Below are 57,671 nucleotides of genomic sequence, written 5' to 3' on the forward strand. Positions count from 1 at the left end.
CCACGGCGCCCGCCCCACTCACAACGGCCTCCCCGGCCTCGATGTCACTCGCCACGTCAGTCATCAACTGTCGCTTCCAGCTCGGGAGTTACACCGCCCACCGTACAGACCCACCACACACGGTGACACCAGATTCGGCTTCACCGAGGGACACGGTCCAGCCGATCTCACCGCTATTCATTCACGGCCGGACCTGACTTCCGGAATGCCCTCCAGTACTGGCGTCGCTTTTCATCCCTCACGACGACGCCGAGACGGGCCAATTCCTCACGGAGCTCTTGAACGTCGTCGTCGGAGGAACTCTTCTTCTCCAACGACTCCTGGCGGGCTTTGAGGATGGCGTTCGCACCCTCCGGGAGGCCGGGAGTGTCGGGGACCCAGCGGCGGAACTCGTCCTTGTGCGGATCGGCATCCGCCCACACGTAACCGTGCTCCGTAAAGGCGCCGGCAACGCGGCCGACGTCCAGGTCGCACTCTTGCCGAGTGAGCTCGCCGCCGTCGTCGCCGAGCAGGACGAGTTGCTTGCCGTCCCGGAACACTGCGGCGATGGCGTCACATGAGAACTCCTGCGCACGTCCCTTGCATGTGAGCACAACGCGGTCATCCGACAGACGAATCACCAACTGCTCGTGCTGAGCAACAAGCCCCAGGACCAGCCCAGCCACCGAACTCGCGGCGGGCAGCCACGGAGCGGGGATCGACGCAACGAGCTCGGCCGGTCCCTGCAGCGGTGCCCAGGGAAGCGTCACCAGCCAGTCGGCCAGAAGGCCGACCAACCAGCCGACACCCGCCCCCACCAGCATGAAAAAGAAATAGACACACACGGTACTCAAAGTCGGCTGTCGAAGCACGGTGAGCCGACTCCCTTGCGACTCCCGCCCGGTTCCCTTGCGCATGTTCATGTTCCCCCCTCGCCTCCAGCGTCGCGTAATAATAGACCGAGCGCTCAGTCTATTAATGCTCATTCGAGACCAGAGTCGAGAGTTGACCAGAGAGAGGCCCCGATGAGGACAGTCGACCCGGCCAGGCGCCAGGCACGGCGCCGGCACATCGTCAACGCCGCGGCCGAGCTCTTCGCCGCCAGAGGTTTCGAGCGCACCACCACGGCAGAGATCTGCAAGGCCGCCGGCATGAGCGCAGGCAACCTGTTCCACTACTTCCCCAACAAGCGCGCGATCTTCCACGCCGTCTTCGAGGACGAGGAGCACGACGGCGCCACCAAGGCCGAGCGTCTCGCCGCTGCCCGCACCGCCGACGACCCGTGGACCGCCCTCCTCGACACCGTCGACCTTCTCGCCGCCCCCGCCGCAGAGTCGCTGGTCCCCGCCCTCGTCATGGAGGCGATGATCCAGGCTTACCGTGACCCCGAACTCGAAGCACTGCTGAGCCGTGACAACGATGAGGAACGGTCCACCATCACCACCCTGCTGCACAACGCGGCCGCAGCAGGCCAGATCGACCCCACCCTGGACCCCGACGACACCGCAGCCTGGATCATGGCACTCATCGCCGCTCTCTACACCAGCGCCGCCACCGACCCGTCCTTCACCCCGGACGCCCAGCTCCCCACCCTGCGCCTGATCCTCCATCGCTTCCTACGACCCAACACACACCAGGAACCGGAGCGATGAACGGGCACTCCGTAGGACCCAATACAGCGGCAAGCACACAGAGTGATCTTCCGGCCGCATCGGCGGCGAATACGCGACACCTCAACATGGGCGCGCCTACCAGTCCCGAGGGCCGGCCCGGACGACCTGGCCGCGGTGATCGCCGGTCTCCCGGACGAGGCGTCCCTCGTCGACCTGCGCACGGTGGAGCCGCCGCTCCTGATGGAGCTGAGGCCGACGGCCGGGAAGGAGGAGGAGTTCATGCGCTGTGGCCCGCAACGGCAGTTCGCCGTGGCCGTACCCGCGAACGCACTCCCGCCGTACCCCGCGCGCTGAGTGTCTCCCTCCGGCCGTACCCCGTGCGCTGAGTGTCTCCCTCCGGCCGACCGTCCGGGACGGCCCTGCTCGGCGGACAGGCTTGCGGACGACACCTGACCGCAAGCCTTCCTATGGTCGTCCCATGACCCAGACACAGAGGATCCTTGTCACCGGCTCCACCGGAACCGTCGGCCGCCAGGTCGTCGCCGAACTGCTCGCCCGCGGCCACGTGGTCCGCGCCCTCACCCGGGACGCCGCGCGGGCGGACCTCCCGGCAGACGTCGAGGTCGTCCAGGGCGACCTGAGTGCACCCGACAGTCTGATCCCGGCACTCGAGGGCGTCACCGGCATTCATCTGATCACCTTCGGCGGGGCCTACTTCGCCCCGTTGGGAAGCGGCCCGCGGATCCTGGAACTGGCCCGCGAGGCCGGCGTACGCCGGGTCACCGTGCTGCACGGCGGCGGGCCGTCCCCGCTGGAGGACGCCGTGCGGGCCGACGACGGTGTGGACTGGACGGTGCTCATGCCGGTCGAGTTCATGGCCAATGCCCTGGAGTGGGCCGACGGCATCGTCGCGTCGGGCGAAGTCCGCGAGCCGTTCGTCTCCCGGCTGAGCGCCATGGTCCACGAGGGAGACATCGGCGCCGTCGCGGCGGTCGCGCTCACCGAGGAGGGGCACGCCGGCCAGGAGTACGTGATCACCGGCCCCGAACTGCTGACCGTCGGCGACAAGGTGGCGGCGATCGCGGCTGCCCGCGGCCGGGACATCGCGCTGGTGGAGCTGACCGAGGAGCAGGCCGTCGCCCGGTGGCGGGCGGCCGGGCACCCCGAGGACGTGATCGGCTTCCTGCTCGAGGCGTACGGAAACACGCCGGAGGTCGGCCGGACGGTCCTCGACACCGTCGAGAAGGTCACCGGCAGCCCGGCCCGCAGCTTCGCGCGGTGGGCAGCCGAGCACGCGGACGCGTTCTCGGTGACGGGCGCCGCGGGCACGGCATGACCCAGCCCGGCCCCGGATGAGCCCCCGTCGGAGGCCGGCGAGCTCTTCGCCCTCCGGCAGGCGCCGAAGCCGGGGCCGTGGGGACGCGTCTCCGGGTGGCCCATGACGGCGTACGCGGCAGGGGCTCAGCCCCGAATCAGCTCCGAAGAGGAGGGTTCCGCCCCGGCGGGGCCGTTGGCTTCCCCGCCCCGGACCGGTCGGGGAACCACACGCCGCCTGCGCCCCCTGACGGCCGAGCGCGGGCAGCTGTTCGGGCTCAGTCCAGGAACGCGGCGACCAGGGTGGCGAACTCGTCCGGGGTGGCCAGCCGGACGCCGAGTTGTTCGGCCTTGGCGCGCTTGGAGCCGGCTCCCTCCCCCGCGACCACGAGGGTGGTCTTCTTGGAGACGCTGGAGGAGGAGCGTCCGCCGGCCCGTTCGACGAGTTCGTTCATCTCGTTGCGGGAGAGCTTCTCCAGGCTCCCGGTCATCGCGCCCGTGACCACCACCGTCATCCCGTCCAGCGGTCCTCCCTCCGCCGGTGCCGCGGCCGGGCCGTCGCCGTCGGGAGCGGCATCGGCGGGCGGGGGTGGAGTGGCGCCGGGCTCCGTCATGTTGACGCCCGCGGCGGCGAGCTTGTCGATGAGCGGGGCGAGTTCGGCCAGCTCGGCGACGATCGACGGAGCCTTCTCCGCCCCGATGCCCTCGACCCGCTGCATCGCCTCGGCGTCGGCCGCACGGAGGGTGTCCATGGTGGCGAAGTACCGGGCGATACGCCGCGACATGGACCGTCCGGTGCCCCGGACACCCAGCGCGCACAGCACCCGCGACAGCGGCTGCTCCTTGGCCTTGGCGATCGCGGCGAGCAGATTGTCGGTGCTGGTCTCCCCCATCCGCTCCAGTGCGAGCAACTGGTCGCGCCGGAGGCCGAACAGGTCGGCGAGATCGGCGACCAGCCCCGCCTCCACGAGCTGGACGACGCGGGTGGCCCCCAGGCCCTCGATGTCGAGCTGGTCGCGGCCCGCGGCGTAGGCGAGCGAAGCGACCAGGTGGCAGTTGCGGCCCTGGGCGCACCGCCAGCGTTCCTCGCCGGTGTCGATGTCCGAACCGCAGCGCGGACACTGCGCGGGGAACTCGATGGGCTGCTCCTCGCCCGTACGCAGGTGGGCGACCGGGGCCTCGATGCGGGGGATGACGTCGCCGGCGCGGTGCACCATGACGTGGTCGCCCAGGCGCAGGTCCCGGCGGGTGATGTCGGCCGGGTTGTGCAGGGTGGCGTAGGTGATGGTGGAGCCGTCGATGACGACCGGTTCGAGGACGCCGCGCGGGGCGATGATGCCGGTGCGGCCGACGTTCCACTCCACCTCAAGCAGCCGGGTGATCTTCTCCACGGCCGGCAGCTTGTAGGCGATCGCCCAGCGGGGTGCGCGCGAACCCGATCCGGCGGCCTGCCGGTCGGCGGCGAGGTCGGCCTTGATGACGATCCCGTCGATGCCGAACGGCAGCTCGGCGCGGAGCGCGGCGATCTCCTTCACCCGGACCAGGACCTCCTCGGGCGTCTCCGCGACGATGTCCGGGACCGCCGTCCGGGCGCTGGTGTGCACGCCGAGATCGGCGGCCAGGGCCATCAGTTCGCTGTGCGCGAGCGCGTTCAGCCGCTCGGCGAGGGCGGTGCCGGTGTCGGGCAGCGGCAGCAGCCCGTAGCCGAAGAACGTCATCGGCACCGTGTAGACGCGCTCCCTCGCCCGCAGGGTCCCCGCCGCCGCGTTGCGCGGGTTGGCGAACGGCTGCCCGCCGTGACCGGTGCGCACCTCGTTGGCGTGCGCGAACTGGTCGGCGGTCATGAGGACTTCGCCGCGCACCTCCACGGTGACCGGCTCGTCCAGCTTCTCGGGCAGCCCTTCGATGGTGCCGATCGCGTGCGAGACGTCCTCCCCGGCCGTCCCGTCCCCGCGGGTGATCAACCGGGTGAGCCGGCCGCCGCTGTAGCGGGCGGCTATGGCGAGCCCGTCCAGCTTGGGCCCCACACTGAAGCGTCTCGCGTCACGCCCGATACGGCGGGACAGGGACGCGGTCCAGGCGGTGAACTCCTCCGCCGAGAACACGTTGTCGAGGCTGAGCATCGGCACCGTGTGCGGTACGTCGCCCTCCACCGCGCCACCGGCGACCTTCCCGGTGGGGGAGCCGGGCAGGGTCTGACCGGGGTGCTCGGCCTCCCAGTCGGCGATGCCCCGTACCAGCCGGTCGTACGTGTCGTCGTCCAGCGGCGAGGTACCGCCCTTGTAGTAGGCGGCGGCCGCGCTCACGGCATCCTCGACCGCCTGTGCGTAGGCGGCGGCATCGACGATCACTGCTGCAGGTGTTGTCATGCCCCGCATCTTGCCGCCCACCACTGACAACGACGTTGGGCGGTCATCTCAGGGCGACGCGGTTTGCCTAAAGCTATTAGGCAGATGCATAATCGGTTCAGTCGAATAGGAGGGTGTGTATGGCACGCGCAGGACTGACTCCCGAACGTCTGACCCGGGCGGGGGCGGAGCTGGCCGACGAGGTCGGCTTCGAGCAGGTGACCGTCTCGGAGCTCGCCCGGCGCTTCGACGTCAAGGTGGCGAGCCTGTACTCGCACCTGAGGAACTCCCAGGAACTGAAGACGAGAATCACGCTGCTCGCCCTGGAGGAACTCGCCGACCGGGCGGCCGACGCCCTGGCCGGACGGGCGGGCAAGGACGCCCTGATCGCCCTGGCGAACGTCTACCGCGACTACGCACGGGAGCACCCCGGCCGCTATGCCGCGGCCCAGTTCCGGCTCAGCCCCAAGGACGCCGCGGGCAGCGCCGGAGTACGGCACGCGCAGATGACCCGGGCCCTCCTGCGCGGCTACGACCTGACGGAACCGGACCAGACCCACGCGGTCCGGCTGCTGGGCAGCGTCTTCCACGGTTACGTCAGCCTGGAAATGGGCGGCGGGTTCAGTCACAGCGCCCCCGACACGCAGGAGACCTGGACCCGCATCCTCGACGCGCTGGACGCCCTCCTGCACAACTGGCCCGCCCCCTGACGGCGGACCGCGCCGACCCCTCCCGCGGTCGCCGCAAGGCGATCCGCTCATTCCCCCACCCCGAAAGACGGACCGAGCCCATGGCCGCCACACCGCACACCTGGATCACCACGCCGATCACCGCGGACATCGTGCGCGGCGCCATCGAACTGGAGCGCACCCCGCACGGGATCCTGCCGCACCGCCTGCCCGCCTGGGCCCGCGCCCAGTGCGCCGACCGGCAGCTCGCCATGGCCGAGTCCCAGCCCTCCGGCGTACGACTGGTCTTCCGCACCCGGGCGAGGGCCGTCGAACTCGACACGCTGCCCACCAAACGGGTCTACCTGGGCGCCCCGCCCCGCCCGGACGGCCTGTACGACCTGCTCGTCGACGGACACGCCGCCGGACAGGCCTCCGTGACCGGTGGCAACAGTCTGATCATCGACATGGCAACGGGTACCGTCGAGAACCGGACCGGCCCCGTCGGCACCCTCCGCTTCACGGGTCTGTCCGCGGACGACAAGACCGTCGAGATATGGCTGCCGCACAACGAGACCACCGAACTCGTCGCCCTGCGGACCGACGCCCCCGTCGAGCCCGCGCCGCCCTCCGGACGCAGGACGTGGCTGCACCACGGCAGTTCGATCAGCCACGGCTCCGACGCCGCGAGCCCCACCACGACATGGCCCGCCCTGGCCGCGGCGCGGGGCGGCGTGGAACTGGTCAACCTCGGGCTGAGCGGCAGTGCCCTGCTCGACCCGTTCACGGCGCGGACCCTGCGCGACACGCCCGCCGATCTGATCAGCGTCAAGATCGGCATCAACCTGGTCAACGCCGACCTGATGCGGCTGCGCGCCTTCGCGCCCGCCGTCCACGGCTTCCTCGACACCATCCGCGAAGGCCACCCCACCGCACCGCTTCTGGTCGTCTCACCCCTTCTGTGCCCCATCCACGAGGACACACCCGGCCCCACCGCCTACGACTTCAGCCGCCTCGCCGAGGGGCAGCTCCGGTTCACCGCCACGGGCGACGCCACGGGACGGGCCGAGGGCAAGCTGACGCTCACCGCCGTCCGCGACGAGCTCAGGCGTCTCGTCGCTCAGCGGGCGGCGGACGACCCGAACCTGCACCACCTCGACGGCCGGGTCCTCTACGGTGAGGCGGACTACGCCGAACTACCGCTGCCCGACGAACTGCACCTCGACGCGGCCACCCACCGCCGCGTCGGCGAGCGGTTCGCCGCCCACGCCTTCGCGGTGGACGGCCCCTTCACGGACCGCCGCAGCCGACCTACTCGAAGAACTTGAGGCTCCAGCCGGTATCCGCGTTCGGGCCCGGGACGTTGGCACGGCTGTAGGTGGTGTTGCCCCACCAGGCGAAGGTGCCCGTGTACCAGTAGCGGTTCTCCCACGTGTACGGCGTGCCCTTCGGCACGGCGTGGAACATCAGGGGAAACCTCGGGCCGGCGGGCGGGCTGGTGCCGATGTCGCCGTGGAGCAGGACGAAGCTGTGGTGCCCGGGGCCGTTGACGTACAGCGTCGGGTCCCAGCCGGCCATCATGGTCGCCCGGTTGGAGCCGAACAGGCAGCCGTTGGACTTGTACCAGTCCCACACGTGCGTCGGGTCGCCGCCCGCCCGCAGCCGCAGGTCGGCCAGGCAGTACTGGTCGCTCCAGCTGCCGTTGGCGGAGTACACGATGTGCAGCTGCCCGTTCGGGTCCTTGATGGGCTCGGGGCCCTCGTTGATGAACGGGTTGCCGACCACCCGCTCCCAGCTCTCCCGGGGCTGCGAGATGACGTACCGCGCACCGGTCGGCGTGGTCGGGCTGCTCATCCGGGCGATGTAGAGGTTCTGCTCGACGTTGGTGTCCCCGGCCCAGCCGGACCAGACGAACCAGCGTTGCCCGTTGAAGGTGAACAGGGCCCCGTCGATGGCCCACTTGTCGTCCGGCAGGGCGAGCCGGGTCTCGGCGGAGTAGCCGCTGTCGGGGCTGGCCGAGCTGATCACGTACATCCGGTGGGCGGATCCGCGGCCGGCCGTGAAGTAGATGTAGTAGCGGCCGCCGTCCATCACGATCTCCGGAGCCCAGACCTCAGCGCGGTCGCGGGTGTCCGACCAGACCTGGCGTGGGGTGGCCGAGGCCAGAGCGGATGTCGACGGGGCCCGCCGTACGACGATGCCGCCACCGGCCGACTGCACGGAGATGTAGGTGCCGCCGACCCGGATCACGCTCGGGTCCGCGGCCCGCAGACCGGTCTGCTCCGCCCGGGCGGGCTCGGCGGATGTCAGGGTCATCACGGCGGCGAGGACGCAGGACAGTGCCAAGCCGACGGCGCCGGCCAGACGGTGGGAAAGCCTCATCGTCCCCTGTGTGGGTCTGGCCATCGGGTTCGTCACCTCCACGCCGGAATTTACATCGATGGAACAGCCCTCACAGGATTGTGACTGGACCGGAACATGTCAATAGGTCGCCCGGGTCGGACGGCCTTGTGCCTGGACAGGGCATCCCTGCTCGCCGATGCGCGCGCTGACGGCACGTCAGCTGTGCGCGAAGCCTGGACAGTCGTCGGGCGGCGTGTTGTCATTCCGCTGCACACCGGATTTCCAACGTTGGAAGGGAATCCCGGGCCGAGGCGGTGGCCGCCCTGCTTCGCCATGGCCCCATGCCCTCTGCGCGAGGAAAGGTTCGATGAAAAGACAACTCACCCGCCCAAGATCCAGATGGTGGGCCCTGCTGACCGTGTCCGCCCTGGCCCTGTCCACGGGCGCGCTGGCACCCGCCGCGTCGGCCGTCGTACCGATGGCCGGCACGTCCGCCGCCCCGGCCGCCGACTCCGACGTGCAGGTGCACGGCCTCAAGGGCGAGTACTTCAAGATGTCGGCCCCGGGCGCCCGGGACTTCGCCGAACTCGGCGGCACCCTGCTGGAGCCGCAGATCAACTTCTCCGGGCTGACGAGCACGTTCGAGGAGCTGACCGGGCAGACGGAGCACACGACCGCCCGCTGGACCGGGCAGATCGAGGCGCCGGAGACCGGTGACTACACCTTCTACGGCATCGGCGACAACGGCTTCCGCCTCTTCATCGACGGTGAACCGGTCATCGACCACTGGGTGGGCGACTGGGACCGGGAGCAGACCAGCGCGCCGGTGAAGCTGACCGCCGGCCAGAAGTACGACTTCCGCATGGAGCTGTTCCAGGACGTCGGCGGCGCGAACATGTTCCTGCGCTGGTCGACTCCGACGATGCCCAAGCAGATCGTGCCGACCTCCGCGTTCACCCCGCCCGCCGGCTTCGAGGTCTTCCCGGTGGAACCGGCCGTCGCCGAGGACGGGCGGCGGCTGCGCGCCCGCTTCGAGGACGCGGTCGGCGGCCTCGATGCCGTCAAGGAGCACCTCAAGATCGAGGCCGACACGACCGCCATGCCGGTCGAGTCGGTGGCGGTCGCTCGCGACGACCGCAACTCCCTCCTCATCACGCTCTCGGAGCCGATCCAGAAGAACCAGCAGGTCCGGTTCACCTACGACGGCGCAGGCGGGCTCCAGGTCGGCGACAGGACCGTGCCCCGTATCGTCCGCTACGCCTCGAACACGTCCACCCACCGGATCACCACCCCCTGGGGCGACAAGCTCGACAAGAACAACCCGCTGCCGGAGTACCCGCGCCCGCAGCAGGTGCGCGCCCAGTGGAAGAACCTCAACGGGCCCTGGCAGTTCAGTGGCGCGAAGGCCGGTGAGGAGCCGGTCTTCGGCAAGGACCTGAACGAGAAGATCATCGTGCCGTTCCCGGTCGAGTCGCAGCTCTCCGGGCTCGAGCGGCACGAGGACCACATGTTCTACCGCAAGCTCGTGGACGTGCCGAAGAGCTGGAAGGTCGGCAAGAGCGGCACGGACAAGCGGCTGAAGCTGAACTTCGGCGCCGTGGACTACCAGGCCCGCGTCTGGGTCAACGGCACGAAGGTCGCCGAGCACACCGGCGGCTACAACGCCTTCAGCGCCGACATCACCGACGCCCTCAAGGGCAGCGGGCCGCAGGAGATCGTGGTCGCGGTCACCGACACCGGCGGCGCCAACCAGCCGATGGGCAAGCAGTCCACCAACCCCGGCGGCATCTTCTACACCCAGTCGTCCGGCATCTGGCAGACCGTCTGGATGGAGCCCGTCGCCGACGCCTCCATCGACGACGTCGTCACCACGCCCGACATCGACACCGGCACCCTGGCGGTGACCGTCGAGTCCGACGACGCCTCGTCGAAGGCCCGGGTCGAGGCGGTCGCCCGCGACGCCCGCGGCAAGATCGTCGGCAGGGTCAGCGGTCCGGCCAACAGCAAGCTGAGCCTGCCCGTGGCCAAGCAGCACCTGTGGAGCCCGGACGACCCCTACCTCTACGACCTCGACGTCAAGCTGACCGACGGCAGGTCGACCGACAAGGTCGCCGGCTACTTCGGCATGCGCGAGATGGGCATCGAGGAAGTCGGCGGCTACCAGAAGCTGGTGCTCAACGGCAAGCCGATCTTCTCCCTCGCCACCCTCGACCAGGGCTTCTGGCCCGACGGTCTCTACACCCCGCCCAGCGACGCCGCGCTCGCCTTCGACCTGAAGGCCCACAAGAAGCTCGGCTTCAACGCGGTCCGCAAGCACATCAAGGTGGAGTCGCCGCGCTGGTTCTATCACGCGGACAAGCTCGGTCTGCTGGTCTGGCAGGACTTCGTCTCCGGGAACCTCACCAACGAGACCGGGCAGAAGGCCTTCGTCGACCAGGGCCGCGAGATGATGCGCCAGCACCACAACTCGCCCTCCGTCATCGGCTGGATCGTCTTCAACGAGGGCTGGGGCGAGTGGAACCGCGAGGAGAGCGGCCGTATCGCCGAGTCGGTGAAGGCCGCCGACCCGTCCCGGATCGTCAACGCCCACAGCGGGGTCAACTGCTGCAACTCCAAGGGTGACTCGGGCAAGGGCGACATCATCGACCACCACGACTACAACAACGACGACCCGCCCTTCCCCGACCACCGCGCGGCGATGGACGGCGAGCACGGCGGCTTCACGCTGCGCACCCCGGGCCACATGTGGCCGGGCACGCCGACCGTGATCTACAGCGGTGTCGCGGACAAGGCGGCGCTGACCCGCAAGTACGTCGAGAACACCGAGAAGTTCTACCTCGACCAGGCGGGCGCCGAACTCTCCGGGTCGGTCTACACCCAGATCTCCGACCTGGAGAACGAGCTCAACGGCCTCTACACCTACGACCGCCGCGAGATCAAGGTCGACCCGGCGCCGGTGCGCGAGATCAACCGCAAGGTCATCGCGGCCGGTGCCGCGGCCGGCGACCACAAGCCGCTGAAGGGCGGCGGCTCCTGGTCCCTCGACGAGGGCACCGGCAGCACCGCGCAGGACGACGGCCCCAACAACCTGCCGCTGAAGCTGAGCGAGGGAACCGGCTGGACGGACGGAGTCAGCGGCAGCGCGCTGAGGTTCGACGGCCAGGGACAGTACGCCCAGACCGACGGCCCGGTACTCGACACCACCGGCAGCTACACGATCTCCGCCTGGGTCACCCTCGACGCGTTGCCCGGCAACTACGCGACCGCCGTCAGCCAGGACGGACGCCGCCAGGCGAGCCCCTTCTACCTGCAGTACGGACAGGGCGCCTTCGCCTTCAGCACGCCCGACGGGCAGCGCGCACGGCTGGAGACCAGGCCCGAGACCGACCGCTGGTACCACCTGGTCGGTGTGCGTGACGACGCGACGAACCAGATCACGCTCTACGTCGACGGCAAGCGGGCCGCGACCTCCACGGCCGGCCCCGCCTACATCGGCTCCGGGCCCCTTGCCGTGGGCCGCGCCCAGTGGAACGGCGAGAACACCGACTTCTGGAACGGCTCGGTGGACCAGGTCCGCGCCTACGACAAGGCGCTCACCGCCGAGGAGGTGAGCGCCCTCTACGGCCAGGAGAAGCCGTAGTCCCGCGGCGAGCGGCCGGCGGTCCCGGCGGAAGGGTGACGCCCTCCCGCCGGGACCGCGCCGGTTCACTGCGCGGGGCTGATCGCCACGTTGTCGAAGGAGGCGGCGGTGTCGAAGACCCGGACGCCGTTGGCGCCGCTGCGGTACGTGTCGTCGGTGACCGAGATCTTCGGTGTCAGCAGGTCGTCGACGTACACCTTGATGGACGGGCCGACGGCCGTGACCCGCAGCCGGTGGGTCGAGCCGGGGGCGATGGGCATCCGGGCGGTTCCCAGCGGGGTCCAGGAGTCGTTCGCCCGTCCGAGGACCACCTTGCCGCCCGGTCCGATGCCCGCGTAGTACCCGGAGTAGCCGTCGACGCCGGTTCCCGGCCGGGTCGCCCGGAACACCAGACCGGCGTCGCCCCCGCCCGAGGTCGGTGTGACGTCGGCGTCGTAGGTGAAGTCGGCGAAGTCGGTGTCGAGCAGCGCCTTGCCGCCGAGGGAACGCCCCGCACGGTAGCGGCCGCCGGCCGCCGCCCAGGAACCGCCGTAGGTCTTCCAGCCCAGCGCGTTGCCGTCGGCGAAGTTGTCCCGCACCTTCATCTCGATGCGCCGGATCGTGCCGTCGGGGCGGAAGTACATGCGGTCGTAGGCCAGTTGGCGGTGGTTGCCGTCCGTCTCACCGAGCGGGCGGCGGTGGTAGAAGATGTACCAGATGTCGGTGCCGGGCACGTTGACGACCGAGTTGTGGCCGGATCCCTTGGCGACCGCCGGGTCCTGGGCGAGCACCTTGTCGATCTTCTCGAAGGGCCCGGTCGGCGAGTCGGAGATGGCGTACGACACGGAGTAGTCGGGCCCCGTCCAGCCTCCCTCGGACCACATCAGGTAGTACTTCCCGCCCTTCTTGAACATCTGCGGGCCCTCGACGTAGTCGGCCGGGGTGATCTCCTTGAAGGTCGATCCGTCGGCGAAGGTGCCGAGGCTGGTCATGTCCGGGTTGAGCTTGACGACGTTGGCGTGGCCCCAGCCGCCGTAGTACATGTACGCCTGGCCGTCGTCGTCGATGAAGACGTCCTGGTCGATGGGCTGGGCGCCGTTGTGGAACGCCGAGATCAACGGCCGTCCGATGGCGTCCTCGTACGGGCCCTCGGGACGGTCGGCGACGGCCACGCCGATCCCGCCGAGCTGGGAGTCGTTCTGGATGTCGTTGGCGGCGAAGTACAGGTAGTACTTGCCGTCGCGTTCGATCGGGGCGGGCGCCCACATCGCGCGCTCGGCCCACGAGATGCTCGACTTGGTGAGGATCTCGCTGTGCTTGGTCCAGTGGACCAGGTCGGTGGAGGAGAAGGCGTCCAGGTGGGTCTGCTGGTCGTAGGGTTTCGAGGTGGTGGGGAAGACCCAGTAGGCACCGTCGTAGACCGCGATGTCCGGGTCGGCGTACCAGCCGTCGACGAAGGGGTTGCCGGCCTCGGCGGTCGTGTACTCGGGTACGGCCGCGGCGGCGGGGGAGGGCGCGAGCATCGTCAGCAGGCCGCCGGTGAGGAGGAACGCACAGCATTTGGCGGCGAGTCCGGTTGTTTTGGCAGTCATCGTCCAGGAACTCCAGTGGGGTGGGGAACGGGTGCGGTGGCGGCCCGCTGCGGGCCGCCACCGCTCTTCTCACGGGGATGATGTCGGCGCGCTCACGGGGCCCACGGGGCCTCCACGGCCCAGGTGGTGTCCTCCGTGAAGAGGGTGGGGTGGTCCCAGGTGTGCGTACCGCCCGGGGTGGCCAGCCACAACGCGGCGTCGTAGTGGCGCAGATACTGCTCGGGGAAGTTGTAGGCGGACAGCCTGACGCCCCCGTTCGCGCCCCGGACCGGGCAGAAGGTGGCGTCCGCGCGGAACAGGTCGCCGCTGCCGCCCTCCTTGTGGACGCGGTACTCGCGGTGGCGCAGATACTCGCCCGGGTAGTTCCGCGACTCGAACGAATAACACGTGCTGTCGGCCAGGCCGGGGACGATCTTCCAGGTGGCGTCGTTCTTCAGCAGCGCGTCGCTGCCGCCGCCCACGACCTCGGTGAACGCGGCACCGTCCCGGTGCCGCACATAGCGGTCGGTGTACCCCGGTGTGGTCACGCGGAGGGACTTGTACTGACCGGTGGGCAGCGTCACGGGGGCGGCCGGTGAGCGGGACGCGTCGATCAGCGCGCGGTTGGCGGCTCGTACCCTGGCCTCATCCACCTTGACGACCTGGCGGTCGTAGGTGAGCAGGCCGTTGGCCTCGTTCTCGACGTCGGTGATCTCGGTGTAGACCGCGGCGGACAGACCCCGGGGCATGCGCACCTCGCGGATGCCGTCGAGCAGGCCGACGAACCGGTTGTTCAGGTGAGTGAGGTCGGGCTGGTCCTCGTAGCTGAAGCCGCCGCCCGGGTACCACTCGTGGCCGGTCACCTCGAAGCCGAGGCCGCCGTACTCACCGAGCACCGCGGCACGGGTGGCACTGGGCACCGTCGTGCCGGGACCGACGTACACGTGGTGGTCGACCACGTCACCGTTGCCGCCGTCCACGGCGCCGCAGCAGTTGACGCCGCTCATGTTGTTCACCAGACGGGACGGGTCGTAGGCCTTGACCTCGTCGGCGATGCGGGCCTGGTCGTACTGGCCCCACCCCTCGTTCTGGTTGACCCACATGACCACGCTGGGCGCGCTGCGGTGCTGGTCGATGACGCGGTCGTACTCGGCCTCCCACTGGGTGCGCGCGGCGGCGTCGGGGGTGCGCAGGTCCATGGAGGGCATGTCCTGCCAGACCAGCAGACCGAGCCGGTCGGCCCAGTAGAACCAGCGCTGCGGCTCGACCTTGATGTGCTTGCGGACCATGTTGAAACCGAGGTCCTTGTGCTTTTGCAGGTCGTACCGGAGGGCGGCGTCGGTGGGGGCGGTGTAGATGCCGTCCGGCCAGTAGCCCTGGTCCAGGGTGCCCGTCTGGAAGACGAACTCACCGTTCAGGACGGTGCGCAGGACGCCGTCGACCCGGGCGAGGCCGATGGAGCGCATGCCGGTGTAACTGCCGACGGAGTCGACCGTCGTCGGGCCGGAGAGCAGGTCGGCCCGGACGTCGTAGAGGAAGGGGTCGTCCGGCGTCCACCGGTGCGGGTTCGGGACCGCGACGGTGAACTCGCCGCCGACCGGACCGGTCGCGGTACCGACGGTGGTACCGCCGCTGGAGACAGTGACACGGGCCTGGTGGCCGCTCGTCCCCGCGCCCCGCACGGTGACCCTCAGACGGTTGTTGCTGAGGTCGGGCACCAGGTCGAGGCGGGTGATGTGCGCGGCGGCCGTGGGTTCCAGCCACACCGTCTGCCAGATGCCGGACGCGGCGGTGTAGAAGATGCCGCCGCCCGGATGGGGCGCCACGTCGTTGATCCGCTGCTTGCCGACCGCCTGACCGCCGGTCTGGGTGGGGTCCCAGACGGAGACGACGACGGTGTTCGTGCCGCCGTCGAGCAGGTCGGTGATGTCGTAGGAGAAGGAGTCGAAGCCGCCGCTGTGGGTGGCACCGGCCTGCCGGTCGTTGACCCACACGGTCGTACGCCAGTCACTGGCACCGAAGTTGAGCTGGACGCGGCGGCCGTTCCAGTTGGAGGGGACGGTGAAGGTGCGCTTGTACCAGAGCTTGTCGTTCTGCGTGATCCTGCGCTGGATGCCGGAGAGCGCCGACTCGGCGACGAACGGGACGCGGATCTGCTCGGTGAACGTCGCGGGCCGGCCGGCGTCCGCCGACGTGACGGCGAAGTCCCAGATGCCGTTGAGGTTGGCCCAGTCGGGGCGGGTGAGCTGCGGCCGGGGGTACTCGGGCAGCGGCTTGTCGACGGGGACCTGATTGGTCCAGGGGGTGGTCATCGGCGCGGGCCTCGGCGTCCAGGCCTGCGGCGCCGCGGTCGCGGCACCGGAGACGGTGAGGACCGTGCCGGCGACGAGGGCCAGCACCGCGAGCACGGTGGTGACCCACCGCGACCGCCGTCTGAACCGGGGGACGGGAAAACGTGGGGCGGGTACTCGACGCATCGTCACTCCTTGGGAAGTGGGGGTGGGAGACGTGCGCGTGCGAGAAGCGGCCGGTCGCGCGGTGGAGCGTGACCGGCCGCCCGGTACCGGACGCGGCAGCGGGAGTCGGAGGGGCCCGGCTGCCGCGTCCGGAGCTCTACACCAGTTGTCGTCTGCGGCCCAGCCAGGTCTGGGCGACGACCACGACGGCCAGGAAGGCGCCGCTGACGACCTGTTGGTAGGAGGAGTCCAGGGAGCCGATCTGGTTGATGACGTTCTGGATCACCTTCAGCAGCAGCACACCGACCAGTGAGCCGCTGACGTAGCCGAGTCCGCCGGTCAGCAGGGTGCCCCCGATGACGACGGCGGAGATGGCCTCCAGTTCCATGCCGTTGCCGAGGATGGTCACCCCGGAGGCGAGCCAGGCGGCGTTGAGGGCGCCGGCCAGTCCCGCCAGCACCGCGGACAGGGTGTAGACGAGGATCTTGGTGCGGGCCACCGGGGCACCCATCAGGGCCGCCGCGTCCTCGTTGCCGCCGACCGCGTACACGTGCTGTCCGAACCGGGTACGGCGCAGTACGACCGCCCCGGCGACGAACAGCGCCAGCGTGATCCACACGGGGTTGCCGATGCCGAAGGTGGTGCCCTGGCCGAGTTCGGCGAGGAACGAGCCCTTGCCGATCAGATAGGTGTCGGCGCCCTCGTCGGTGAGGGCCAGCATCAGGCCCCGCGCCCCGAGCATGGCCGCCAGCGTGACGATGAACGGCGCCAGCCGGGAGCGGGCCACGAGCAGCCCGTTGACGACGCCGATGGCCCCGCACACCACGAGCGGCAGCAGCAGCGCCACCAGGGTTCCGTGCCGGGAACCCCAGGCCGCCAGGACCCCGCCGAGCGCGAACAGCGAGCCGACCGACAGGTCGATGCCCCCGGTGATGATCACGAAGGTCATGCCGAGGGCGACGATCGCGAGGAACGCCGAACTCGTCGCCATGTTGCCGACGTTGTCGCCGGTGGCGAAGGATTCGAAGCTGAACGACGCCACCAGGGAGACGACCACCAGCACCGCCAGCGCGCCGTGCTGCTGGACCAGCGCGGTCAGCCGCTCGGAGCGGGCGGGACCCGCGGGCTCGCCGGCCGCGGCCGGTTCCCCGCCGCCCGCCGCGGTCACCCGGGCGTCCGTCTTCGTGACGGTCATCGCTTCCCCCGTCCCCGTGCCGCGTACACCGCGCACACGATCACTATGGCTTGCGCGATCTGGGTCCACGAGGGTGGCAGATCGTGCTTGATGAGGGTGGCGGTGAGCAGCTGGATGAGGACGGCTCCCGCCACGGTGCCGGCGATGTTCACCCGGCCGCCGGTCAGCGGTGTCCCGCCGACCACGACGGCGGTGATGGCGGACAGCTCCATCAGATTGCCCAGTGAGGTCGGGTCGCTGGCCTGGAGCCGCGCGGTGGCCAGGACGCCCGCCACGGCGGCGAGCAGCGCGCAGACGACGTACACCACGATCAGCACCCGGCGCACCGGCAGTCCGGCGAGCTGGGCGGCGGGACGGCTGTCGCCGATGGCGAGGAGCTGCCGCCCGAAGGTGGTGCGGCGGACGACGAAGGCCACCAGCAGGGCCAGCACGGTGGCGATGAGGATCAGATACGGGACGCCCAGCACGTCACCGGAGCCCAGCGAGGCCAGCGCGGGGTTGCGCAGGTCCTCCAGCTGCGGCAGCAGCACCAGGGCGAGGCCCCGCCCGCCGACCATGAGGGCCAGTGTGGCCACGATCGGCTGCACCCCGACGAACGCCACCAGCGCTCCGTTGGCCAGCCCGACTCCCGCGGCGAACACCGCCACCACCAGCAGCGCCGGCAGCAGCCCGTAGCCGAGATAGAGGGCCGTCACGGACGCCGCCAGGGCCATCACGGCACCGACCGAGAGGTCGACGCCCTCGGTTCCGATGACCAGGGCCATCCCGAGCGCGACGATGATGACGGGGGCGACCTGCACGGCCTGGGTGCGGAAGTTCTCCGCGGACAGGAAGTGCGGGGTGATGACGATGTTGACGACCAGCAGCAGCGCCACACCGGCGTAGACGCCGTAGGTCTGCAGCCACTGCAGGATGCGGGCCCTGTCCAGCGGGACGGACCGGACGGTGGCTTCAGCCATCGGTGGCCGCCTCCTCCACCGTGTCCCGGGCCGGGGCGTGCCCGGCGATGGTCCGCATCAGCTTGTCCTCGGTGACCTCGTCGCCGGTCAGCTCGCCGACGACCGCACCGTCCTTCAGTACGACCACGCGGTCGGACCCTTCGATCAGTTCCTCCAGGTCGGAGGAGATGAGCAGGACGCCCAGGCCGTCCGCGGCCAGTTCGTCCACCAGTTTCTGCACCTCGGCCTTGGCGCCGACGTCGATGCCCCGGGTGGGCTCGTCCAGGAGGAGCACCTTGGGGTTCATCGCCAGCCAGCGGGCGAGCAGCACCTTCTGCTGGTTGCCGCCCGACAGTTCGCCGACCTTCTGCTGCGGCGAGGACGCCTTGATGCGCAGCCGCTCGATGAAGGTGTCCACGATGCTGTCGACGCGTGCCTCGGAGACCAGACCGAAGCGGGACAGCCGCGGCAGGACGGCCAGCGAGATGTTCTCCCGGACCGACAGACCCGGGACGATGCCCTCGCTCTTGCGGTCCTCCGGCAGCAGACTGATGCCCGCCCGGATCGCGGCGGGAGTGGAGCCGCCGCGCAGCGGGACCCCGGCCACCGTCACGCTGCCCGCACTCGTCGCCAGCGCACCGGAGATGGCCTTCGCCGTCTCGGTACGTCCGGAGCCGAGCAGCCCGCCCAGTCCGACGACCTCGCCGGGACGGATGCTCACGGAGACGCCGTGCAACTGGTGCGGGACCGTCAGATCACGCGCCTCCAGCACGGGCTGGGCGTCCGTGGCGTGGTGATCACCGGTGAACTTGGTCAGGCCCTCCGCGCGCACCTCGCCCAGTTCCCGCCCGAGCATGGTGGACACCAGGGAGAGCCGGTCGAGTTCGGCGAGCCGGCCGTGGTGGACGCGACGGCCGTCGCGCAGCACGGTGACCGTGTCGCACACGGCGTACAGCTCGTCGAGGCGGTGGCTGACGTAGATGACGGCGATGCCCTCGTCGCGCAGCCGGCGGATGACCGAGAACAGCGTCTCGACCTCCCGCGGTTCGAGCGACGAGGTCGGTTCGTCCATGATGACGATGCGCGCCTCGCTCGCCACGGCCCGGGCCAGGGCGACCATCTGCTGCGCGCCGACACCGAGGGTGCGCAGCGGCCGGCGGACGTCCACCCGGACGCCGTAGGCGCGCAGCGTCTCCTCGGCCTCGCGGTGCATGCGGGGGAAGTCCAGCAGCCCGACACGGTTGCGCGGCTCACGGCCCAGGAAGAGGTTGCGGGCCACGCTCAGCAGCGGGATGAGGTTGACTTCCTGGTAGATGGTCGAGATCCCGGCCTTCTGGGCGTCCAGCGGTGTGGCGAAGGAGACCGCGCTGCCCTGGAAAACGATGTCACCGGCGTCGGGCCGGTGCACACCGGTGAGCAGTTTGATGAGGGTCGACTTGCCGGCGCCGTTCTCGCCGATCAGGGCGTGGACCTCACCCGGGTGCAGGGTCAGGTCCACGTCGTCCAGGGCCCGGACGCCGGGGAAGGTCTTGCTCAGTCCGCGGACGGCGAGGACTTCGGCGGGGGGAGCCACCTGTGCCTCCAGGGATGACAGGAATAAAGGGGTGACGGACGGACAGGGGGCCCGGAAGCCGGGCCCCGCAGCGGATCAGTAGGCCTTGCCGAGGTCCTGCTCGGCGTTGCCGGCGTCGTAGGCGCCGTCCTGGATCACGATGTCCTGGGGGACTTCCTTGCCCTGGGTGAAGGTGTCCAGCGTCTGGAACGCCAGCGGGCCGAACCTCGGGTTGGACTCGATGACGCCGCTGATCCAGCCGTCGACGACACCCTGGACGGCGTTGCGCGTGCCGTCGACCGTGACGATCTTGATGTCGCCGGCCTTCTTGCCCGCGCCCTTGAGCGCGGCCACCGCGCCCAGGCCCATCTCGTCGTTCTCCGCGTAGATGCCCTTGATGCCGGGCTTGGACTGGATGAGCTGCTCGGTGACCTGCTGGCCCTTCTCACGGGCGAAGTCACCGGTCTGCTCGAAGACGACCTTCAGATCGGGTGCCTTCTCGGCGATGCGCTCCTTGAAGCCCTTGGTGCGCTCGGTGGTGACGTTGTTTCCGGCGGAGCCCAGCAGGATGGCGACCTCGCCCTTGCCGCCGGTGGCCTCGATCATCCGGTCGGCGGCACGCCGGCCCTGCTCGACGAAGTCCGAGGCGATGAAGGAGACGTAGTCCTTGCAGGCCGTGGCGTTGATCTTGCGGTCGATCGTGACGATCGGGACCTTCTTCGCGGCGGCGGCCTGCAGTACCGGGTCCCAGCCGTCGGAGTTGAGCGGGGCGATCACCAGCAGATCGGCGCCCTTGGCGAGCAGGTCCTGGACGTCGCTGATCTGCTTGGAGAACTGCGACTGGGCGTTGGCCGTCAGCAGCTTGACGCCTCTCTTCGCCGCCTCGTCCTTGATGGACTGCGTCTCCGCGATGCGGAACGGGTTGGCCTCCTTCTCCGACTGGGAGAAGCCGACCGTGGCGCTCTTCAGGTCGATCTTCTTGCCGCCGTAGGCGTCGATGGTGCAGGACTTGCTGCCCGGCTTCGGTGTGACGACCTTCTGGCCGGCGTCGGCCGCGGCCGCCGACGACGGCTTGCTGTCCGAGGCGTCGTCCTCCGACTTGGCGCAGGAGGTGGCGGTCAGGGCCACGGCGGCGGACAAGGCCACGACCACGGGACGGGCGAGGAGGCGAGAACGGTGAGTGGTGCGCTGCATGGTGACCCCGATCCGGGTGACGCTGAAAAGGTGACTGGGGAGCCGAAGAACGTGCATACGTGGTGCTGCTCCCCTTGTGCAGGACGGCGTCCGGTGCGCCGCAAGGAGGTTTTACATCGTTGGAAGGATGCTGTAAACCCCCTGCGCACACTGTGCGAAGGGAGCGGGGGAGGGGAGGGGGACGCGGGCTGTGGTGCTGTCCGGGGGCCTCGTCGGAGCTGGACGGCGCTGGAAGCGCTTGCGCCGCGGAGCGGGTCCGGTCGCCCGACGACGCCCCTCGTGACGTGCGGTTGCCGCCCGACGCGTTCGCCGGGGTGAGGGCTCCTGCCCTGGGGAGGACGTGGCGCGGCACGCCGAAGTCGCTGCTGTCCGCGGACAGCCGACTCGGGCTGAGGAGCGAGCGCGTACCCCTCGGCGAGCCGCTTGTGGCCGGCCCGCAGGGCCGTGCCCGGTTCCTCCTCCACGGCCGTCCACTTCACGGTTCGGGCACCGCCGGGCGGCGGGCACAGGCGCGCCGGCGGTTCGGTGTGGCACAGGCTCCGGGCGATCCGTATGTCGCTCGGCAGGGCGCTGGACCGTGGCGGGGTCCTGGTGGCGTCCGGGACCACCGCGCCCATCCGGTCACCGACCGCGGCGCGGGGGCGCGTCCGAACGCCATGAGGGGCGGGGCACGTGGCCCGGCCGATGAAACGGTCGTGCCCGGCCGCGTGAACGGCGACCCCCACCGCAGTCACGGCCGTGCGACTGCCCCGCACTCCTGGTGATCGGCGAGCACGGCGTCCACCCTGCCCGTGCCGACGGGAGGAACCTCGCCGGGGAAACGCCTCGAGGGCACGGGGGACAGGCGCGTCAAGCGGTTCCCCGGCCGGTGCCCGTGGGGCGGCCCAGGGTGCTCTCCCGTTCGGCGAGCTGATAGTCGGCCCAGATACGGCGGTGTTCCGGCGCCCGGTCGTTGAGGCGGGCGAGCACCGATTCCACCGCGAGGCGGCCGATGGCGGCCTTGTCGGGTGACACGGAGGTGAGGGTGACCGCGCCGAAGCGTCCCTCGATCACGTCGTCGAATCCGACGACGGCGATGTCCTCCGGTACCCGCAGGCCCCGCTCGTGCAGCACCCGCATGGCCCCGATCGCCATCGGGTCGTTGTAGGCGAACACCGCGTCGGGCCGCCGTCCGCTGTCCAGGATGTGGGTCATGGCCACCGCCCCGTCGGCGTGCCCCCAGCCGTCGGTGGCCGCGACGAGCCCTTCGTCGGCCGCCAGCCCGGCGGCGGTGAGCTCCTCGCGCCAGCCCCGCACGCGCAGTTGGGCGGGCTCGCTGCGCCGGCGCCGCGCTCCGATGAACGCCACCTCCCGACGCCCCAGGTCGATCAGATGCCGGACGGCGGCACGGGCCGCGGCGACATTGTCGATGGCGATGTGGTCGTACGGCAGGTCGTAGTCCCGCTCGCCGAGCAGCACCAGCGGCACGTCCTGGGCGCGGTCGCGCAGATCCTCGGTCTCCAGCTCGATGGGGCTGAGGATGAGTCCGTCGATCACCCGGGCCCGGAAGCCCTGGCTCACCAGAAGCTCCTGCTCGCGCAGCCCTCCGGTGTGGTCGAGGAGCACGATGTAGTCGTGCTGGGCCGCGGCGTCGATCACGGAGGCGGCCAGTTCGGCGAAGTAGGGGTTCCCGAGTTCGGGCAGAGCGAGCGCGATGATGCCCGTACGCCCCTTCCTCAGGTGCCTGGCGGCGAGGTTGGGCTGGTAGCCGAGCGCGTCGATGGACCTCTGGACACGCTCGCGCATGGCCGGGGTGACGTGCTGGTAGTTGTTCACCACGTTGGAGACGGTCTTGATGGAGACCCCCGCGTGCGCGGCGACGTCCTTGAGGCTGACCCGCACGACAATCCCTTCGTGAGCGGCCCGACTCGGTCGGTCGGTGCGGATACGGTGCCGTGACCATGAGCCGTGCGCCGAGCCGCTGGGCTCAATTTTTACAACGTTATACATCTCGTTCCGTGGCACTGACAAGGCCACGGAAGTGTCGTTCCGGGAGCGCGTCGCCGTCCGGTGCGGCGGCCGGCCGGGCCGTGGCCCGAACAGTCGGCCGAGTGGCCCGGCCGTCTCATCCTCCCGAACTCTCCCGCACGATCAGCCGGTGCCCGGCCGTCTCGTCCACCGCCGGCCCGCCCGGCACGCCGGCGTCGATCCGTTCCAGCAGCAGCTGCACGGCCCGCCGCGCGATGCCGGGCTTGTCGGGAGCGACCGTGGTGATGGTGGGGATGCTGAACCGGGTGGCCTCGATGTCGTCGAACCCGACCACGTCCACGTCCTGGGGAACCGACCAGCCGTCCTCGTGGAGTGCGCGCACCGCCCCGAGAGCCAGGTGGTCGTTGAGGCAGAGCAGCGCGTCCGGCCGTTCCGGCAGCCGCATGAGGGAGCGGGCGGCCGTGGCCCCGTCCGCCCAGCGGAACTCGGGCACCGCAAGCACCAGGTCGTCGGGCAGCGAGAGCCCGGCCGCCGTCAGGGCCTCCTGGTAGCCGATGGTCCGCAGCCCGCTGGTGTTCCGCTGCCCGCGCAGGTCACCGCCGATCACCGCGATGCGCCGGCGTCCTCGCGACAGCAGGTGCTCGGTCGCCTCACGTGCCGCCGTGACGTTGTCGATCGCCACGTGGTCGGCACTGCCCGGCGGGTTGCACTCGCCCAGCAGCACCAACGGCAGCCGGGTGTCGCGGCCCGCCAGGTCCCGGGGCTGCAGGGCGAGGGGCGAGAGGATGACGCCGTCGGTGAACTGGGTGTCGAACCCGCGCACGGCGGCCAGCTCCTTCTCGCGCCGCCCGCCGGTCTCGAGCAGGAGGGTGGTGCTGCCGAGGCGTTCCGTCTCCGCCATGACGTGCCGGGCCAGCTCGGCGAAATAGGCGATGTCCAGGTCCGGCACGGCGAGCGCGATCATGCCGGTACGGCCCCGGCGCAGCTGGCGTCCGGCGATGTTGACCCGGTAGCCGAGGGCGTCGATGGCCTCGCGCACCGCGGCCCGGGTCTGCTCGGAGACGTGCTCGTAGTCGTTGAGGACGTTCGACACCGTCTTGGCCGAGACGCCGGCGTACTCCGCGACGTCCTTGATCCTGGGCCTGCGCATGCTTCCCTTCTCGTTCTTCCTCGTGCCCCCGGATCGTAACGGCAGGGTCGCGGGGCAGGGTCGCGCGAGGTGCGAACCGGGCCCCGCACACTTTTCGCCGCTCCCATTTACATCGATGTAATCGTGTGGTCGCATGACCCCGTACCGAGCGCCCCCGCACTGATGAGGAGCAGCATGAGCACGCCCCTGCCCCTGGACGTCCCGCGTCCGGAGTACCCCCGGCCCCAGTTCGTCCGCGAGGCATGGCTCAATCTCAATGGCCGCTGGCAGTTCGAGACGGACCGGGGGGACAGCGGACTGGAGCGCGGGCTGCGCGACCGCGACCTCGCGGGCGAGATCCTCGTGCCCTTCTGCCCCGAGTCCGAGCTGTCGGGGATCGGCGACACGGACTTCATGGAGGCCGTCTGGTACCGGCGCACGGTCACCATCCCGCAGGACTGGTCCGGCTCCGACGTGCTGCTGCACTTCGGGGCGGTGGACCACGACACCACCGTCTGGGTCAACGGCACCGAGGTGGCCCGCCACCGCGGCGGCTTCACCCCGTTCACCGCGGAACTGCGCGGGGTGGCCGCGCCCGGCGAGGACGCCGTGATCGTGGTCCGCGCCCGCGACAGCCGGCACGGCCCGCAGGCCCGCGGCAAGCAGGCCACCTGGTACGCCAACACGCACTGCCACTACACCCGGACCACCGGCATCTGGCAGACGGTGTGGCTCGAGCCGGTGCCGCCCACGGCCCGCCTCAGGCGCCCGCGGATCACCCCGGACCTCGGGTCGTGCTCCTTCCACGCCGACCTTCCGATCACCGGCAACCTGCCGGGACACCGGGTGCGGGCGGTGCTCTCGGACGAGCACGGCGAGGTGGTGAGCGCCTCGGCCCGCGCCGACCTCGACCTGTGCCCCAAACTGGTGCTGACCGTGCCCGAGGAGCGGGTGCGCACCTGGTCGCCGGCCGACCCGCACCTGTACGACCTGCGCTTCCAACTCCTCGACGCCGAGGGCGGCGTGGTCGACGAGGCGACGTCGTACGCGGGGCTGCGGTCGGTCGCGGTGCACGGCAAGCGGGTGCTGCTCAACGGATCGCCGGTGTTCCAGCGACTGGTGCTCGACCAGGGCTACTACCCGGACGGCCTGATGACCGCCCCCACCGACGCCGACCTCGTGCGCGACATCGAACTCGGAATGCGGGCCGGCTTCAACGGGGCCCGGCTGCACCAGAAGGTGTTCGAGGAGCGCTACCTCTACCACGCCGACCGGCTCGGCTACCTGGTGTGGGGCGAGTTCGGCGACTGGGGCTGCGAGGCCGGCGTCCGCGACGACAACCAGCGCCCCGACGCGAGGTATGTCGCCCAGTGGCTGGAGGCACTGGAACGCGACCACTCCCACCCGTCGATCATCGGCTGGTGCCCGCTGAACGAGACGTACCAGAACCTGCACGACCGGATCACCCAGCTCGACGACGTGACCCGGGCGATGTTCCTGGCCACCAAGCAGGCCGACCCGAGCCGCCCGGTGATCGACGCCTCCGGCTACGCCCACCGCGTGCCCGAGACCGACGTCTACGACGCGCACTGCTACGAGCAGGACCCGGAGGCCTTCGCCAGGACCATGGCAGGACTCGCCGAGGACCGCCCGTACGTCAACGCCGGCCCCGACGGCCGCCCCTGGTCGGTCCCCTACCGCGGACAGCCCTACTTCTGCAGCGAGTTCGGCGGAATCTGGTGGGACGCGGCGGTAGCCGAGACCGCGGCCGGCGACGAGACCGGGACGTCCTGGGATACGGCGAACGGCCGCGCACCGCCGACGAGTTCCTGGCACGCTTCACCGGCCTGGTGGACGTCCTGCTCGACGACCCGGACATGTTCGGCTACTGCTACACGCAGCTCACCGACGTCTTCCAGGAGCGCAACGGCGTCTACGGCTTCGACCGCGCCGAGAAGTTCGACACCGCCGCACTGCGCCGGGTCCAACAGCGCACGGCTGCCTGCGAATCCACCGGCTGACCGCGGCGGACACGGTCCCCGGCGGACGCCCGGAACCGGGTCCACGCTCCACGCGCGCACACGTCCGCAGCACCCGTCGGCGTTGTACATCGATGTAGAGAAAGGTAGTGCCATGGTCGACCTGCCTGGCCCACGGGCCGCCTCCGCCAGGCCGGAAGGTAACCGCGCCGCGCCGTCCCGACGAGGCGTGCTCCGCGCCTCGCTGGCCTCGGCCGCCGTCCTCCTCGGCGGCGCAGCCCTGGCCGGCTGCGGTTCCGCGGCAGCCGCGTCGGACCCGCGCACCGTGCGCATGTGGGACCTGTTCAGCGGCGCCGACGGCGCCCTGCTCGAGGAACTGGTCGACATCGCGCGGCCCGACATGCCCGGCATCCGCGTCGAGCGGACCGTGCTGGAATGGGGCACGCCCTACTACACCAAGCTCGCCATGGCCTCGGCCGGCGGGCGCGGCCCGGACGTCGCCATCTCCCACATGTCGCGCCTGGCGGGCTACGCGCCCCTGGGACTGCTGGACCCCTGGGACACCGGTCTGCTGGCCGAGTTCGGCGTCCGGGACAAGGACTTCGCCGACCCGGTGTGGAGCCGTACCCAGTACCGGGACCGGACGTACGCGGTACCGCTGGACACCCACCCGTTCATCGTCTTCTTCCATCCGGACACCGCCCGCGAGGCCGGACTGCTGACCGGCGACGGAGACCTCGACCAGGACGCCTTCTCCACACCCGGACGCTTCCTGGAGGCCGGCCGGGAACTGGCCCGTGCCTCCGGCAAGCAAGGCATCGCCTTCGGCTACGCCAACGACACGGCGCAGGGCTGGCGGTTGTTCTACGGGCTCTACCGGCAGACCGGGAACGACTTCGACCTGCCCATCGGCGGCAGGGCCACGGCGGACCTCGACGCGATGGCCGAGGTCATCGCCTTCATGCAGAAGCTGGTCGACGGACGAACCAACCCGCGCCGCCTCGACTACCCGGCGGCCATCGCCGCCTTCACCAACCGGCAGACCGGGATGATCCTCTCCGGTGAGTGGGAGCTCGGCACCTTCCGGGCCGCCGACCCGAAGGTCGGGGCAGCGCCCTTCCCCACGGTGTTCGGCACCCCGGCGGTCTACGCCGACTCCCACTCCTTCGTGCTGCCGCGCCGCCCCGACCCCGACGAGGCACACCGCAGGCGCACCCACCAGGCGGTGGCCGCGATCCTCAAGGCCGGCCAGGTCTGGGCGCGGGCCGGCCACATCCCGGCGTACCGGCCGGTGACCCGTACCCCGGACTACGCACGACTGGAGCCCCAGGCCCGGTACGCCCGGGCGGCCGACCACGTGGTGCTCGACCCGGCCGTCTGGTTCGCCGGTGCCGGGTCCGACTTCCAGAACTCCATGTCGCAGGTGCTCCAGCAGTCGATGCTCGACGGCCTGGCGCCCGGCCGGGCGGCCCGCGCCATGGTCGAGCGGATGAACACCGCCCTGTCCCAGCCCAGTCCGGCCTGAGCCGCCGCGAAGGAGGCAGCAGATGTCCACTCGACTCGCTTCCCCCGGCCGGCCGCGGGCCGACCGGACCGCCACAGGACGCGGCGCGACCCTGCGCCGCGTCGTCCCGCCGGGGCTGCTCTTCGCCCTGCCGTTCCTCGTCCTGTTCGTCCTCTTCATGCTCTGGCCGCTGGCCCAGGGCGTCTGGATGAGCCTCACCGACACCTCGCTCTCCGCCCACGACCCGTCCTTCATCGGGCTGGACAACTACACGGAGGCCCTCGGCGACGCCGAGATGTGGCGCGCGATGTGGCACACCGTGTGGTTCACCATCGTCTCCACCGTGCCCCTGGTGGCCGTCGCCCTCGCCATGGCCCTGCTGGTGCACACCGGGCTGCCCGGGCAGTGGGTGTGGCGGCTCGCGTTCTTCGCCCCGTACCTGCTGCCGGTCGGCGTGATCGGCCTGCTGTGGCTCTGGCTGTACCAGCCCGACCTCGGCCTCTACAACCACCTGCTGCAGGCGGTCGGACTGGACGGCTACGCCTGGCTGAGCGACGAGTCCATCGCCCTGTACGCGATCGTGATCGCCACCGTGTGGTGGACGGTCGGCTTCAACTTCCTGCTGTTCCTCGCGGCACTGCAATCCGTTCCCGACCACCTGTACGAGGCGGCGGCCCTGGACGGGGCGGGCGCCTGGCGGCGGCTGTGGCATGTGACGCTGCCCCAGCTGCGGCGCATCACCGGCGTGGTCACGGTGCTCCAGATGCTGGCCTCGCTGAAGGTCTTCGACCAGGTGTACCTGCTCACCAAGGGCGGGCCCAACGGCTCCACCCGTCCCGTAGTCGAGTACCTCTACGACATGGGCTTCACCGGATACCGCCTCGGCTACGCCTCCGCCATCAGCTACGTCTTCTTCGCCCTCATCATCCTCGCCTCCGCCGTGCAGTTCGTCGCCCTTCGCCGCAGGGAGAAGTGACATGACCTCCACCGACGTCCCGACACGGCCCGCACGCCGCACGGTCTCCCCGCTGCCCGCCGCGCGCCGGGCCCACCGCACCCGCCCGGTGGTGCGACGCGGGCCCAACCTCACCCTGGGCGCGAGCCGGTTGTCGCGCACGCTGGCACTGGCGGCCCTCGCGGTGATGGCACTGGTCTGGCTGCTGCCGATGGTCTGGGCGGTGTTCACGGCGTTCAAGTCCGACCAGGACGCCAGCGATCCGCTCCACTGGATCTGGCCGCAGGGCGGCTTCACCCTGGAGGCGTTCCGCTCCGTGATCGAGCGCGGGGACCTGCCGCTGTGGATGCTGAACAGCTTCCTCGTCTCCGCGGCCGTCACCGTCATCACCGTGGTCGTGTCGGCGATGGCCGGCTACGCCTTCTCCCGCACGCTCTTCCGAGGGCGGCGGTGGCTGTTCACGGTCACCATGGCGTCGATCCTGGTGCCGCCGCAGATGCTGATCGTTCCCTGGTTCCAGCAGATGCTGACCCTGGACCTGGTGGACACCTACGCGGCGGTGATCCTGCCGCAGACGGTCGCGCCGGTGATGGTGTTCATCCTGAAGAAGCACTTCGACACGATCCCGCGCGAGCTGGAGGAGGCCGCCCGCATCGACGGCGCGGGCCATGCGCGGATCTTCTGCTCGGTGATGCTGCCGCTGTCCCGGCCCATGCTGGCCGCGGTGTCGATCTTCGTGTTCATCGGCGCGTGGAACAACTTCCTGTGGCCGTTCGTGTCCACGTCCGATCCGGCACTGATGACCCTGCCGGTCGGCATCACCGCGGTGAAGGACGCCTACGGAGTCCAGTACGCCCAGACGATGGCGTCCTCGGTGCTGGCGGCACTGCCGCTGGTGCTGGTGTTCCTCTTCTTCCAGCGGCACATCGTGAAGTCGGTGGCGACGACCGGCCTGGGCGGCCAGTGACAACTGCCCGGCGGTCCAGGGCAGGGGCACGTCGGTCCCTGCCCTGGACGAGTCGACGGTGGCCGGCGTGAGCCGGGTTCAGCCGCGGAGCGTCGCCTGGTCGGTGTCCGCCGCTGCCGCGGGGCCGGACTCCTCGGCGAGTCGTTCCATGCCGCTGGTCGTCTTGAGGGGCTTCTCCTTGAGGAACACCACCGTGATCAGCGCCAGCAGGGCGCACGGGGTGGCGATGAGGAAGAGATCGGCGGTGGCGACGCCGTAGGCGTGCTCGACGATCGCTCGTACCGGCTCGGGCAGGGTGCTCATGTCCGGCACACCGGACTCGCCGCCGCCCGAGCTCCCGCCCGCGGGGATGCCCGCCGCGTCCATGCCCTTGGCCATCTCGCCGGCGACCCGGTTGGCGAGGATCGCGCCGAGGACGCTGGTGCCGATGGTGCCGCCCATGCTGCGGAAGAAGGACAGCACGGAGGTCGCGGCACCCAGCTCGCTGGCGGGCACGTCGTTCTGGGCGGCCAGCACCAGGTTCTGCATCAGCATGCCGACGCCGACGCCGAGCACCGCCATGTAGAGGCTGAGCAGGGTGAAGGAGGTGTCCGCGCCGATGGTGGAGAGGAGTCCGAGGCCGACCGTCATGGTCACCGCACCCGCCACCAGGTAGCGCTTCCATACGCCGGTCCTGCTGATCAGCTGCCCGGCCACCGTGGACGACACCAGCAGGCCGAGGATCATCGGCAGGCTCATCAGGCCCGCCATGGTGGGCGACTTGCCCAGGGACACCTGGAAGTACTGGGAGAGGAAGACGGTGCCACCGAACAAGGCGACACCGACCAGCAGGCTGGCGACGGTGGTGAGCGTCACGGTGCGGTTGCGGAAGATGTCCAGCGGAATGACGGGTTCGGCGGTCCGGGCCTCGACGAGCACGGCGGCGGCCAGCAGCAGAACGCCGGCTCCGGTGAGCGCGGCGGTCTGCCAGGAGGCCCAGTCGAACTGGTTGCCCGCCAGGGACACCCAGATGAGCAGCGCGCTGACGCCCGCCACGATGAGGAAGGCGCCCAGGAAGTCGATCTTCACTTCGCGCCGGGTCACGGGCAGGCTCAGGGTGCGCTGCAGCAGCACGATGGCGAGCAGCGCGAACGGTACGCCGATGAAGAAGCACCAGCGCCAGCCCAGCCAGGACGTGTCCACCAGCACGCCGCCGACCAGCGGGCCGGCCACCGTGCCGACGGCGAACACGGCGCCGAAGATGCCGGCGTACTTGCCGAGCCTGCGGGGCGGGATGATCGCGGCCATGACGACCTGGGCGAGGGCGGTCAGTCCGCCCGCGCCGATGCCCTGGACCACGCGGCTGAAGATCAGCAGCCCGACGCCGTGCGAGAAGCCCGCCAGCAGCGAGCCGACCACGAACAGGCCCAGGGACAGCTGGAGCAGCAGCTTCTTGTCGAACAGGTCGGACAGCTTGCCCCACAGCGGGACGGTCGCCGTCATGGCCAGCAGTTCCGCGGTGACGACCCAGGTGTAGGAGGACTGGGTGGCCCCCAGGTCGGTGATGATCGTGGGCAGGGCGTTGGACACCACCGTGCCGGCCAGGATCGCCACGAACATGCCGGCCATGAGCCCCGACATGGCCTGGAGTATCTGTCGATGGGTCATGGGGGCGGGTGGCGCCATGTCGGGCGCCTGTGCTGCGGTCACGGCTTCTCTCTCAACGGTCGGTGACGAAAGCTGGGTTGTGCCCCGTTCGGGGCAGGGTGCAAAGGAAGCGGGGGCGGGGCGGCCCGAGCGTGCCCGACGGTGGAGGCACGCCTCGGTGTCCGCTCGCGGCGCCTACCGGGCCGGTGCCGGCAGTCCGGCCGCGAGCAGGGCGAACACCTCGCGGAAGACGTCGGCGAAGGCGAGTTCGTCCTGACGGTCGCACCAGTGCTGCGCGCTGACCCGCACCGCCGTACCGGCCAGGGCCGCCAGCAGCCGCGGGTACAGGTCGAGCGCGGGGCGCTGCTCGCGTCCGGACCCGTCGTCCGGCGGGACGACCGCGTCGTCGTCCGTCGCGCCGCCGGCGAGCCGCCGCGCGATCACCTCGGCGAGGCCCGCCTCGTCGGCCATGTGGGCCCCGAGACTGCGCACCAGCAGGTGCGGAGAGGTGCGCAGCACCTCGGCGTGCAGGCTCCACAGCTCGTGCTGCCGTTCGGCCTCCGAGAGTTCGACGGCGAGCGCCTCGCGCAGCGCTTCCAGGGGCGAGAGGGCTGCCGGAGCGTCGAGGAGTGCCTGCCGGACGCGGATGCCCACATCCGCGTCGATGACGACGAAGGCGTCGTCACGCGAGTCGAAGTAGTTGAAGAAGGTCCGCACGGACACCCCGGCTGCCGCGCTGATGGCCTCGACCGTGACGTTGTCCGCCCCCTGTTCGGCGGCGAGGCGCACCGCGGCCTCCGCGAGGGCGGCACGGGTGGCCCGCTTCTTGCGCTCCCGCAGCCCGCCGCTCGCGATGTTCTTCCCCGTCATGCCTTGCATGCTATGAAAAAATGCATGCTCTGCAAAATCGTGCTCGGTGACCCCGGCCACGGGTGGCGTGCCGCAGGGGACCAGGGCCGTGCGAGGGGTTAGCGTCGGTGTCATGGCCGGTGATCGCCGCGGGTGGCGGGTGTGTCTGCTCGGCGGTGCGGTGTTCGCGGTGTGCATGACCGGCACCACGCTCCCGACTCCGCTCTACCCCCTGTACCAGGAGAAGTTCGGATTCTCCGAGCTTACGGTCACCGTCGTGTACGCCGTGTACGCCTTCGCGGTGATCGGGGTGCTGCTGCTGGTCGGCAACGCCTCGGACGCCGTGGGCAGGCGTCCGGTGCTGCTGTGGGGCCTGGGCTGCGCGGCCGCGAGTGCCCTCTGCTTCCTGTGCGCCACCGGGCTGGGTCTGCTGTATGCCGGGCGGCTGCTGTCGGGGCTGTCCGCGGGTCTGTTCACCGGTGCCGCCACCGCGTACGTCATGGAGTCGGCGCCGCCCGGGGGAGCCTCCCGGGCCACCTTCGTCGCCACCGCCGTCAACATGGGCGGACTCGGGTGCGGTCCGCTGCTCGCAGGAGTGCTCGCGCAGTACGCGGCCTGGCCGTTGTACCTGCCGTTCGCCGTGCACCTGGCCCTGGTGGCCTGCTCGGCCTGCGTGGTGCTGTGGCTTCCGGAGACGGTGGGGGAGCGGCGGCCGCTGACCACCGTGCGACCGCAACGGCCCGGCGTGCCCGCGCCGGTACGTCCGGTGTTCGGGCCGGCGGCGGTCGCCTCCTTCGTGGGTTTCGCCCTGTTCGGCGTGTTCACCTCCGTCAGCCCGGCATTCCTCGCGCAGTCCCTGGACGTGGCCGATCACGCGGTGAGCGGACTGGTGGTGGCGCTGGCCTTCTTCTCCTCGACCGGTGGGCAGCTGGCGGCCGGCCGGGCCGGCGTGGGGCGGTCACTGCCGCTGGGCTGTGTCGGACTCTTCGCCGGGCTGGCGCTGCTCGCCGGCGCGTTGCACTGGGACCTGCTGGCGCTGGTGGTGCTGAGCGCGATCGTCGGAGGGGTCGGCCAGGGGCTGGCGTTTCGCGGTGCGTTGTCCGCGGTGGGCGGGGCGTCACCGGCGAACCGGCGCGCTGCCGTGATGTCGACGCTGTTCGTGGTGGCGTACACGGGTATTTCGGTGCCGGTCATCGGTGTCGGGCTGTTGACGGATCCGATGGGCCTGGTGGGCGCGGGACTGGTGTTCATCGCGTGCATGGCGGTCCTGGTCGTGACCGCGGCCGGCTACCTTCTGCGGCGGCCGGTGACGGCGAGGGCGTGACCGGCCGCGCCGCGGCAGGCCCGGCCGCCCGTCGGCCCCGGCCGGTGTCGCGCGGGGGTCAGGGGGACGCCGGCGTGGGGGCGCCGCGGACCGGGTGCTTGCTCATGACCGACAGCCGGTTGAAGGCGTTGATGGTGATCGCCACCCAGATGACGGCGGATATCTCGTCGTCCGTCAGTACCGGCCGGGCCTCGGCATAGGCCTCGGACTGCGCCCTGCCGTCCGCGGGGTCGGTGGTGGCCTCGGCCAGGGCGAGGGCGGCGCGCTCCCGGGGCGAGAAGAGTTCGGTGTCGCGCCAGGCCGGCAGGACACCGAGCCGCTGCGTGGTCTCACCGGCGCGCAGCGCGGCCCTGGTGTGCAGGCTCAGGCAGTAGGCGCAGGCGTTGAGCTGGGAGACCCGCATGTTGATCAGCTCGACGAGGATGCGGTCGAGTCCGGCCGCGGCTGCGACGCCCTGAACCGTCTCCGACACATTCCGCAGTGCCTGATAGGCCTCGGGGCTCTGCTTGTCGAGGTAGACCCGGCGCTCGCCGGGCCTCGCTGCCGTCTCTGTCACGTGGACTCCCTCATCGCGCGATCTTCCGCTCGTGTCCTATCATCCTTTCATGAATGTTGAATATCGAACTTCTTTTGCGGGAGAGGTCGGGGCGGCATGAGCGGCTCACCGTGACGGATCAGGCGGGGACCCCCGCCGTCCGGCACGTTCCCGACCGCCACCGTGACGAGATCCGGGTCGAGGCGGCGACCGCCGGATTCACGGCCTACCGGGACCACGGCCGGCAACGGGTCTTCCACCACACCGAGGTCGACCGGGCCTTCGCCGGACGGGACCTCGCCTCCGGGCTGGTGCGCGAGGCGCTGAACGACGTGCGCGCGTCGGGCAAGCGCGTCGTGCCCGTGTGCCCGTACGTCAGGAAGTACCTCGCCACCCATGACGAGTTCGCCGATATCGCCGACCCCGTGACGCCCGAGGTTCTGCGGTGGCTCGACGGCGAGCTGAAGCGGCAGGGGCACTGACGGGTTCTCCTGGGGCTGCGGGCGGGTGACGCCGCCCGTGGTGGCTCCGCGGAGCCTGCTCACTCCCATTGTTTCCTCGGGGGCGCCTGGCCGGGGAGCCTCACAGGCCCTCTCGGCCAGGCGCGGGGCACGCTCGTCCGGTTGTGCGTGCGGCTCCTCGGCCCACGTGGTGCACGAGCCGGTTCGTCAGTCCACGCGGTGCACGAGCTGGGTCGTCAGCTCGTAGCGGGCCCCCACGACGGCGAGCCGACCGGCGGACACCCTGGCGGCCAGATCCGGTTCCGACGCCAGACGCGAGCGGACGCGCCGTATGTTGGCGTCGATGGTCGCGTCGATGCGTTCCTCGCCCTGCTTGCTGTGGTCGATGGCCGGGGCGATCTGATCGGCGAGGTACTGGATGTGGGCGGGCAGCCGCTCACCGGACTCGTCGGACTCCACCGCGGCGCGCACGGCGCCGCACGACTGGTGCCCGAGCACCAGGATGAGGGGTATGTCCAGTTCGAGCACGCCGTAGGCCACGCTGCCGAGCACCGCTTCGTCCAGCACCTCGCCGGCGCTGCGCACGGTGATCAGATCTCCGAGCCCCTGGTCGAACACGAGCTCCGGGGGAACGCGTGAGTCGACGCAGCTGAGCACCACGGCGAAGGGGTGCTGACCCGAGACCAGTTCCTCGCGCACGGCGCGTGTCTCGTCCGGGTGCTTCTCCCGGAAGGTGCGCCAGCGGGCGTTGCCGGCCGCCAGTGTGCGCAGCGCCTCCTCGGGGGTGGTGGGCCGCGGGCGTGTTCGGGGGCTCGCGGAGGCCGGCGAGGCGCCGACGGCGAGTGCGGTGCCGACGGCCGCGGCCCCGGTCAGCGCGGAGCGCAGCAGCAGGCGGCGGGCGGGCTTCGGGAGGGGCGACTGCGGGGACCCCGCAGGGGAATCGATGTTCACCGGGCGAACGTATGACCGAGGTGCGGTGTGTTCTGCCCCGCTGCCGAACCATGGCCTCGCCATGGGTGATTCATGAGGAGGTGTTGATCAGTTCTTGACGGGTGGGGGAGTCCTCGCCGTCGCCCGGTCCGTGCCGCGGCTTGACCCCATCGTCGGACTTCGGCCACTCGCAGTGGGGCCATGAACAGCCGGCGCGTCAGGTCGTCCGGCGGGACTCTCCGGGGCGGACGGTCGTCACCGCGAGTACCGGGTCGATGGGCACGACGAGTCGCTCCACGGCGACGGCCACGAGATGGGGCGGGGCCTCGCCGTTCAGCAACCCCTTGACGTACGTGAGGGCCTGCGCGGGGGGAAGAGCCGTCAGCCGCTGCCGCAGCGTACGCACCGACTCCACAAGCCCCTGCGCTGCGGCGACCTCCCGGAGCTCGTCGTGCAGTTCGTCCACCGCGGTACGGATGGTCTGCCCCCGGATGCGGACGCGGTAGTCGGCCTCCCACGCACCGTTCACTGAGGACACGACGCCGATCATGTGCAGACCTCCGTCGACGCGGTCGACGAGGTACGGCCCGTTGCCGATCAGCATCTCCGCGTGCTGACCGGTGCGTACGAACTCCGCTGACTGCCAGTGGACGATCCACACCAGCTCGTGCTCCTCGACGCGGGCCACGGCCGCGCGCACCACGTCCACACCCAAGGCCGACCACTTCTGCTCTTCGCGGTCCAACTCCTCCTGGACGATGCGGACCGCGGTCTCCCGCTCGATCACGAGCCGAGTATCCCGCAGGGCTGGGTGAAGGGGTGCCCGAGTCGCCTTGCCCGGGGTTTCGTCAGCGCCGTTGTTCGTGTCGGGGACACGGTGCGCCGTTCCGCGTCCGCGCGGACGCGGTTCCGGGTCCCCGATCACCGGGACGCCCTGGAGCACGCGTTGCGCTGCGCGCGCGTTGCGCTGAATGCGCGGTGTCACCCACGACCAGGCCCTGCGGCCATGCGCTCGAGTCCGACATGGCTCATCGCCTGAGAAGGAGGGCGTATTGGGCGTTCTATGGTTGTTTGATGCTGCTTGTTCCCAGATGGGCCTTGTTCTCGTCGGGGTGCGCCCCCGTCTCGCTGATCGGAGGCTGGACGATCGCGGCGTCGCTGGAGGGGCCCGCGTATGACCCCGTGACTCAGACGATCAGCGTGCTGGCCGCGTACGGGGCTTCGGGATCCTGGGTGATGACCGGAGCGTTTCTCGCTCTGGGCGCCTGTCATCTGCTCACCGCCTGGGGGTTGCGGGCGGCGGCAACGGCCGGCCGCGTGGCGCTGGCCGGGGGCGGCGTGTCGGCCCTGGTGGTGGCGCTGCTCCCGGCGCCGAGTAGCGGAGGGTCCCTGCGTCACGGTTCGGTGGCCTTGGTCGGGTTCGTGCTCCTGGCCGTGTGGCCGCTCCTGGCCGCCGACGGAAGGGGGGCCGCTCCCTGGGCTCTCCGGCCCGCCTCCTCGATTCTCGTGACCGTCTTGATGGGGGCCGGCGCGGTGTGGTTCCTCATCGAGCTGCACCGTGATGGTGTCGCTGGTGTGGCGGAACGCGTGGTGACGGCCCTTCAGTCCCTCTGGCCCTTCGTGGTCGTCGCCTCCTGCTTTCTTGACGGGCACCGCGACGGGGAGCGCAACGGACCCCCGGCATGACTCCGTCCTGCCGGAGGACGGTTCCGCACGCCATGCCAACAAGGACTGCGCTGGACGCCGCTGGCCGAGGCGCTGCCCGCGGTGGACCTGAACCTCACCGCGGACCGCCTCGCCGAGATCCGGCAGGCGGTGCCGGCGGGCTCCGCGCGCGGCGACCGCTCCCCGTCCGCGTTCATGGCCGACCTCGGTGTGGGGAACTGGCCCCGGCCCCACGACCACGACCGCGTGCGCGGCCACCCCGCCTGGAGTGTCCGCGCACGCGCAGTCGTGACCGGTACTTCCCGGTCGCCTTCGAAGGAGTGGCTCGTCACGCCGTTCGGCAGCCATCCGCAGACGTGTCCGGGAGTGGTGCCTGCGAGGGCCGTCGACCCGCCTGCACTTCGGGGTGGTCCGGCTGTCCGCCGCCCGAACCGTCGGGATTCTGTGCGCAGCCCGCGCGGGGGCGGCTGCCGACCGAAACGGTTCCGGAAAGGCGAATCCGCCGCAGGCGGACGCGTGCGTTGATGTTTTCCATGCTTCCCTTCTCCGCCGTCCTCACGGGGGGACGCCTGAGGGAGTCCCATCATGTGGAGGCTTTCCTCCACTTTACTGGAGGTGGGCCTCCGGTGCAACGGAAGAGTGGTCCGTAGGCCCGAACACCGTGCGGGACGCCGACGTCGGCTCTGCGCAGTTGCAGACGCAACATGCTTCACGTCAATTTCACTTTTTCATGGGCCGGCCCTTATACACACGGTAGTAGGTTGCATACGTATGAGTACCGCCTCGCCTGACAGCCGCCGCGTCACCGCCTTCGCCGAATGGATCGATCAGAACCCGGACGACGTCGCGGACAAGGTGTTCCGAGCCTGCGTCACGGCCGTTCCTTCCTTCGTGACGAACGGCCGTGAGATCGAGAGTGCGTTCCGTGCGACGTGCTCCTCGTTCCTGCCGGCCGTCAGCAAGGCGGTCGCCACAGGCGAGTTCAGTCACGGAGCTCCGCTCCCCCCAGCGGCGGAGCACTTGACACGTCGGCTCCCCGCGGCGGGGATCAAGCTCGTCGATCTCGTACTCACCTACGACGTCGCGGGTAACGAGCTGCTCGACGCCTTCGGCAAGGAACTGCGCGACGGCTCCTGCTGGTCGGGGGGCGGTGACCGTGCCGACACGCTGTCGGTGGTGATGGGCCGGCTGTTCCGGTTCCGCCAGGCCGCACTGTCCCAGGCGATGGCGGTCTACCGCCAGGAACAGAAACAACTGCAGCGCCGCGAGATCCCCGACATGCGGGAAGCCGTCCGGCAGGCACTGACGGGCGAGTTGGGCGATGCCGAGGCGGAACGGCGACTGGGCTACCGGATGAACACACGGCACGTGGGTTTCGTGGTGTGGGGCGCCGGAGCCACCGAAGCCACGTTGAGGGGGGTCGCGGCGCGGTTGTGCTCCGAACTGCGAGCCCGGCAGGACCTGATGGTGCTGCCGCACGGGCACGCTCTGCACGGGTGGCTCAGCGTCCCGGAGAGCGCTCCCGGTGTGGACGTACTGCGTGCGCGGCTGTCGGTGCCGGACGGCATCCGCATCAGTCTGGGGATGCCCCACTACGGCAGCAACGGCTTCCGGATCACCCATCGTGAGGCGCTGGAGACCCACTCACTGACCGATCGGTCCATGCCGCAGTCCGCACGTTCCGATGCACCGGCCGACGCCAGCAGAATCGTTTCCTTCCGTGACGTCGCCGCGCTGGTTTTCGCCAGCCGCGACGTGGAACTCGCTCGGCACTTCGTCCGGAGCCAGCTCGCAGGCCTCGTCGAACCGCGCCACTCGGTCCTGCGCGAGACCCTGCGTGTCTGGTTCGAAGAACTCGGCAGTCCCACCCGGGCCGCCCGGCGCCTCAACGTCCACGTCAACACCCTCGTCAAGCGCCTCAACCGGGCTTCGGACATCGTGGCCCGGCCCTTGCACGCCGGTGATTTCGCCTTTCGTTACGCCTTCGAGTTGTCCAGGATCCACCACATGAACGGTGTGAGTGAGCCTTGCGAAACGTTGACGGCCCAGCGCACAGCAGGAGAGGACGAGCCCCGCACAGGCCCCGGCCGGTGACGCGGAACTCCTGCTGGGAGACCGCATCACCGGCCGGGGCGCCGGCCCCGCCGGGCCGGCCCGTGTCAGCCGTTCGCGCCGCTCACCTGCCCGATCGCCGGGTCCTCAGCAGGGAGGCGAGGTCGTCCTCCACGGTGAGGTAGCGGCCGGACAGCGGATCGGCTTCACCCGCGGCCAGGCGGACGAGCATCTTCGCCGAGCGACGGGGGTCGACGAGCCGCTGGCTCTCGCGCTGGGCCAGCAGCCATGCCCTGACCTCGTCGCTCCACCGCTCCCCGGTCACGCCGCCCTCGATCTGCCGCTGGGTGATGCCGAGGTCGACCAGGCCGGGGTGGTAACTGAACACCGTCACTCCCGTCCCCTCCAGTTCGGGCGCCAGGTTCTCACCCAGCTTGATCAACGCGGCCTTCGACACGGAGTATCCGGAGACAAGAGGCCACCGGTGCTTCCCCGCCGAGCTGACGATGTTGATGACGCGGCCACCGTGCCGCTCGATCATGCCCGGCAGGACGGCACGGCAAGCGCGGGTGCTGCCGCGGAGGTTGACCTCCATGGCGTGCCACCACGCGTCGTCGTCCGTCTCCCACAGCGGGCCGGCCGGCCCGGTCACGCCCGCGTTGTTCACCAGGACGTCGACCGCGTCGAACCGCTCGCCGACCGCCGCCAGCAGCCGCGGCATCGACTCGCGATCACCCAGGTCCGTCGGCAGCGCGAGGACTTCGGCCCGCCGCTCCCGCAGCTCGCGCGCGAGACGGTCGAGCGTGTCCACGTCGCGCCCGGTGACCACGAGGTTCGCCCCGGCTTCCGCCATCGCCGTCGCGAACAGCTGCCCCAGCGCTCCGGTGGCCCCCGTCAGCAGGACGGTCCGTCCCTTCAGGGGGAGCACCGGCTCGGGCACCACCGGGGCCTCGTGCCCGCGCTCGACGACGCTCACCGAAGGCCTCGGCCCTTCGGCCGGGACGGTGATCTGCGTGTGCAGGTACCGTGCCAGGGCGTCCGGAGTGGGGTGGTCGAAGACCACGGTGGCCGCGAGGGGCTGTCCCATCAGCTTCTCGATGCGGTTCCTGAGTTCGAGAGCGGTCAGCGAGTCGAATCCGATCTCGAAGAAGTTGCGGTCCGCCTCGACATCCTCCGTGGTGGTGAACCCGAGGACCGCCGCGACTTCCTCCGCCACCACCGACTTCAGCAGCTTCGCCCGCCCGTCCTCGTCCAGGGGGGCCAGCAGCTCCCCGAGCTGCCTCACGGCTTCCGCGTGGCCCGACGCCTTCGCCGCGTTCGACGACGGACGCAGGTGGTCGCGCAGCAGCGGCGTGAGGGGCGACGCCTCGGTGTCGGACAGGTCCCGGGTGTCCAGCCGCAGCGGCAGCAGAACCGGATTGTCCGCTCCCAGCGCCGTGTCGAAGGCCGTCAGCGCGTCGGCGGTGGCGAGCGGGGCGATACCGAGACGGGCCAGCCGGCGCAGGTCGCCAGCGTCGAGATGCCCGCTCAGCTCGCTGCGCTCCGCCCACAGCCCCCAGGCCAGGGACAGTCCCGCGTGTCCCGCCGCACGGCGTCGCTGCACGATGGCGTCGACGCATGCGTTGCTCGCCGCGTAGTTCGCCTGTCCGGCGCTGCCCCACCAGCCCGCGGCCGACGAGCACACGACGAACCAGTCCAGCGGGAGATGCCGGGTGAGCTCGTCGAGGTGGTGCACGGCGTCCACCTTCGACGGCAGCAGTTGCTCCACCCTCTCCCACACCAACCCGCGGAAGGTGCCGTCCTGGGTCGTGCCGGCCGCATGGACGACACCGCGCAGCGGACGGTCCGCCGGTATGCGTGACAGGACGTTCGCGAGCCGGCCGCGATCACTGACGTCACATGCCTCGACCGAGACCGTGGCGCCCAGCGCGCGCAGCTCGTCCGCCAGCTCCACCATGCCGGGGGCCCGCTCGCCGCGTCGGCTGAGCAATGCCACGTGGCCCACGCCGTGCGACCGGACCGCATGCCGCGCGAGCGCCGAGCCCACCACGCCGCCCGCTCCCGTCACCAGCAGGGAGGCAGTCGCCCAGTCGGTGCCGGAGCTCGCCGCAAGGGCGCCGTCCGTCGCCTGTCCGGGAGCGCCCGCCGCTGCCGTGACCAGCCGGGGAGCGTGCGCCGTGCCGGCCCGGACGGCGATCTGCGGCTCGCCGTCCGCCGGCAGTGCCGCAAGCCCGTCGAACGACGCGGGGTCCGCGTCGACGTCGACCAGCAGCAGGCGCCCGGGGTGCTCGGTCTGTGCCGTGCGCAGCATGCCCCAGACAGCTGCCTGCGCGGGGTCACCACCCCCTGACTGCCCGTCCGGCATGGCCGCGTACTGCGTGACGACGACCAGACGCTCCTGCGGATCCCGCTCCTCGGCCAGCCACGCCTGCACCTCCGTCAGGACGCCGGAGAGCGCGGCCCGCACCCGCGCGGGGACCGGGGCGTCACCGTCGAGGCACCTCAGTCGGCGCACGTCGCCGCCACCGCGCGCCACACGGTCGGCCACCGTGTCCGCCTCGGCGTCCCCGGTCAGCACGAGGTACCGGTGTGCCGGGGCGTCGGCCGTCGGCGAGGCCGCCGGTACCGGCGGCCACCGCACCTCGTAGAGGCTCTGCTGCGGTGTGCTCCGCAGAGCCCCGAGTTCGTCCGGTCCCATCACCCGCAGGGTCAGGCCGTCGGCCGTCATCACCGGATCGCCGTCCGGGTCCCATGCGGTGAACGCCACGGTGGTGTCACCAGTCCGTGCGAGCCGGACGCGCAGGCGCGTGGCGCCGTGCTTGTGGATCTCCGCACCCGTCCAGGAGAAGGGCAGCCGCAGTCCTGCGGCGTCCGGCAGCACTCCGGGCGCCGTCAGCGGATGGAGTGCCGCGTCGAGCAGGGCCGGATGCAGCAGATACGTCCCGGCTTCCTGCGCCACGTGCTCCGGCAGTTCGACCTCGGCGAAGACCTCCCCCTCCCGGCCCCAGACGGCGCCGGCGCCCCGGAAAGCGGGTCCGTAGCGAAGGCCCTGCCATTCGAGGTCGGCGAACGCCCCCTCCAGGTCGAGGCTCTCCGTTCCGCCGGGCGGCCAGGCCGGCATCGGCTCGACCTCCGGACTCGCCCCGTTGCCCTGCTCCGTGAGCCGGGCCGTCGCGTTGTCGGTCCACGGCGCGTCGTCCCCGGCCGCGGCGGGCCTGGAGTGCACGCTCACGTCGCGCAGCCCCTGACCGTCGGACGGCGACACGAACAGCTGGACGTCCAGGTCGCCCTCCGGGGGAATCACCATCGGTGCGCGCAGCACGAGTTCGGCGACTCGCGGAGCACCGGCCTGCTGGCCGGCCGAGGCCAGCATCTCCAGGATCGCGGTGCTCGGCGCGACGACGGCACCGCCCACCTGGTGGTCCGGCAGCCACTTCGCGTCCGCGGAGGACAGCCGGCCGGTCAGGGCCACCGCGCCGCCCGCGAGGTGGATCGCCGCGCCCAGTATCGGATGTCCCAGCTCACCGGGCAGGTCCGTGGCGCGGCGGGCGGCGGGGGTAGGAGAGGGGTCGAGCCAGTACCGCTCACGCTGGAAGGCGTACGTGGGCAGTTGCAGGGGCGGCTGCGGCTTCCCCGCCTCACCGAGTACCGCACCCCACTGCACGGGGGTGCCCTGCACGAACAGACGGGCCACCGCCTCGAGCAGCGCCCTGTCCTCCGGCCGGTCCTTGCGCAGCAGGGGGACCAGCGTGGCACCGGACGGGTCCTGCAGGCACCCCGCGGCCAGGGCGGACAGCGTTCCGTCCGGTCCCAGCTCCACGAGAGTCCGCACTCCCTGTGCTTCCAGCGCGCGTACGCCGTCGTGGAACCTGACGGGTTCGCGCACGTGCGTCACCCAGTACTCGACTGAGGTGAAATCGCCGGTTCCGGCCTGTGTGCCGGTGAGTGTGGAGACCAGCGGGATCTGCGGCACGCCGAACTCGATCCGGGACACGACGGCGCGGAAGCCGTCGAGCACGGGCTCCATGAGCGGCGAGTGGAACGCGTGGCTCACACGCAGCGCACGGGTCCTGCGTCCGCGCCGCTCCAGTTGTCCGACGATGTCCGCGACCTGCTCGCTGTCGCCCGACACGACCGTGGCGGCGGGCCCGTTGACAGCCGCGACACCGACGGCGTCATGACCCGCCAGCAGGGCCCTGACCTCGTCCTCCGGAGCCTGGACGGTGACCATGGCGCCGCCCTCGGGCAGTTCCTGCATCAGACGGCCACGCGCCGTAACCAGTGCGGCGGCGTCCGGCAGCGACAGGACGCCGGCCACGTGCGCCGCCGCGATCTCGCCGACGGAGTGGCCGGCCAGGTACGCCGGACGCACCCCCCAGGAGGTGACCAGCCGGAAGAGGGCGACCTGCAGGGCGAACAGACACGGCTGCGCGTACTCGGTGCGGTTCAGCACCGCGGCCGCCTCGGGGTCGTCGGCGTCGGCGAAGACGACGTCCGTCAGCCGGCGGTCCAGATGGACCTCCAGGGCCGCGCTCACCGCGTCGAACGCCTCGGCATACGCGGGGAACGCCCGGTACAGCTCGCGGCCCATCGCCGGCCGCTGACTTCCCTGCCCGGAGAACAGGAACGCGGTCTTCCCCGCCTCGCGGGTGTCGTCGGCGAGAACGGCGTGAGGATGCGGTTCCATCCGCGCTGCGGCGGACAGTCCGCTGACGAGCTCCTCGTGATCGGTGCCGAGCATGACGGCGCGGTGCCTGAAGGTCGCGCGCCCCGAGGCCAGTGTCGCGGCGACCGCGTGGTCGTCCGCTTCGGGCCGGCCCTCGACGAAATCGAGCAGACGGGTCGCCTGGGCCACGAGGGCATTGCGCGTCGTGCCGCTGAGCACCCAGGGAAGCACGTTCGTCGCGGGCCGCTCCGGGGCGGGGTCCGCCGGGGCGGGGTCCGCCGGGTGTTCCAGGATCACGTGTGCGTTGGTGCCACTGATGCCGAAGGAGGAGACGGCCGCTCGCCGCGGGCCGTGCTCCGCCGGCCACGTCCGCTCCTCGGTCAGCAGCCGGATCGCCCCGGAGCTCCAGTCGACGTGCGGTGTGGGCTCACTCACGTGCAGCGTCTGCGGCATGACACCGTGCTGCATCGCCATGACGGTCTTGATGACGCCGCCCACCCCGGCGGCCGCCTGGCTGTGCCCGATGTTGGACTTCAGCGTACCCAGCCACAGGGGTCGTTCACGGTCGTGTCCATACGCCGACAGGAGTGCTTGGGCCTCGATCGGGTCACCCAGGACGGTGCCCGTGCCATGCGCCTCGACCACGTCGATGTCCTCGGGGGACAGTGCCGCGTTGGCGAGGGCCTGCCGGATGACGCGCTGCTGGGCGAGACCGCTCGGGGCGGTCAGACCGTTGGAGGAACCATCCTGGTTCACTGCGGAACCACGCACGACGGCCATGATCCGGTGGCCGTTGCGCCGGGCTTCCGACAGCTTCTCGACGACGAGCACACCCACGCCCTCGGCCCATCCGGTGCCGTTCGCGTCGGCCGAGAAGGACTTGCAGCGTCCGTCCGGGGCGAGCCCCCGCTGCCGGCTGAAGTCGATGAACGTGCTGGGGATGGACATCACGGTCACCCCGCCCACGAGAGCCAGCGAGCACTCCTCCTGCTGCAGTGCCTGACTCGCCAGGTGCAACGCGACCAGGGAGGACGAGCACGCGGTGTCCACCGTCATCGCCGGACCCTCCAGCCCCATGACGTACGAGACTCTGCCCGACGCCACGCTGCCCAGGCTGCCGTTGATCAGGTAGCCCTCCATGCCGTCCGGGGTCTCGTGGAGGCGGGAGCCGTAGTCGTGGTACATGATGCCGGCGAACACGCCGGTCGGTGAGCCCTTGAGCGTCTGCGGGTTGATGCCCGCGTGCTCCAGCGCCTCCCAGGACGTCTCCAGCAGAAGTCGCTGCTGCGGGTCGGTGGCGAGCGCCTCACGCGGGGAGATACCGAAGAACTTGGCGTCGAACATCGCGGCGTCGTGCAGGAATCCACCGGACCGTGTGTGGCTGGTGCCCGGCAGGTCCGGATCGTCGGCGAACAGTGTCTCGAAGTCCCAGCCGCGGTCCGTGGGGAACGGCGTCACGCCGTCGGAACCGCTCGCCACCAGGTTCCAGAGGTCGTCGGGGGAATCGACGCCTCCGGGGTAGTGGCACGCCATGCCCACGATGACGATCGGGTCGTCCTCCACGGCCGCGGTGGCCCCGGTCTGCGGCACCTGGGCCGCCGCAGGCTCCTCGCCTGCGTCGAGGGCCTGCACGAGGTGATCAGCCAGCGACGAGAGGGTGGGCCGGTCGAACAGCAAGGTGGGCGGCAGCCGGAGCCCCGTGGCGTCGTTCAGGATCCTGCGCAGCTCGAGGGACATCAGCGAGTCCACACCCAGCTCCGAGAACGACGCTTCCCACTGGTCCTCACGAAGGTCCTGCCGTCCGAGGACCGCGGCGGTGCTCGTGCGGACGAGGTCCGTCAGCGTTTGGCGCCGCTGCTCCCCCATGGGCGGCAGTGCCATGGGGGAGGGGCAGACCGGGACGGGGGCCGGACTCGTCGGCTGCGGCTGTGCCGCGTGCACACGGGCCGGGACGCGCGCACCGGAGGCGTGCGCCGCGAGGAAGGGCGGAAGGGATTCCGTGGCGGCACCCGGCAGGCCGACCGCGCCCAGCCGGACCGGTGCGAGGACCGGTTCCCGCCGCGTCAGCGCACTGTCGAACGCCCGCAGCGCGTCCGCCGTGGACAGCGGCTCGATCCCCACACGTGCCATCCTGCGGATGTCCACGTCGCTCAGGTGCCCGGAGAGTTCGCTCTTCTCCTCCCACAACCCCCAGGCGAGCGACAGCGCGCGGTGACCCGCACGGTGCCGGTCCTCGATCAGCGCGTCCACACACGCGTTCGCCGCCGCGTAGTTCGCCTGTCCGGCGGTCCCCCACCAGCCGGCGACGGACGAGCACGCCACGAACCAGTCCAGCTCCAGTTCCCGGGTGGCCGCGTCGAGCACGTCCACCGCGTCCACCTTGGCGCCGAGCACGGCGTTCAACCGGTCGGGAGTCAGAGTGTCGACGAGGTTGTCCGCCAGCGTCCCCGCGGCGTGGATGACGCCCCGCAGCGGGTGCGTGGCGGGGATGTCCGTCAGGACCGCGGAGACCTGCCCGCGGTCGGCCGCGTCACAGGCGGCGACGGTGACCGTGGCCCCCAGCTCCCGGAGCTCGTCGGCGAGTTCGGTCACGCCCGGTCCCGCCGCGCCACGCCGGCTCATGAGGACGACATGCCCGACCCCTTGAGTGGCTACGACATGACGGGTGAGCGCCGAACCCACCACGCCTCCCGCCCCGGTCACCAGCACCGAGGAGTTCGCCCACCCTGATCCGGCGTCACCGCCCGGGTCGGCCGCCGGCGACGGTGCGCCGGCCGATGCCCCGACGTGCTCCAGTCGCGGGACGAGGAGCTCACCGCCCCGCACCGCGAGCTGCGGTGCCGCGGCGGCCACGGCCGAGGAGAGCCCATCGGGCACCTCCAGCGTCCCGTCCGTGTCGATGAGCCGCACCAGCCCGGCGTGCTCGGTCTGCACCGTCCGGACCAGTCCCCAGACGGCCGCGTGCATCGGGTCGACCGTCGCGTCGGAACCGGTCGAACACGCCTGCCGGGTGATCACCACCAGGCACTCGCCCTCATGCCGTGGCCCGGCGAGCCACGCCTGGATCCGCTCCAGCACCGCGGCCAGCCCGGCGCGCACCCGCTCGGGTGTCGTCCCCGCGAAACCGCTGACGCGGTCGACCGCCGCGGCGGCACCGGCCAGGTGGTCGTGGGCCGCCTCGACGCCAGGACCGTCGCCGACCACCACGCATCGCTGCGCCGCCGGAGCCTGCCCACTGCTCGCGGTCGCAGCCCCGAGCGGTTCCCACACCATCCGGTACAGCGGCTCCTCGCGGCCGGCGGACAGCGCCAGCCGAAGTTTCTCCACCGACACCGGCCGCAGCACCACACCGGCCTCGAGGACGGGGCCGCCCTGCGTGTCCCAGGCCGTCAGGCGGACCGTGTCGGGCCCTTCCCTCCGCATCCGCACCCGCAGAGCCGAGGCTCCGCGGGCATGGTGGCGTACGGCGGACCAGGAGAACGGCAGCCGCGCGCCCTGCGCGTCGGGCAACAGCTCACCCGCGGCGAGCGGGTGCAGCACCGCGTCCAGCAACGCGGGGTGCAGCAGGTACGCGCCGGACTGCGCCGCGTCGGCGTCCGGCAGCCGCACCTCGGCGAACAGCTCGTCGTCGTCGCGCCAGACCGCCCGCACGCCGCGGAAGGCCGGACCGTACGTGAGGCCGCGTGCCGCCAGTTCGTCGTAGTGGTGCCCGACGTCCAGTGCCACGGCGCCCGCCGGAGGCCACGCGGTCAAGGACTCCGCGCCCTCAGGTGCGGCTGCCGGTTCCCCGCCCAGCGTCCCCGTGGCGTGCGAGGTCCACTCGTCGGCACCGGCACACCGGGCGAGCAGGTGGAGCGCGGAGACACCGGGGGTGCCCGTCGCCTCGATCCTCACCTGCACGTCGGTCGCCTCACCGTCGGCGATGACCAGCGGAGCGTGCAGCAGCAGTTCCGTGACCTCGCCGTGGCCAGTCTGCTCGGCGGCCCGCGCCGCCGTCTCCAGCAGCGCCGTACCCGGCACCACGAGGGCACCGCCCACCCGGTGGTCGACGAGCCAGGGGAGGCGCCGGGTGCTGAGCCGACCGGTGAGCACCGCTCCGTCGTCCAGCTGCACGGCCGCCGCCAGCAGCGGGTGCCCCATCGGGATCAGGCCGGCGGACGCGAGGTCCGTCTCCCCGGCGAGCGGTGCCAGCCAGTAACGCTCGTGCTGGAACGCGTACGTCGGCAGTTCCACCACGCGGGCGTCCGTGCCCGAGAAGCAGGCCGTCCGGTCGATCTCCGTGCCCGACGCGTGCAACTGGCCGACGGCAAGGGGCAGTGCTGTCCGCTCGGGCCTGTCCCCCCGGAGCACCGGCAGGATCAGCTGGTCGGTGTCGTCCAGGCAGCCTTGTGCCATCGCGCTCAGCACGTCGTCCGGGCCGAGTTCGAGGAAGCGGGTGACGCCCTGTTCCCTGAGGTGGCGGACGCCGTCGGCGAAGCGCACCGTGTCCCGTGCGTGCGTGACCCAGTGCTCGGCGTCACCGAGTCCCTGTGCGGTCGCGCCGCGCCCGGTGAGGTTCGACACGAGAGGGATGTCCGGGGTGCCGTATGTGAGACCTTCCGCAACGCTGCGGAAACGTTCCAGCATGGGCTCCGTCAAGGGCGAGTGGAAGGCGTGGCTGACCGCCAGCCTGCGCGTCCTGCGGCCACGTCGCGCCCACCCGTCGGCGAGCGCCAGTACGGCTTCCTCGTCACCGGACAGGACGACCGACTCAGGGCCGTTGACGGCCGCGATGCCCACCCGGTCGGTGAGGTGCGGCAGTACCTCGTCCTCGCGAGCCTGAACGGCGACCATGGCACCGTCCGCGGGCAGTTGCTGCATCAGACGGCCGTGCTCCGCGACCAGCAGCGCCGCGTCCGGCAGGGACAGCACGCCGGACACATGCGCGGCCGTCAGTTCTCCGATCGAGTGGCCGGTGACGTAGTCCGGCCGGATCCCCCAGTCCTCCAACAGCCGGTACAGCGCCACCTCGACGGCGAACAACGCTGCCTGGGTGTAGACCGTGCGGTCCAGCAGTTTCCTGTCCGTACCCCAGACGACTTCGCGCAGCGAACGGTCCAGATGCCGGTCCAGCTCGTCCACCACGGTGTTGAACGCGGCGGCGAACACCGGGTGTTCAGCGTGCAGTTCCCGGCCCATACCCAGGCGCTGGGCGCCCTGACCGGTGAACATGAAGGCAAGCTTGCCCTCCGGCACGACGTGTCCCTTGCCCACTCCCGGAGCGCTGTGGCCGCCCGCCAGGGCCCCCAGCCCCGACAGCAGCTCCTCGTGGTCGCGGCCGACCACGACGGCGCGGTGCGAGAAGGCGGTACGCGTCGTGGCCAGTGAGTACGCGATGTCCGACGGCCGCAGTTCGGGCCGCGCCTCGACGAAGGAGCGCAACCGCTCCGCCTGGGCCGCCACGGCGGCCGGGGACTTCCCACTGATCACCCACGGAAGGGCCGTCCGCTCCGTCGTGGGGGGCTGCCCCGGCCGGTCGCCGGCCGGCTCGTCCGAGGGAGCCTGCTCGATGATGACGTGGGCGTTCGTTCCGCTGATGCCGAAGGAGGAGACAGCCGCACGCCGGGCCCGCTCACCCTCGGGCCAGGGCTGTGCCTGGGTGAGCAGCGCGACGGAACCGGCGGACCAGTCGACCTTCCGTGAGGGCTCCTGCACGTGCAGCGTCCGGGGCAGTACGCCGTGTCGCAGGGCCATGACCATCTTGATCACGCCGGCGACACCTGCCGCGGCCTGGGTGTGCCCGATGTTCGACTTCAGGGAGCCGAGCCACAAGGGATGCTCGACGTCGCGTTCCTGTCCATAGGTCGTCAGGAGTGCCTGCGCCTCGATCGGGTCGCCGAGCGTGGTACCGGTGCCGTGTGCCTCCACCGCGTCGACCCCGGCCGCCGACAGGCCGGCGCTGGCCAGCGCCTGCCGGATCACCCGCTGCTGCGAGGGCCCGTTCGGCGCGGCCAGGCCGTTGGACGCGCCGTCCTGGTTGACCGCGGACCCTCGCAGCACCGCAAGGACGCGGTGACCGTTGCGCCGGGCGTCGGACAGCCTCTCCACCACCAGGACACCGACGCCCTCCGCCCATCCGGTGCCGTCCGCCGCCTCCGAGAACGCCTTGCAGCGGCCGTCCGCGGCAAGTGCACGCTGACGTCCGAACTCGGTGAACATCCCGGGCGTGCTCATCACCGTGACGCCTGCGGCCAACGCGAGGGAGCACTCGCCCTGACGCAGCGAGTGAGCGGCGAGGTGGAGCGCCACGAGGGACGACGAGCACGCCGTGTCCACCGTGAGGGCGGGCCCCTCGAGCCCGAGGCTGTACGCCACCCGGCCCGACACCACGCTGCTCGCCAGGCCGGTCAGGAGATGCCCGGCAACATGGTCCGGGCTTTCGTGCAGACGTGTCCCGTAGTCCCCGGCCATGGCCCCGGCGAAGACTCCCGTCCGGCTGCCCCGAAGGGTGTCCGGCACGATGCCGGCCGCCTCCAGCGCCTCCCACGACGTCTCCAGCAGCAGTCGCTGCTGGGGGTCCATCGCGAGTGCCTCGCGCGGTGCGATGCCGAAGAACTCGGCGTCGAACCCGGCGGCGTCGTACAGGAAACCGCCCTTGCGGGGACGTCCCTCACCGGCCGCACCCTCGACGAGGGGATCCAGCACGTCCCAGTGGCGGTCGGTGGGATAGTCGCCCAGGGCCTCCTCCGCGTCACACACCAGTCGCCACAGATCCTGCGGGGACCGGACGCCCCCGGGGAACCGGCAGCTCATGCCGACGATGGCGATGGGATCGTCCTCGACCGGTATCGTCGAGGCCCGCACGGCCTCGGCCACCGCCACGGAAGTACCACCCGCACCGCGATGGCGGGCCTCCATCTCTCCGGCCAGGCGCTCAGGGGTGGGGTGGTCGAAGACGACGCCGGACGGCAGCGCGAGTTCGGTGGCGGCATTGAGCCGGTTGCGCAGCTCCACGGCCATGACCGAGTCGAAACCCTGGTCCTTGAACGACCGGTTGACCTGGATGTCCGCCGGATCGGTGCGCAGGACCAGGGCGGTCTGCGCACGGACGAGGTCGAGCGCGGGGACCAGCGCGGCGGTCTCCTGTCGCTTCGGCTCGGCGTCTGCCTGCCACAGCGCGGTGACGGCCGGCGCGGGGCCGTTCGGGCGTGAGGGCCCGGCGTCTATCCAGTGCCGCCGCCGCTGGAACGCGTACGTCGGAAGCTCGTGCGCCGGCAACGGCTCGATGCCGTCGGGAAGGAACTCGGTCCAGCGGACGCGAGCGCCTCGCACGTACATTTCCGCGAGGCAGGTGAGGAACCGCTCCAGTCCCCCTTCGTTGCGCCGCAGCGAACCGGTCGTGAAGACGCCCGCCACGGCTGCTTCGTCGGCGATGTCGGCGACGGCCGCTGTCAGGACGGGGTGCGGACTGCACTCCATGAAATGCGTGTGACCCGCGGCCAGCAGCTCCTGGACCGCCGTGCTGAAGCGCACCGGCTCGCGCAGATTGCGCGCCCAGTACTCGGCGTCCAGGGTGTCACCGTCCACCCAGGCACACTCCACCGTCGACATCAGGGGCACCTGCCCGGCGACCGGTGTGATGTCGGCCAGGTCGTCGAGGAGTTCATCCCGCAGGGAGTCCACCTGCGGGCTGTGTGAGGCGTAGTCCACGGCGATGCGCCAGACCTTGACGCCGGTCCGGTCCCATTCGGCCTCCAGGCCTTCGAGAACCTCCGGATCGCCGGAGAGCACGGTCGACCTGGGGCCGTTGACCACGGCCACCGAGACGCCAGGGTGGGACTGGATCCGCGCACGTACCTCGTCGGCCGGCAGGCCGACCGAGGTCATGGCTCCCTTCCCGGCCAGCCGGTCGGCGATCAGCCTGCTGCGCAGTACCACGACCTTCGCGGCGTCCTCCATGGACAGCGCGCCGGCGACGACGGCGGCCGCGATCTCCCCCTGGGAGTGACCGACCACGGCGTCGGGCGACACGCCTGCCGCCTCCCACATGGCCGCCAGGGACACCATGACGGCCCACGAGACGGGCTGGACGATGTCGACCCGCTCCAGTCCTTCACCGTTGGCCAGCACTTCGGTCAACGACCAGTCCACGTGGGCGCCGAGTGCCCGGTCGCAGCGTGCTATGGAGTCGGCGAACACGGGGGAGGAGGCGAGGAGTTCCCTGCCCATGCCCACCCACTGGGCGCCCTGGCCGGGGAAGACGAAGACATTGCGGGTGTCACGCGAGGAGTCCGCGTGTCCCACGACGGCACCCTCACCGGGGACACCGTGCGCGATCCGGTCGAGACTCGCCCGCAGCGCGTCCCGGTCCGGAGCCAGGACGACGGCCCGGTGGTCGAAGAGCGTACGGGACGAGAGCAACGGGGAAGCGGCGCCGACGGGGTCGACGCCGGGCCGTCGCGCCAGGAACTCGTGCAGCCGCGCGGCCTGGCCGCGCACGGCTGCCGCACTCCTGGCGCTGAGCACATAGGGCACCGGCGTTTCACCGGCGACCGCCGGAGCGGCAGGCGCCTCGACCGGGGCGGGGGGCGTCGTCCGAGGCGCGCCGGCCAGGACGACATGGCAGTTGGCCCCGCCCATGCCGAAGGAGCTCACGCCGGCCAGCCGCTCGTGGGCCGGGTGGCCCCAGTCGGAGAGTTCCGTCTGGACGCGCAGTCCGAGTTCCGCGAAGGGTATGCGGGGATTCGGCTGCTCGAAGTTCAGGCTCGGCGGAAGCTGGCCGTACCGGATCGCCAGTACTGCCTTGAGCAACCCGGTGATACCCGCGGCGCCCTCCAAGTGGCCGACGTTCGTCTTGGCCGACCCCACGGCGAGCGGTGCGTCGTCCGCCCGCCCGGGGGCGGTCACCGCGCCCAGCGCGGCGGCCTCGATCGGGTCGCCGACCTTGGTGCCGGTGCCGTGCAACTCGACGTACTGCACCCTGCTCGGCTCGACGCCCGCCCGCTCGTACGCCATCCGCAGGACGGACTCCTGCGCCGACACGTCGGGGGTGGTGAGACCGTCGCTCGCCCCGTCGTTGTTCACCGCGCTGCCGCGGATCACGCAGTACACCGTGTCGCCGTCGGCCAGTGCCTTCTGCAAGGGCTTCAGGACGACGAGGCCACCGCCCTCGCCCCTGACGTAACCATTGGCCCGCTCGTCGAAGGTGTGACAGCGCCCGTCGGGCGACAGTCCGCCGAACTTCGAGGCGGCGATCGCGCTGTCGGGTGCGACGTTCAGGTGCACCCCACCGGCCAGCGCCAGTTCGGATTCACCCGATCGCAGGCTCTCGCAGGCCAGGTGCACGGCGACGAGCGAGGAGGACTGGGCGGAGTCCACGACGAAGCTGGGACCCCGCAGCCCCAACGCGTACGACACGCGGTTCGCGATGAGGCCACGGCTCAGGCCGACCACGGTGTGGTGGTCGATGCCCTTCAGACCCTGCTGCTGGCTGAGCGTCGCGTAGTCGGTGCCGATCGCGCCGGCGAAGACGCCGACGTGTGCTTCGCGCAACGCGTCGGGCACCACACCGGCGTTCTCCAGAGCTTCCCAGCCGAGTTCGAGCATGAGCCGCTGCTGCGGGTCCATGGCCGCGGCCTCGCGGGGGGAGATGCCGAAGAATTCCGCGTCGAAGTGGCCGACGTCCTCCAGGAAGCCGCCCCAGCGTGAATCGGTCCTACCCGGCAGGGTGGAGTCGGAAGCGCAGAGCGATGAGGTGTCCCACCGCTCGTCGGGGGTCTCGGTGACAGCGGTCTCACCGGCGCTGAGCAGGCGCCAGAAAGCATGGGGATCCGTTGCACCGGGCAGGCGGCACGACAGTCCGATGACCGCGATGTCATCGCGACGGCTGAGGGGTTCCGGAGACACGCTCATTACGCAGTTCCCATCTTGCGGCAGTGACGAACTTCTGCTGAGGCGCATTCGTCACACACGGTGTGAGGGCAGCGCGAAGGAAGGCATGAAAGTAGGTGCGGGGTTTTATCGTCGGGATTGAGGCGGCGGGACGAAGGGCCAGGGCCGCGTGTCGCTTCCGTGCGCTTGCGGCAACGTCATCCAGGACAGAAACGGATCCATACGTACACGCACACAGCCTCATTGCCGTGCCGTGAGGAGAACTTCGGTTCCGAGCGATCAATGCGTCACATCGAGGCATCACCTAAAAGGCGAGCTTCCCCTTTCAGGCGTATGCCGACAGCGTGCGTGATCACGTTAGGCACGCCGTCGGTCCGTGATCAAGGGGCTCTCCCTACACTGCTGGGTGGTGTCACCCACCCCCCGAAACCGGTGTGGTGCGGGTTGTGTGAAGGCGGGACCCGCAGCGCCACTGTCGCGCCGAGCCCGCTAAGCGGGTCGAGGGCGGACAATCGTCCGGCGTCTCAAGACAGCGGGTACCGGCCCGCCCACGCCCTCTCATCGCGCACTTCTCATCATCCGCGGGGTAACGGCCCGGCCTCCCTGGGCAACTGGACAGATCGGCGGAGACGAGTGAACAATGACGCAGTCCTTGCGTCACCGGACGCCGTCGGCCAGGCGATGGGCACCGGCCATTCGGGCCGGACAGTGCTATCCGGCCGGGTCGACGCCCAATAACCTGTCTGCACAGTCACATTCGTCGAAGAGCGAGCGTTTTTCGTCGCAGACCCACCGTCGGCATGGCCTCGTCCGTCGTATACACGTGCGGAGGAGGAAAGGACGCAGCACGTCCCGACGATCCTCCCGCCGGAGATCACCTCGGCTGGGTGTTCTGCCGCTACGGACCCACCGTCGAGGAGTAACCATGGTGAGCCACGCCGACCCCGTCATGAGCAAGGGGATACAGCGGTTCTCTTCGTCCCCTGGCGCGGAAGCAGCCTTGGTGTGCTTTCCGCACGCCGGTGGCGCCGCGAGCTACTACCGGCCGTTCGCCGCCGCGCTGAGTCCTGGCATCGACGTGTCGGCGGTCCAGTACCCCGGGCGCCAGAACCGCAGGACCGAGCCCCTCGCCCGCACCATCGATCAGCTGGTCGACGACAGCGTGGAGGCACTGGGGCCGTGGGCTCACCGAGCGCTGTCCCTGTTCGGGCACAGCATGGGAGCGGTGGTCGCCTACGAGGTGGCCAGACGACTGACCGCGGCCGGCAGTCCGCCCGTCACTCTCGTCGTCTCCGGCCGTCGCGCACCCGGTGACGAGCAACGGTGTGAGGTGCACCTGCGGGACGACGACGGTCTCCTGGCCGAGATCAGGAGGTTGGGTGGCACGGACATGCGCCTGTTCGAGAGCCCGGACATGCGTGCCCTGTTCCTGCCGGTCCTTCGTGCCGACTACCAAGCCGTGGAGACCTACCGGCACACCGACGGGCCGCAGCTCTCCTGTCCCGTGCTCGCCCTGGCCGGCGACAGCGATCCGGTGGCGTCCCCGGCCGAGATGCGTCACTGGGCTGCCCGGACATCGGCGCGGTTCGACGTGCTCAACTTCAGCGGCGGTCACTTCTACCTGGCGGACCACTCCGCGGCCGTGGCGTCCGTCGTACGCGACCATGTCATCGCGCTGACCCGCTGATCCCGTCGGCGAGCCGTCGGCAGAGCCGGCCACCCCAAGAAGGCGAGGTGATCCGGAAGAAGCACCCTGCGAGTCCTGCCTTACCCGATGGCTCGAGCCAGACGCGGTCGTACGCCGCCCCTCGGGACTCTCGGCCGGCCCGCCTCCCGACTGGGACGACCTGGAACGCGCTGAGCATCGCGTCCCACCGCACGTCGCCGGGCTCCGAAGTGCTGCGGCGGCCCCGCCCAGGTGCCGTCCGCGTCCCGGCGGGCGAAACGCTCACCCCGCGCGCCGCAAGCCGGCCCGTGGGCGGGAAGGTCTAGCCGTTCTCGCGGTCCAGGACGCGGCGAGCCGCCTCGGCCTCCGCCGCCGACGGGGACAGCTCGTCGAGGGAGTCCAGTTCGGTGTCGGCCTCCAGCTCCCGCTCCCAGGCCGCCGCGAGCCGCTCCTGTTCCTCGCGCGGTGTGCCGCTGACGGCCTCCCGGTGGTGCGGGTCCAAAGCCGCCAGGAATCGTCCGACCGGGTCCATGGGCATGTCGTGCTCCTTGTCGCTCGGAAGGTGGCCACTCTTGACCCAGGATGGCCAGCCGGGCCCGGGACGAGCATCCGACACGGCCTGTGACCACCCTGATGGCCGCCCAGGACACGCCGGCGGACCCCAGGAGTCATGACAATGCCGGGACACGGCAGCGCCAGTAGCGGCGTCGTGCCCGTCCGGCCGACCCCGATCCCAGTCGGCGCCCACCGGCCCGTCCCCCCTCGGCGAACCCGCTCTGACAGCGCACCCCCCTGTTCACGAAGGGCCGAGTTGCGTCCGCCCCCGTACTCCCGCCCGCCCGGCACCGCCCGAACCGGCGTTGTCACTGGCCTCCTCTACAGTTCCGGTCACTTGATCATTGTGGATGCGGGAGGCACACATGGGGTGGGTGTCGGCAGGCGGCTACGAAGTCGCCCTCGACGGCGGCAAGGTGGTGTGCCGCAACGCGGCCGGGCGGCGGCTGAAGTCCGTACCGCCCAAGATCGCCGACGATCCCGCGGTGGTGGGGCTGCGTCAGCTCGTCGAGTGGCTGGAGCGGCACGAACGGCAGTGCCTGACCGACGTCGAGCGGTGGATGGTGCGCTCGCTGCCGGTGCCGTTCGAGGTGCTGGCGCGGGTGTGGCCGGACCCGGCCTGGCAGGCCGCCCTGCGCGACCTGGTGGTCACCGGCGCGGACGGCGCGGTGGCCGGATTCCTGCGGGATGCCGACCCTGAGCGCGGCCTCGGCCTGGTCGACCTCGACGGCGACACCGTCCGGCTCACCCCCGACCTGGTCCGCCTGCCGCACCCGGTGCTGCTCGACGAACTCGAGGAACTGCGGGAGTTCGCCGTCGAGATAGGCATCGAGCAGCGCGCCCAGCAACTGTTCCGCGAGGTGTGGCACCGGCCCGCGGCGTTCGACGCCGAGGCCACCTCCGTCGAGGACTACGCGGGCGGTGCCTTCAAGCAACTGCGATTCCTGCACGGCCGCGCGACGCAACTGGGGTACCGCGTACGCGGCGGCCACGCCGTGTGCTCCGTGTTGGAGGACGGCCGCGCGGTCGAGGCCCGGGTGTGGGTCGGCGACTACGACGGCTACGACGAGGCGGAGACCGGCCCCCTGCTCTTCACCGATCCGGCGGGCCGGGTCCTGAAGCTCGGTCAGGTCGGGCCGGTGGCCTGGTCGGAGGGCATGCGCATGGCAGCCGCACTGTACGCCGGACGCGACATCGAGGACGAGGAGCGTGCGGCATGACGACGTACGACGGCATCACCTACGACGAGACCACCTGCGCCGCGCTGCTCGACGCCGGAGCCGTACTGCCCTCGGGCACCACGGACCGGGAGGACGCCGACGTCCTCACCGTCCGCACGTACACGCACACCGCGCTGGACGAGCGCACGATCGTACGGCTCGTACCGGGCATGCTCGGCGAGGCGGAGGACCTCGCCCTGGACTTCCTCGGACTGGTCAGGGAGCCGGAGACCCGCGAGGTCGGGCAGGTGCGCCGGGAAACCCTCGGCTTCCCCGCCTGGGCGCTGGTCAACGACCCGGCGAACGGACACCACGCGCTGGCGCTCGTCAGGGACGTCGAGCGTCTCGCCCGGCAGGCCAAGTCCCGCCCCGGCAACGCCAAGGAGGGCTTCGAGGCGCTCGGGGAGCGGCTCGGCCGGGCCGTGCCGCACTTCCTGCCCACCTTCTACGAGCAGGCCGCCCGCGTCTTCCTCCAGCACGAGAACACCACCTACGCGTCGGCCTTCTTCGGCAAGGCCCGCGAGGCGGAGCGGGTGCACGCGCTGACGGTGGACGAGGAGCGGCAGCGGGCCGTGTTCCTGGAGTTCGCCTTCGCCGGGGCGCTGACGGTCAAGGCGCTCAAGGAGCATGTGAAGGACCTCGCGGCGAGGCTCAGCCCGGCCGAGGCCTGGGCGCAGTTCCGGCAGCTGACCGTGGAGCGCTGCGCGGCCGGCATGCCGCCGTACGCGTCGCTGCCCCAGGACGCGCGCGCCCTGATCAAGGCGGCGGGGCTGGACCGGGTCACCGAGGAGTGCGACCTCGTCGCCGACCTGCTCGCGTCGCCCGCCGCGGTGCGGGCCCCCGCGTCGTTCTGGAACACCTACCGGACGACGCTCGTGGCCCTGGCCGAGCAACAGCCCGCCGTACGCCGCCGGCTGCTGGAGATCATGCCGGCCGGGCTCGGCCGCTCCACCGAGGACG

At 70.9% G+C, this 57,671-nt stretch carries 34 protein-coding genes and 1 pseudogene (1 of these 35 running past the window's edge); 17 read left to right on the forward strand and 18 right to left on the reverse strand.

The features are described from left to right. Window positions 1-173 precede the first annotated feature (173 nt). The gene (locus IE178_RS28485) at window positions 174-902 is read right to left on the reverse strand and encodes a YqeB family protein (RefSeq protein WP_318280291.1); all 729 of its coding nucleotides are present in this window, start codon (window positions 900-902) and stop codon (window positions 174-176) included. Window positions 903-1,004: 102 nt separating this feature from the next. Between IE178_RS28485 and IE178_RS28490 the strand changes: the two genes are divergently transcribed. The 3 genes from IE178_RS28490 to IE178_RS28500 all read left to right on the forward strand — a co-directional run bounded on the left by IE178_RS28490 (window position 1,005) and on the right by IE178_RS28500 (window position 2,928). Continuing rightward, the gene (locus IE178_RS28490) at window positions 1,005-1,631 is read left to right on the forward strand and encodes a TetR/AcrR family transcriptional regulator (RefSeq protein WP_193514293.1); all 627 of its coding nucleotides are present in this window, start codon (window positions 1,005-1,007) and stop codon (window positions 1,629-1,631) included. A gap of 135 nt (window positions 1,632-1,766) precedes the next feature. Then, window positions 1,767-1,946, forward strand: coding sequence for a hypothetical protein (locus tag IE178_RS28495; protein ID WP_193514294.1), 180 nt, complete (start codon window positions 1,767-1,769; stop codon window positions 1,944-1,946). A 124-nt stretch (window positions 1,947-2,070) separates the two neighbouring features. After that, complete coding sequence (locus IE178_RS28500; protein ID WP_184764853.1) at window positions 2,071-2,928, forward strand: NmrA family NAD(P)-binding protein; 858 nt, start codon at window positions 2,071-2,073, stop codon at window positions 2,926-2,928. A 256-nt stretch (window positions 2,929-3,184) separates the two neighbouring features. Here IE178_RS28500 and ligA read toward each other — a convergent pair whose 3' ends face one another. Next, window positions 3,185-5,275 (reverse strand): NAD-dependent DNA ligase LigA, encoded by a 2,091-nt coding sequence (gene ligA, locus IE178_RS28505; protein WP_193514295.1) that lies wholly within the window; start codon window positions 5,273-5,275, stop codon window positions 3,185-3,187. A gap of 119 nt (window positions 5,276-5,394) precedes the next feature. Between ligA and IE178_RS28510 the strand changes: the two genes are divergently transcribed. Together IE178_RS28510 and IE178_RS28515 are read left to right on the forward strand one after the other, a co-directional pair. Then, window positions 5,395-5,964 (forward strand): TetR/AcrR family transcriptional regulator, encoded by a 570-nt coding sequence (locus tag IE178_RS28510; protein ID WP_184764851.1) that lies wholly within the window; start codon window positions 5,395-5,397, stop codon window positions 5,962-5,964. Between the two features lie 80 nt (window positions 5,965-6,044). Continuing rightward, a complete protein-coding gene (locus tag IE178_RS28515) occupies window positions 6,045-7,250 on the forward strand; it encodes a GDSL-type esterase/lipase family protein (RefSeq protein WP_193514296.1) in 1,206 nt (401 codons plus the stop codon). On the opposite strand, the gene IE178_RS28520 is transcribed toward IE178_RS28515, so the two are convergent. After that, window positions 7,234-8,304 (reverse strand): glycoside hydrolase family 43 protein, encoded by a 1,071-nt coding sequence (locus tag IE178_RS28520; protein ID WP_193514348.1) that lies wholly within the window; start codon window positions 8,302-8,304, stop codon window positions 7,234-7,236. The genes IE178_RS28515 and IE178_RS28520 overlap by 17 nt on opposite strands. A gap of 328 nt (window positions 8,305-8,632) precedes the next feature. Between IE178_RS28520 and IE178_RS28525 the strand changes: the two genes are divergently transcribed. Continuing rightward, window positions 8,633-11,905, forward strand: coding sequence for a LamG-like jellyroll fold domain-containing protein (locus tag IE178_RS28525; protein ID WP_193514297.1), 3,273 nt, complete (start codon window positions 8,633-8,635; stop codon window positions 11,903-11,905). Between the two features lie 65 nt (window positions 11,906-11,970). On the opposite strand, the gene IE178_RS28530 is transcribed toward IE178_RS28525, so the two are convergent. The 8 genes from IE178_RS28530 to IE178_RS28565 form a co-directional block, all read right to left on the reverse strand. Then, window positions 11,971-13,476 (reverse strand): glycoside hydrolase family 43 protein, encoded by a 1,506-nt coding sequence (locus IE178_RS28530; protein ID WP_193514298.1) that lies wholly within the window; start codon window positions 13,474-13,476, stop codon window positions 11,971-11,973. Between the two features lie 92 nt (window positions 13,477-13,568). Next, entirely contained in the window at window positions 13,569-15,932 is a 2,364-nt protein-coding gene (locus IE178_RS28535; RefSeq protein ID WP_193514299.1) for an AbfB domain-containing protein, read from the reverse strand. Window positions 15,933-16,068: 136 nt separating this feature from the next. Then, window positions 16,069-17,106 (reverse strand): ABC transporter permease, encoded by a 1,038-nt coding sequence (locus IE178_RS28540; protein WP_193514300.1) that lies wholly within the window; start codon window positions 17,104-17,106, stop codon window positions 16,069-16,071. Further along, window positions 17,103-18,065 (reverse strand): ABC transporter permease, encoded by a 963-nt coding sequence (locus tag IE178_RS28545; protein ID WP_184764845.1) that lies wholly within the window; start codon window positions 18,063-18,065, stop codon window positions 17,103-17,105. Before IE178_RS28545 ends, IE178_RS28540 begins: the two co-directional genes overlap by 4 nt. After that, a complete protein-coding gene (locus IE178_RS28550; RefSeq protein WP_193514301.1) occupies window positions 18,058-19,617 on the reverse strand; it encodes a sugar ABC transporter ATP-binding protein in 1,560 nt (519 codons plus the stop codon). Before IE178_RS28550 ends, IE178_RS28545 begins: the two co-directional genes overlap by 8 nt. A gap of 75 nt (window positions 19,618-19,692) precedes the next feature. Further along, a complete protein-coding gene (locus IE178_RS28555; RefSeq protein ID WP_193514302.1) occupies window positions 19,693-20,790 on the reverse strand; it encodes an ABC transporter substrate-binding protein in 1,098 nt (365 codons plus the stop codon). An 849-nt stretch (window positions 20,791-21,639) separates the two neighbouring features. Beyond that, window positions 21,640-22,671 carry a LacI family DNA-binding transcriptional regulator gene (locus tag IE178_RS28560; protein ID WP_184764842.1) on the reverse strand — a complete coding sequence of 344 codons (1,032 nt, stop codon included), beginning with the start codon at window positions 22,669-22,671 and terminating at the stop codon, window positions 21,640-21,642. Between the two features lie 223 nt (window positions 22,672-22,894). Further along, window positions 22,895-23,908, reverse strand: coding sequence for a LacI family DNA-binding transcriptional regulator (locus tag IE178_RS28565; RefSeq protein WP_193514303.1), 1,014 nt, complete (start codon window positions 23,906-23,908; stop codon window positions 22,895-22,897). A gap of 174 nt (window positions 23,909-24,082) precedes the next feature. Between IE178_RS28565 and IE178_RS28570 the strand changes: the two are divergent. The 4 genes and pseudogenes from IE178_RS28570 (at window position 24,083) to IE178_RS28585 (ending at window position 29,292) form a co-directional block, all read left to right on the forward strand. Further along, window positions 24,083-25,908, forward strand: a pseudogene (locus IE178_RS28570) (glycoside hydrolase family 2 protein). Between the two features lie 112 nt (window positions 25,909-26,020). Next, the gene (locus tag IE178_RS28575) at window positions 26,021-27,391 is read left to right on the forward strand and encodes an extracellular solute-binding protein (protein ID WP_438874420.1); all 1,371 of its coding nucleotides are present in this window, start codon (window positions 26,021-26,023) and stop codon (window positions 27,389-27,391) included. A 22-nt stretch (window positions 27,392-27,413) separates the two neighbouring features. Then, window positions 27,414-28,346 (forward strand): carbohydrate ABC transporter permease, encoded by a 933-nt coding sequence (locus IE178_RS28580; protein WP_193514304.1) that lies wholly within the window; start codon window positions 27,414-27,416, stop codon window positions 28,344-28,346. 1 nt (window position 28,347) lies between these two features. After that, on the forward strand, window positions 28,348-29,292 hold the full coding sequence (locus IE178_RS28585) for a carbohydrate ABC transporter permease (RefSeq protein WP_193514305.1): 945 nt from the start codon (window positions 28,348-28,350) through the stop codon (window positions 29,290-29,292). A gap of 78 nt (window positions 29,293-29,370) precedes the next feature. Here the strand turns inward: IE178_RS28585 and IE178_RS28590 are convergent, their stop codons facing one another. Together IE178_RS28590 and IE178_RS28595 are read right to left on the reverse strand one after the other, a co-directional pair. Further along, a complete protein-coding gene (locus IE178_RS28590; protein WP_193514350.1) occupies window positions 29,371-30,939 on the reverse strand; it encodes an MDR family MFS transporter in 1,569 nt (522 codons plus the stop codon). Window positions 30,940-31,113: 174 nt separating this feature from the next. Continuing rightward, complete coding sequence (locus IE178_RS28595; RefSeq protein WP_184764837.1) at window positions 31,114-31,797, reverse strand: TetR/AcrR family transcriptional regulator; 684 nt, start codon at window positions 31,795-31,797, stop codon at window positions 31,114-31,116. 103 nt (window positions 31,798-31,900) lie between these two features. On the opposite strand from IE178_RS28595, the gene IE178_RS28600 reads away from it, so the two are divergent. Further along, window positions 31,901-33,091 (forward strand): MFS transporter, encoded by a 1,191-nt coding sequence (locus IE178_RS28600; RefSeq protein ID WP_193514306.1) that lies wholly within the window; start codon window positions 31,901-31,903, stop codon window positions 33,089-33,091. Between the two features lie 58 nt (window positions 33,092-33,149). Here IE178_RS28600 and IE178_RS28605 read toward each other — a convergent pair whose 3' ends face one another. Further along, entirely contained in the window at window positions 33,150-33,647 is a 498-nt protein-coding gene (locus IE178_RS28605) for a carboxymuconolactone decarboxylase family protein (RefSeq protein WP_184764835.1), read from the reverse strand. A gap of 110 nt (window positions 33,648-33,757) precedes the next feature. Between IE178_RS28605 and IE178_RS28610 the strand changes: the two genes are divergently transcribed. Then, complete coding sequence (locus IE178_RS28610; RefSeq protein ID WP_318280292.1) at window positions 33,758-34,108, forward strand: GNAT family N-acetyltransferase; 351 nt, start codon at window positions 33,758-33,760, stop codon at window positions 34,106-34,108. A gap of 186 nt (window positions 34,109-34,294) precedes the next feature. Here IE178_RS28610 and IE178_RS28615 read toward each other — a convergent pair whose 3' ends face one another. Next, the gene (locus IE178_RS28615; RefSeq protein ID WP_229875898.1) at window positions 34,295-35,038 is read right to left on the reverse strand and encodes a carbonic anhydrase; all 744 of its coding nucleotides are present in this window, start codon (window positions 35,036-35,038) and stop codon (window positions 34,295-34,297) included. Window positions 35,039-35,234: 196 nt separating this feature from the next. Continuing rightward, window positions 35,235-35,804, reverse strand: coding sequence for a YrhB domain-containing protein (locus IE178_RS28620; protein WP_193514309.1), 570 nt, complete (start codon window positions 35,802-35,804; stop codon window positions 35,235-35,237). 287 nt (window positions 35,805-36,091) lie between these two features. Here IE178_RS28620 and IE178_RS28625 point away from each other — a divergent pair, with 287 nt between their 5' ends. Together IE178_RS28625 and IE178_RS28630 are read left to right on the forward strand one after the other, a co-directional pair. Beyond that, window positions 36,092-36,703, forward strand: coding sequence for a DUF998 domain-containing protein (locus IE178_RS28625; protein WP_193514310.1), 612 nt, complete (start codon window positions 36,092-36,094; stop codon window positions 36,701-36,703). 750 nt (window positions 36,704-37,453) lie between these two features. Beyond that, the gene (locus tag IE178_RS28630) at window positions 37,454-38,776 is read left to right on the forward strand and encodes a PucR family transcriptional regulator (protein WP_498370647.1); all 1,323 of its coding nucleotides are present in this window, start codon (window positions 37,454-37,456) and stop codon (window positions 38,774-38,776) included. Window positions 38,777-38,858: 82 nt separating this feature from the next. Here the strand turns inward: IE178_RS28630 and IE178_RS28635 are convergent, their stop codons facing one another. Next, window positions 38,859-53,291, reverse strand: coding sequence for a type I polyketide synthase (locus IE178_RS28635; protein WP_193514312.1), 14,433 nt, complete (start codon window positions 53,289-53,291; stop codon window positions 38,859-38,861). A gap of 904 nt (window positions 53,292-54,195) precedes the next feature. Between IE178_RS28635 and IE178_RS28640 the strand changes: the two genes are divergently transcribed. Beyond that, window positions 54,196-54,957, forward strand: coding sequence for a thioesterase II family protein (locus tag IE178_RS28640; protein ID WP_318280293.1), 762 nt, complete (start codon window positions 54,196-54,198; stop codon window positions 54,955-54,957). Window positions 54,958-55,258: 301 nt separating this feature from the next. Here the strand turns inward: IE178_RS28640 and IE178_RS28645 are convergent, their stop codons facing one another. Continuing rightward, window positions 55,259-55,474: a hypothetical protein gene (locus tag IE178_RS28645; protein WP_184764830.1), complete on the reverse strand. Its 216-nt coding sequence runs from the start codon at window positions 55,472-55,474 to the stop codon at window positions 55,259-55,261. Between the two features lie 382 nt (window positions 55,475-55,856). On the opposite strand from IE178_RS28645, the gene IE178_RS28650 reads away from it, so the two are divergent. Together IE178_RS28650 and IE178_RS28655 are read left to right on the forward strand one after the other, a co-directional pair. Beyond that, entirely contained in the window at window positions 55,857-56,711 is an 855-nt protein-coding gene (locus IE178_RS28650; RefSeq protein WP_193514313.1) for a DUF4132 domain-containing protein, read from the forward strand. Then, a protein-coding gene (locus IE178_RS28655; protein WP_193514314.1) for a hypothetical protein crosses the window boundary here: on the forward strand, window positions 56,708-57,671 show its 5' end (the start). It continues 4,097 nt past the right edge of the window; only the first 964 of its 5,061 coding nucleotides appear in the window; its start codon is at window positions 56,708-56,710; its stop codon lies off the right edge, out of view. Before IE178_RS28650 ends, IE178_RS28655 begins: the two co-directional genes overlap by 4 nt.

The organism is Streptomyces griseoloalbus, assembly GCA_014650015.1.
Classification (GTDB): domain Bacteria; phylum Actinomycetota; class Actinomycetes; order Streptomycetales; family Streptomycetaceae; genus Streptomyces; species Streptomyces griseoloalbus.

Coding starts and splice junctions, on each gene's coding strand:
- IE178_RS28485 (WP_318280291.1), bottom strand. CDS start 902: ATGAACATGCGCAAGGGAACCGGGCGGGAGTCGCAAGGGAGTCGGCTC.
- IE178_RS28490 (WP_193514293.1), top strand. CDS start 1,005: ATGAGGACAGTCGACCCGGCCAGGCGCCAGGCACGGCGCCGGCACATC.
- IE178_RS28500 (WP_184764853.1), top strand. CDS start 2,071: ATGACCCAGACACAGAGGATCCTTGTCACCGGCTCCACCGGAACCGTC.
- ligA (WP_193514295.1), bottom strand. CDS start 5,275: ATGACAACACCTGCAGCAGTGATCGTCGATGCCGCCGCCTACGCACAG.
- IE178_RS28510 (WP_184764851.1), top strand. CDS start 5,395: ATGGCACGCGCAGGACTGACTCCCGAACGTCTGACCCGGGCGGGGGCG.
- IE178_RS28515 (WP_193514296.1), top strand. CDS start 6,045: ATGGCCGCCACACCGCACACCTGGATCACCACGCCGATCACCGCGGAC.
- IE178_RS28520 (WP_193514348.1), bottom strand. CDS start 8,304: ATGAGGCTTTCCCACCGTCTGGCCGGCGCCGTCGGCTTGGCACTGTCC.
- IE178_RS28525 (WP_193514297.1), top strand. CDS start 8,633: ATGAAAAGACAACTCACCCGCCCAAGATCCAGATGGTGGGCCCTGCTG.
- IE178_RS28530 (WP_193514298.1), bottom strand. CDS start 13,476: ATGACTGCCAAAACAACCGGACTCGCCGCCAAATGCTGTGCGTTCCTC.
- IE178_RS28535 (WP_193514299.1), bottom strand. CDS start 15,932: ATGCGTCGAGTACCCGCCCCACGTTTTCCCGTCCCCCGGTTCAGACGG.
- IE178_RS28540 (WP_193514300.1), bottom strand. CDS start 17,106: ATGACCGTCACGAAGACGGACGCCCGGGTGACCGCGGCGGGCGGCGGG.
- IE178_RS28545 (WP_184764845.1), bottom strand. CDS start 18,065: ATGGCTGAAGCCACCGTCCGGTCCGTCCCGCTGGACAGGGCCCGCATC.
- IE178_RS28555 (WP_193514302.1), bottom strand. CDS start 20,790: ATGCAGCGCACCACTCACCGTTCTCGCCTCCTCGCCCGTCCCGTGGTC.
- IE178_RS28565 (WP_193514303.1), bottom strand. CDS start 23,908: ATGCGCAGGCCCAGGATCAAGGACGTCGCGGAGTACGCCGGCGTCTCG.
- IE178_RS28575 (WP_438874420.1), top strand. CDS start 26,021: ATGGTCGACCTGCCTGGCCCACGGGCCGCCTCCGCCAGGCCGGAAGGT.
- IE178_RS28580 (WP_193514304.1), top strand. CDS start 27,414: ATGTCCACTCGACTCGCTTCCCCCGGCCGGCCGCGGGCCGACCGGACC.
- IE178_RS28585 (WP_193514305.1), top strand. CDS start 28,348: ATGACCTCCACCGACGTCCCGACACGGCCCGCACGCCGCACGGTCTCC.
- IE178_RS28590 (WP_193514350.1), bottom strand. CDS start 30,939: ATGACCCATCGACAGATACTCCAGGCCATGTCGGGGCTCATGGCCGGC.
- IE178_RS28595 (WP_184764837.1), bottom strand. CDS start 31,797: ATGCAAGGCATGACGGGGAAGAACATCGCGAGCGGCGGGCTGCGGGAG.
- IE178_RS28600 (WP_193514306.1), top strand. CDS start 31,901: ATGGCCGGTGATCGCCGCGGGTGGCGGGTGTGTCTGCTCGGCGGTGCG.
- IE178_RS28625 (WP_193514310.1), top strand. CDS start 36,092: ATGCTGCTTGTTCCCAGATGGGCCTTGTTCTCGTCGGGGTGCGCCCCC.
- IE178_RS28630 (WP_498370647.1), top strand. CDS start 37,454: ATGAGTACCGCCTCGCCTGACAGCCGCCGCGTCACCGCCTTCGCCGAA.
- IE178_RS28635 (WP_193514312.1), bottom strand. CDS start 53,291: ATGAGCGTGTCTCCGGAACCCCTCAGCCGTCGCGATGACATCGCGGTC.
- IE178_RS28640 (WP_318280293.1), top strand. CDS start 54,196: ATGGTGAGCCACGCCGACCCCGTCATGAGCAAGGGGATACAGCGGTTC.
- IE178_RS28645 (WP_184764830.1), bottom strand. CDS start 55,474: ATGCCCATGGACCCGGTCGGACGATTCCTGGCGGCTTTGGACCCGCAC.
- IE178_RS28650 (WP_193514313.1), top strand. CDS start 55,857: ATGGGGTGGGTGTCGGCAGGCGGCTACGAAGTCGCCCTCGACGGCGGC.